Genomic DNA, 57,671 nt, shown 5'->3' on the forward strand with positions numbered 1-57,671 from the left:
CGACTGCTGCCGCAAGCAAGGCTGTGGCCGCTTTTATGCAAAATTATTTGCTGTGCCGGCGGCGGCAGAACGGCCGCTATAATGGCCGGCTGGGGTGTTGTGGCAGGACAGCCGGGGCTGCGGCAGCCTGAGCGCCGAAGGGCGGCGGCTGTTGCAGGCGGCGGTTAAGGGCGCGGATAATTTCCGCCGCTGCCGGCGGCAGCCTTTGTGTCAGCCCGCTTTTACCGGAATTTTCCTTATTTGTTTTGCCGGCGCCGGCACCGGCGGTGATTGCGTTACTGACACCGGGTATCGGCTTGATTTTAATATTCTGATGGGCATAAAGCATCATTCTTTGCCAGATCATGGCCGGGACAATGCCGCCGGTCATTTTATTCATAGGGGAGAAATTATCATTGCCTATCCACACAGCGGCGGTGTAATTGCCGGTAAAGCCGACAAACCAGGCATCGCGGTAATTTTGTGTTGTGCCGGTTTTGCCGCCAACCAGTGCCATTGGCAGGCGGGCGCGGCCGCCTGTCCCCCTTTGGGTGACCTGTACCAGCATATAATTCATATAAGTGGCGGCCTTCTCGCTCAGCACCCGGCGCACAGGCGGCGCATCACGGCTCCAATCCCAGATTCTTTGCCCTTCAGAGGAGGTAATCTGGGTGAAGCCGTGGCGATTGCCGGCCATGCCGCCATTGGCAAACATGTTAAAGCCGGTTGCCTGATCCATCACTGTCATGCCGTCTGTGCCGAGCACCATGGTTTTATAGCCCGATATGGGAGATTCTATGCCGATAGCTTTTAACAAAGCGACAATTTGTTTGGTGGAGCGGTGCAAATATTGATAAGTCAGGCGCACCGGCACTGTATTGAGCGATTTGATAAAAGCGGTGGTGAGATCAACCGCGCCGGCATAGCTGCGGCCGTAATTGCGCGGCTGCCAGCCGCCCCAGTTTATCGGCCCATCAGTGACCACTGTGCGCGGTGTCAGGCCGTTTTCCATTGCCACGGCATAGACATAGGGCTTGAAGGAGGAGCCGGTCTGCCGCCGCGCCTGGGTGGCGCGGTTAAACTGGCTCATAGTATAATCGCGGCCGCCGACAATAGCGCGCACGGCGCCGTCTGTATCCAGAATAACGGCAGCCGCCTGAGAAGCGCGAAAAGATTTGCCATATTGCCGCAAGTGATATTGGACAGATTCCTCTGCCGCTTTTTGCAGATCAATATCCAGAGTGGTGCGCACGGTCAAAACCCGCTCGGGGAAGTTATCGCCCGCTTTGCGAATTTCGTCAAAGGCCCAATCCAGAAAATAATCAGGACTGTCTTCATATTTATAGCGGGTAATAATATTGGCCGGGTGGCTGCGGGCTTCCAGCACCTGGCCTTCGGTCAAAAAACCATTAGCCACCATATTGGAAAGGACAATATTGGCGCGCGCCCTTGCGGCCGGCAGGTTGACATGGGGCGCATATTTGCCCGGCGCTTTAAACAGGCCGGCCAGCATGGCAGCCTCTGCCAGTGAAATAGTGCGCACATCTTTGCCGAAATAAAATTGTGAAGCGGAAGCAATACCAAATGTGCCGCCGCCCATATAAGCGCGATCCAGATAAAGCTGCAAAATTTCCTTTTTGCTCATATTGCATTCCAGCCACAGCGCCAGATAGGCCTCCTTTATTTTGCGCGCCAAAGTTCTCTCATTATTTAAAAACAGGTTTTTGGCCAGTTGCTGGGTAAGGGTTGAGCCGCCCTGCACTGTGCTGTTTGCCTGCACATTATGGTTGAGCGCGCGTGACAGGCCATAAAAATCAATGCCCCAATGGTCAAAAAAACGGCGATCTTCGGTGGCTAAAACCGCTTTTATTAAATAATCGGGCATGGCCTCAATCGGCACTTCTTCTGAATGCAGGACGCCGCGCTGGCCGATAAACCTGCCTTTATTATCAAGAAAAGTAACACTTAAATTGCCTTTTGACTGCCAGTTGCTTTTGGTAACGTCAAAAATAGCGAGGCCGATAAAGGAAAAGGCAGCCAGCCCAACGAGCCCCAGATTCAGACCTTCGGAAAACCCGCTGACAAACCAGCGCGCTGCGCCATGCAAGTGAAAATGCTCAGTAAAAATAGAATAATTTTCCCATAAATCGCGCAAATAATTATTCAGACGATAAAGGCTGTTATTGAGCCGCGCAATAAAAGCCGCCCAATAAGGGTGGCGCAAAATAGGCCGTTTTTTGTGCTTTTGCCGGCGTTTTTGCTTTATCATCAGGCAATCCGATAGAATTTTTGCCTGCCTTTATATAGAGCAGGTTTTTCCCGGCGCTATGCCGGTTTTCGGGCTGTTGCCGCCGCTTTGGCCGGCCGCTGCGGGCCGCACTTCGCCCGCTGCGTGGAGAGAGCGGGCGCAAGACCGGGCGGTAAATGTCCCAAAAAGGTGAAATTTACCGCAAAAAGCACTATATTAAAATTCCGCCTCGCGATAATTGACGCATTTTACCAAAAAATGATAATAAATTCTGCAGAATTTAGTGCAAAATGCGTCTATAATCAGAACAAGGCTTGAGGTCTGACTGTCAGGGTTCCGGCTCCTTTGATAAATATGGCGATAATGAGGATTGACATGATGAAGAAATATATTTTTGCTTTATGTGCGCCTTTTATCCTGGCTGCTGCTCCGGCTTTTGCCGATTGCCAGTCTGTCGCGCAAAAAACGGCAGAAAAACAAAATGGCAAGCTGGTCAGGGTCAGCCCGGGCAAGGATAAAGACGGCAAGGATATTTGTGTGGTGATTATTGCCGTTCCCAGCACACAGGGGGAAAAACCCCGCCGGGTAGAGCTGGCTGTGCCGTTGGATAAATAGGCGGGCTTTAGTGCCGAATGCAAGCAGTCCGGCCAGGCCCGCCGGCAATTAAAGCTTGCCTCATTGCTGCGATTCTGCCACAAGGGCAGCATCGCAGCGGCAGTGCCGGGCGTTTTTCCTTTAACTATATTTTCAGCGGAAATTTTTTATTAAATGGTAAAGGGGTTTCATTATAAAAACTGGCTTGTCATAACGGCGCTTATTATGCCGGTTGCGGCCTGTGCGCCCTTGCGCGGGGTTTTTTCGCATAAAAGCGGGGCCTCAGTTGGCGGCATGGCCGTGCCGGGGCAAAGCCTGCCGGGGCAGGAGGCCGGGCTTTTGAGCGCGGCAGAAAAAAATCAGGCGGCAGCGGCGGAATATCAGGCACTGGAATATAAAAAAGCAGGTGAGGCCGTGCCCTGGGGCAAAGCGGGCGCGCGCGCTTCCGGCATTGTAACGCCTGGGCAGCCTTACCGTGTCGGCACACAAAACTGCCGCCAATATAGCCATAATTGGGTGATAAACGGGGTGCCGCATGTTGCGCGAGGCAGCGCCTGCCGCAATGAAGACGGTAGCTGGACACCGCTGGTTTGAGGGCAGCAGCCGGGTGCGGCCTGTTTGGCTTTATGCCCGGTTCGGCACAATTTTGCCGGGTTTATGAGGCGAGGCAGGCCGTGCCTTTGGCGCCGCGTCCCGGCGCCGGGCATTGTCGGCAGCTCAAACTGCGCCATTGACTGTAATTTTGCAAAGACTGTTTTGCCATGATTGTCATAAGTTTTGCCGCCGGTCTGGCCTTTATTGTCACTCTGCTGCTTATGCTTGCGGCTGCCGGGCGGCTGTCTTTTCCTGCCTCGTCCGGTTTTGATGTTTCTGCCGCTTTGTCTGACCGTGATATATTTCGCCGGCAACTGGCTGAGCTGGAAAAAATGCGTGCCCACGGCCTGTTAGATGACAGCAGTGCCGGCGAAGCGCGGCTGGAGCTGGTGCGCCGTATTTTGGCAGCGGAGAGAGAAGCGCCGGCCGGCGGCGATAAAGCGGACGGCAATAAGCAGGCGCGGCAGTGCGATCAGACCCGGCGCGGGCGCGGTTTTCGTTTGTTTTTAAGCCTTGCTATAATTTTTGTCCCCCTATTTAGCGCCTTGGTTTATTATTTTCAGGGGCAGCCTTTTGCACCGGCGCACCCTTTTGCCGATTTTATGGCGCGCGACCCGGCCGGGCTAAGCCTGCCGGAGCATATTGTGCGGCTGGAGGCCTTAAGTGCCCGCGCCCCGCAAAACGCCCAATATGCCGACAGGCTGGCTTCTCTTTATTTGCAGGCGGGCAGGTTTCAGGACGCCGCCAATACTTATAGCCATGCTATGGCTATCGGCGGTGACACGGCGGACAGGCTGCTGGGCTATGCTCTGGCCTTGACCGGGTTTGAAGACGGTGTTGTCGGCCAGGACGCCGAGGCTGCCTTTCGCAATGTATTGCGGCTTGACCCGCAAAACCCGCAGGCGCAGCTATTTTTGGCGCGCGGCCTGGTGCAGGGCGGCAAAAAGGCGGAGGCAATAGCCTTATTGCAGGATTTTTGGCAAAAAACGCCGGCAGATTCCCCCTGGCGGCAAAATTTGCAGGCAGCGATTGTCGCGCTGAAAAGCGCGCAATCGGCGCCGGATTCGGTTGCCGCCGGCGCCGCCGGTGGCATCGCCGCGCGCGGCAAGCCGGCGGCAGATCCGACAGCCGAACAGCGCGCTTTTATTGCTGCCAGTCTGGGGCGGCTGGAAGCAAGGCTAAAAGCCGCGCCGGGTGATTTGCAGGCCTGGACGATGCTGATCAATGCTTATTTGCTCCTGGGGCAGCGGGACAAAGCGCAGGCTGCCGCTTTGCGCGGGCTTTCTGTGCTGCCGCCGGCAGCGGCACAATCTCTGGCGGCTTTTGCCCGGCAAAAAGGCCTGTCGGTTGCGGCAAAATGACAGCCGAAAGGTTGCTTTAATTTTTGATAAACCATAAACCGGACGGATAATTATGCAAGCGCCGCAAACTTCTCTTAATCTGTATTTGAAACGGCGCCGCCGGCGGCGCATTATAATTATTATTTCCGGTCTCTGCTTTATGGTCGTCATTGTGGCGCTGATTTTTTATGCCTTGCAGGATAAAGCCGGTTTTTTCCGCATTCCTTCTGACATTACGGCGGCGGACAAAATTTCGCACCGGTTGCTGCGCCTTGGCGGCTATGTGGAAAACGGCTCAGTAAAGCGAGAGACAGGCGCCAATATCCGCTTTTATGTGACCGATTTTCATCATAAGCAGGAAGTGCGTTTTAACGGTATTTTGCCTGATTTGTTTCGCGAGGGGCAGGGTGTGATTGCTGAGGGCCGGTTTGCGGATAATGGCGTGTTTATTGCCGACCGTGTTTTGGCCAAGCATGATGAAAAATATGTGCCGAAAGATGTTGCCGATCGCATAAAAGCAGCGGAAGGCCGCGAGACAAAAAACAGCCTGCCCGGCAGGGCGGTTCTGCCGGATAAATAATAAAGCCAGGTAAAATCAAGGAACTATGCGCAGCAAGGACAGGAATTGTGATTATTGAATGTGGGCATTTTTTATTGATTCTGGCTTTGGCTGTCAGCCTGTATCAGGCTGTTGTGCCGCTCATCGGCTGGTTTTGCGGCGATATAATTGCCATGCGGAGCGCGCGGTTCACCGCTATTATGGTTTTTGCGCTGGTGGCTTTGTCTTATGCTGCCTTGACTTATGCTTATGTAATTTCTGATTTTTCAGTAATGAATGTGGCGCAGAACTCGCATTCGGAAAAGCCGCTTTTTTTCAAAATTACCGGCGTTTGGGGCAATCATGAAGGCTCTATGCTGCTCTGGGTGTTGATTTTAACCTTTTTCAGCGCGCTTGTTGCCGTTTTCGGCAAAAATCTGCCGCTTAATCTGGCGGCTCTGGTGCTGGTATGCCAAAGTTTTATTGCCGGCGCTTTTCTGGCTTTTATTCTGTTTACCTCCAATCCTTTTGCCCGCCTGCTGCCGCCGGCTTTGCAGGGGCGTGATCTAAACCCGGTTTTGCAAGATGTCGGCCTGGCCCTGCACCCGCCTATGCTCTATTTGGGCTATGTCGGTTTTTCTGTCTGTTTTTCTTTTGCCATTGCTGCGCTGCTTTGCGGGCGGGTAGATGCCGCTTTTGGCCGCTGGGTGCGCCCCTGGGCCTTATTATCATGGTTTTGCCTGACCTGGGGCATTACTGCCGGCTCTTACTGGGCTTATTATGAGCTGGGCTGGGGCGGCTACTGGTTTTGGGATCCGGTAGAAAATGCTTCACTCATGCCTTGGCTTAGCGGCACGGCGCTGCTGCATTCCGCTCTGGTGCTGGAAAAGCGCTCTGCCTTGAAAATCTGGACCGTGCTGCTGGCTATTATTACTTTTTCCTTTTCGCTGCTTGGCACTTTTCTGGTTCGCTCAGGCATTTTGACCTCAGTGCACAGTTTTGCCACGGATCCGGCGCGCGGCTTGGCTATTTTGGCCATTCTCGGCTTTTTTATCGGCTGCGCCTTGTTGTTGTTTGCCTTCCGCGCGCCTGCTATTAAAAATAGCGGCCTGTTCCGCCCTGTATCGCGCGAGAGTGCGCTCATTCTCAATAATTTGTTTTTAATGGCAGCGGCCGCTACGGTTTTGGCCGGCACGCTTTATCCATTATTGGTTGAAAGCCTGACCGGGGAGAAAATTTCTGTCGGCGCACCGTTTTTTAACCTGACTATCGGCGCGTTGTTTTTGCCCTTGCTGCTTATTGTGCCTTTTGGGCCGCTATTAGGGTGGAAACGCGGCGATATAGCGGCCGCGGCTGAGCGTTTATGGCTGGCTTTTGCGGCCGCGATTGCCGCTTTTGCCCTGACGCTTTATCTCGACCATGGTAAAGCTGTATTGGCGGCTGCCGGTATCGGCCTGGCTTTTTGGGCAATTTTCGGCGCGCTGACAGATTTGATAAGCAAAAGCGGTGGGTGGAAAACGCCTTTATCTGCTCGTGCCCGGCGATTGAAAAACCTGCCTGCCGCCTTTTGGGGCACGGCTTTTGCCCATATGGGGCTGGGAGTCTCTTTGTTTGGCATTATTGCTGTTGCCGGCTTTGAGCAGGAATATATTGGCAATCTTGCCCCCGGCCAAGCGGTAGATTTGGCCGGCAATAAAGTGGTTTTTGACGGCTATAAAAGCGAGAATCGCGATAATTTTCAGGAAAATCGTCTATATTTTACTATTAAGCATCAGGGTAAAATCCTTGGGCAGGTTACTGCTTCCCGGCGGTTTTTTCCCTCACAAAATGCGCAGACAACAGAAACCGGGCTGTTTAATCGCGGCTTTTCCCAATATTATATTGCGCCGGGCGATTATAATAAAGACGGCAGCGCTGTTTTGCATATATGGTGGAAGCCGAATGTCTTATGTATTTGGCTGGGTGGTTTATTGATGATGACTGGTGCCGTATTGTCACTGGCAGATCGGCGGCGGCAAAGGGGCGCGCCGGCGGGAAAAAAGGTAAAACCGGCTGCCGGGGCAAATCTGCCCGAGCGGGTGGCGAGAGAGGCCTGATGGCAATAAAAATTATCGCCGCCGGCTTTCGGTTATGTTGGGCTATGCTTATGATTGCCGCGCTGGTTTTGCCGGCCGCCGCGGTGCAGCCTGATGAAATTTTGCCTGACCCGCGGCTGGAAAGCCGTGCTCGCGCTTTGTCGGCGCAGTTGCGCTGCCTGGTTTGCCGCAATGAAACGATTGATGACAGCAATGCGCCTTTGGCGCGCGATTTGCGCTTGATTGTGCGCGAGCATTTGCAGGCCGGTGATACGGATCAGCAAATACTGGATTTTATGGTGGCGCGCTATGGCACTTATATTTTGCTGAAACCGCCTTTCTGGAGCAGTGCCGTTTTTTTGTGGCTGTTGCCGCTTATTATACTATTATTGGCAGCTCTTTATCTGTTTTATGCGGCGCGGGCGGCCAAAAAGCGGGCGCAGCCTGCAACAGCCAAAGCGCTGCCGGCTCTGACAGCGGCAGAGGAGGCGCGCCTGGCCGATATTCTGGCCGGGAGTGATGAGAGGCAGCCTCCTGCCGGTAAAAAATAGCGCAATGCGGTGCGTGGCCAATAAAAAGCACTGGAGCATTGCAAAAGGCGGCCTTTATCGCCCGGCCAGTGTCAAAACCACCAAAAAGCCCGGAAAATGCCGCTTCCTGCCCTTGGTTTTGCCGTTTTTCCTTTATAATTTCTGATCAGAAGAGAAAAACAAAAAGCTTCTCCCGGTTTTCTATGCCTGTAACTTATGAATCGCAATTTGCTGTGCACTATATAATGGAGTGATTTTATGGAAATCATTATGTCGAAACATTCAGTAATAGGCGCTGTGCCTCCATCGCGTCCCGCGCCGGCCCGCGCTTTGGGCCGCCGGCTGGCCCTGGCGCTCGGTTTTTCTACTGCTTTATCGGCAATGGCCTTTGGTTTGCTTCCTGTCGCCGGCGCGGCGCGAGCTGACCCGGTTTATGTCAAAGAGGCGCAAATACCCGGTTTTGCAGCATTAGTGGCGGCGGTCAAGCCGGCCGTGGTTTCGGTGCAGGTAAAAAGTGATAAAAGCGAAGAAGAGGAAGAGGCCGGCGCTTTTTTTGGCGCGCCGGGCTTTGACCAATTACCCGATGACCACCCGTTAAAGCGCTTTTTCCGCGATTTTCAAGAGCAGCGTAATTTCCGCTTTCATGATAAAGGGCAAAAACCGCGGGAGCGCACGGTTTCCTTAGGTTCCGGTTTTTTCTATTCGGCCGATGGCTATGTGGTAACCAATAATCATGTGGTGGATTCCGGTAATGTTTTTTCAGTCACACTTGATGACGGCACCCAGCTCGATGCCAAATTGGTGGGCAAGGATTCGCGCACCGATCTGGCGGTTTTGAAAGTTAATGATAAAGGCCGGAAATTTACCTATGTCGGTTTTGCCGATGACAGCAAAATGCAGATTGGCGACTGGGTTTTGGCGGTCGGTAATCCTTTTGGCCTGGGCGGCACGGTGACGGCCGGCATTATTTCTGCCCGCGGGCGCGATATTGGTGCCGGTGTTTATGATGATTTTATTCAGATTGATGCGGCGGTTAATCGCGGCAATTCCGGCGGGCCGACTTTTAACCTTAACGGTCAGGTTGTCGGTATCAATACGGCAATATTCTCTCCTTCCGGCGGTTCTGTCGGCATTGCTTTCGCTATTCCCGCCTCCACGGCCGAGCAGGTGGTGCGCCAGCTTATTGCCAAAGGCGCGGTAGAACGCGGCTGGCTGGGCGTGCAAATTCAGCCTGTGACCCGGGAAGTGGCGGATTCTGTCGGCCTGAATAAGGCGAAAGGGGCGCTGATTGCCGACCCGCTGGACGGCCCGGCGGCAAAAGCCGGGATTAAAGCCGGCAATATTATTGTGTCAATCAATGGGGCGGAAATTGCCGATGCGCGGGATCTGGCGCGCAGAATTGCCGCTATTCGCCCGGGTGAGGTAGCGGTGCTGGGGGTTTGGCGCAATGGCAAACAGGAAAATATCAAGGTGAAAATTGCTGCTCAGCCTAATGATAAAGCAGCAGCAGGTGACAAAAGCAGCAAGGGTAAATCTGCCACATTGGCAAGTTATGGCCTGGCAGTGGCTGCCGCTGAGGACGGCCGCGGTGTGGTGATAGTTGATATGGATAGTGACTCGGAAGCGGCAGAAAAAGGCGCACGCCCGGGTGATATTATCCGCAGTATCAATAATCGCGATATTAAAACTCCGGCAGAATTGCAGGCAGGCCTGAATGAGGCGGCCAAAAAGGGGCGTTCCGCTGTCTTGCTGCGGCTTGAGAGTGAAGGCGTCAACCATTTTATCACGCTCTCTGTGCAGAAAAAATAAACCGGCTGAAGACACGGAAAAGAGAAAAGCAGAGCCTGGCGCCAGGCTCTGCTTTTATTGCTCTGTAGCAGGCCGTGCCGGCCTGTTACGATAAAAGCAGGAGCGAGGCGGTGCGCCCGGCTAAAGAGTTTCACAGAGTTTTAAGGCCGCGCCATGTCTTTGAGCGCCGGAAACCGGCAAGGTTTTCGGGTATCGCGGAAAACGAGGAATATGTCTTTGAGCGCCGGAAACCGGCAAGGTTTTCGGGTATCGCGAAAAACAAGGAATATGTCTTTGAGCGCCGGAAACCGACAAGGTTTGCGGGTATCGCGAAAAACAAAGGCCAGCCTTAATAAGCTATTGGGGCGCGGCTCAGGGCTAAAGAGTTTCACAGAGTTTTAAGGCCGCGCCAATAGCCTGGTGCATATCAAGATAGCGATAAGTGCCGAGCCGTCCGCCAAAAATCACATGAGATTCCGCCTCTGCCTTTTGTTTATAGCGGGCATAAATTTGCTTATCCTGCGGGGTATTGACCGGGTAATAAGGCTCGTCCAGGCCTTTGGCAAAACGGGAATATTCGCGGCTAATAATGGTTTTTTGGGTCTGATAATGGCGCTCAGGGTTAAAATGGCGGAATTCCAATATACGCGTATAGGGAATATGCTCATCGGCATAATTCATCACCGCCGTGCCTTGATAATCGCCCATCGGCAGGGTTTCCTGCTCAAAATCCAGCGTGCGCCAGCCCAGCTTCCCCTCACTATAGTCAAAATAACGGTCAATCGGCCCAGTATAAATAATTTTTGTGCCGGCGGGAATTTGTTCCTTTATGCTGAAATAATCAACCCCCAGCATAATTTTAATAGCAGCATGATTCAACATGCGCTCAAACAGCGCCGTATAACCCTCTTGCGGCAGGCCTTCATAAATATCGTTGAAATAACGATTGTCAAAATTATAACGCACCGGCAGGCGGCTGATAATATTTTCCGGCAGTAATTTGGGGTCGGTTTGCCACTGTTTGGCAGTATAGCCGCGAATAAAAGCCTCATAAAGCGGCCGGCCAATAAGCGCTATCGCCTTTTCTTCCAGATTTTGCGGCGGATTATCGCCCAATTCCGCCTTTTGCCCGGCAATCAGAGCCTGCGCCTCAGCCGGTGAAAAGCGTTTGCCGAAATATTGGCAAATAGTGCCGAGATTGATCGGCATGGAATAAACCTGATTTTTAAAACTGGTAAAAACCCGGTGCTTGTAATCAGTAAAGCGGGTAAAGCGATTGAGATAATCCCACACCTGGCGGTTGGACGTATGAAACAGATGGGCACCGTAATTATGCACTTCAATGCCGGTTTCCGCGTCAAAACGGCTATAGGCATTGCCGCCAATATGGTGGCGCTTGTCCAGAATGAGAATGTGCTTGCCGCGCTGCGCCATAGTTTCTGCCACAGTGGCGCCGAAAAAGCCCGCCCCGACAATAATAAAATCATAATTATCAAACATGATTGCTCCATTCTGGCCGATTATTTTCTCAATAATTTCAGGCAAGGCTTTTCTACCAGCCGGTTGATCAGCCAGGCAGAGCTGATAAGTAAGAACAGGTAAAGTAAAACGATATAAGCTTTATGAACATTAGCCCGATATATTTGTAATATAAATATCCAGAAAGGGTGAATAAGATAAGCAGGGTAGGATATATCGCCTAAAAAGGCAGCAAATCTGGTTGCTGTAATTTTATACACAACACCAGCTTTAAAGGACAGTAAATATATAAAGAATGCAAATAAGAACGGTGCAAGAAATTCATTGTTTCTTATATAATCGAATTTACAATATATAAGAAACCAGGCAATAATACAAACCAGTTGTGCAGACGATAAAAAAGCAGATATAGGCATATTTCTGCTGCGAGAAAATATTATATAAGCTAAAATACCGATAGAGTAATCAAAAATACATCTTATGACAGCATAATCCAGAAATTGCCCGTAGAGCCAGTGATGAATATTCATAAAATTATTCCCCGGCTCATTATTCAGAATAATAAGGGCCCATATAATGAGCAGCATAAAGACAGGAAAAACAAGATTTTTAAATCCGGTCAGTAAAAATGAATAAAGTGGAAACAGAAATATGCCTGTCCATAATTCGGCAGAGATAGTATAGGCGATGCCTAAAGGCTCAATAAGAGGGAAATGGCTTCCTGAGTTGAGCGGAATCATTTGGGAAATGGTGATTATCCGCGCCATATCAAATAAATTCGGGCCATCGAGATTTTTATACCATAGGACTGGCGGCACGGTAATAAGGACGCAGGCAATATAGACGGGAAAAAGCCTTAACCAGCGCTTTTTGGCAAAAGAGATGGAATCAAATTTATCTTTTTGGCGGGTAACCGAATGACAGATAACAAAACCGCTCAGCACCAGGAAAAAATCTACCGCTAAAATAAAGGATAATGGAATTTTAATATAAGCATTCCAATAATAAAAATGACCTATGGCTACCAATAAGGCCATAACACCGCGAAAGAAATCGAGGCTGAGATTGCGCCCGGCCAATAAATCACCGGCAATAACGCCATTGCCGCCGGCGGCAAGGCCGCTTGCCGCGGCGCGCTCTGCGCCGGCTGGATAATCAGGAGCGGCGGCGCCTGTCATGATAATTTATCTCCACCGGCAGGGTGGGCTGCCGGAGCAGCGGCAGGGCTTGCCGCCGGGCTTTCGGCGCCGGCGTGCGGCAAATTATAGGTTTGACGCCAGAAGGCCTCTGAAGCGAGCTTGTGCCAGTTGTTTTTATAATCGGCAATAACGCCTTTGAGCTGCCGTGCCATTTGCAGGCGGATCTTCCAGCTTAGCCACCATTCAGTAAAAAAGCGTTTTTTATCATGGCGGGCATAATAGCCGTGGCTTAAATCTTCCTCATAATAAAAAATAGAGCGGCGGCGAAAGCTGGCCGCCGGATCTCCTGAAAAATTTTTGGCTATCAGGGCCGTTTGCTTGCGGATAAAACAGCCTGGCAATAAGAAACCCTGCCACGTAAATTTGCGCCAGATTTTGCGTATGAGATTTTCATCGCGGGGGAAACGCCGGCGTCCTTTTGCGGGTTTGTCTTGCTTCCGGATAGTTTCGCCGCCGGCTTCTTTCGCCAGTCTTGCGCGAATTTTTGTCATATCCATATTGGCCTGCCAGAAAGGCAAGCCTTTTAAAAGATTATGCGCAGACAAGGAATAGGCGCGCGCATGAGCGTAATTATAAGAGTAAAGCTGTCCGCGGATAAAGCGCTTATATTTTCTCAAATAAGAATAAACAGAACTATTTGCGGTAATAATTTCCTGCATAAAAAGACAGCGCAGAGCCAGATAGCAGATGAAAGGAGATTCCTTGCTGCTGAAATCATCAGCAAAATTGCCGATGCCGTTCATGGTAACTATACGAAAATTGTTCACAAGGCCAAACAGCATATCATCGCCGCGGACAAAAAACGGGAAGGGATAATAATCGGTTTTGGCAATGGGAAAGGCAAAGTGCCAGAACCCCCCGTAAAGTGTTTTGTCCGACTTATGGCTTATCTCTTCTTCCGCCCACATCAAATCCCCGGTTTTTCGCATATCCATACCGCGTTTAGAGGACGTTATGATAAAATTTTTATAAAACTCCCCTTTGCACCACAGGCAATAAGGCTCACATTCCCGCAGCATGGCACCGGCGACAGCGAGATTGTCAAAACGCGTATATTGCAGCAGCGCCAGAGTGCGATAAATACTCTCTGTTTCACAAGAGGCGTCATCGTCCATAAACAGGCAGTGAGAAAAACCGCTATCCTTACAATGCAACAGCCCGCGGGCAAAACCGCCGGCACCGCCATAATTGGCATTGGGCAAGACGGCAACACCGTCTGCCTCTTCTGCGGTTATATTAGAGGAATTATCGATAATGGTCACGCCAATATAGCGGCCATAATAAGGGTGCTGCAAAATATCGCGCTTCAACCGCTGCATGGCCGGCAGAACATAGGCCTTGCGGTTAAAATGCGTGATAACAAGGCCAAGCTTGACATTATGCAACGGCTTGTCTTCTGTTTCAAAACTGCCGCCGTAAAATTCTACCGCCTTGCCGCCGTCTTTCCTGGCTCTCAGGGTGATATAGAGCATGCCGTCCTCTATATGCGGCCAGTCCTCTATCGGCAAAAGGCACCCTTCCGCTGTCAGATTAAGCGATTTTTGCGCCAGCAGCCGGTAGGCGAGAACAGTTTTGGCACTGCGCCTGGCATCAAACTCCCGCTTTATATGCGCAATTTCTACCTGCACCCGGCCCTGGCCGCGCAGCTTTAGCATCAATGTGTCAATATGGCAGTTTTCCTTCCAGACATTGACGGAAAGGCCGTTATAATAGGTATTGAAATAATATTTTTTATCAGCGGCAAGGGTCAGGATTTTGCGCCGATAATCATAGCAACTGCCGCCTTCCCCGGCATCTTTATCGTCAAAATCCTGTTTATTGAGGCGGAAATACATATTAAGCGGCGTTTGCAATGCCTGTTCCGGCAAAATAATATTTTGTATAACCGTCATTATTATCCCGCTTTGCCGTTTAAAACGCCAATAACCCGAATGCTGCTGTAAATACGCGCGCGCCGGCCTGGCCATGCCCGCAGAAAGGTTGAGCGCCTTCCTGCCCCCCCCCCTGACAAAGTCAAGAGGAGAAATGAAGTTGCTCACAGCTTATTGAGGATAATTAGCGCAATAGTGAGAGAAAACAATGCGCCATTCCGCTTGGAAAAAGAGAAAGAAAGCCGCGCCTAATAATCCAGATTGACATCAGGATTGCAGGAAAGCTCAGCCGGATTTTTGGCGCGCAAGGCGCGGGCGCGCTCGGCGGCATTGCGACAAGGTGCCTTGCCGGGGAGCAGATAATAGCCTTTTTTGCGCAGACAGGCGCTGACAAAACGCCAGCGTATCGGCGCGTTTAAATCTTCCGTATAGCTGGCCGGCGGCATATAAAAACCGCCCAGCCTGTCACAATAAATACGCTCATGGCGGCCATGACGGCGGCTGCGATAGCAGTCAATATCGCCGGGATCATAAAAACCGCCAACATAATTGGTTGTATAAGCTTGTGGAATAGCGCGGAAAGAAGCAATTTTGCATTGATCCAGATCCATCTGCTTGGCTGTTGTTGTGGTGTGCGGCTTAAACAGGGCTGTAGTCGTGGGCGTGCCGCAGGCAGTAAGGGCTGCGGCTGATAAAATTATGAAAATTATAGAATCATATTTTCTCATAAACAGGATAATAAAAGATTCGCCTGTTTTTCACTAGCGCTTTATTGGCCTGGCCTGCCGCAAAACAGGGGAAAACAGGCTGCGCTTCGCTTTTGGCCGATATTTTGCTGCTCAGTGGGTTAAAACCTTATGACAGCATCTGGGCTGCCCGGCAAAAAAGACGGAAAGCGCCTTGAGGCGCGGGCGGGAAATTGGGCGTTTTTGCCATAAACAGCGGCAGCAAACAGCTCACGCAGGGCAGCGGCTTTTGGGCCGGCTTAAACTTTATGATAACGCAAAGGAAGAGAGACAGAGACGATTGTCCCCGTATTCTCACGTGAGAATACGCGCAGGCAGCCATGGTGCATTTCTGCCAGTGAGCGCGATATAGCCAGCCCCAGGCCGGAGCCTTCATGGGCTTTGGTAAACTGGTTTTCCACCTGCTCAAACGGCCGGCCCAATTTGGCAATCGCCGCTTTGGGGATACCAATGCCGCTATCGGCGATTGAGACAATCAGCCGCCCTTTCACCGCTTTGGCGCGCACGCGGATCTGCCCGCCTTTGGGGGTAAATTTTACCGCATTGGACAGCAGATTAAGCGCAATCTGCCGCAAAGCGCGGCTGTCGGCCTCTGCCCAGAGCGGTTTTTCGATTACCGTTTCCATACTTATCTGCTTTTCTTCCCGCTGGGGAGAGACTGCACGCAAGGCCTCTTCCAGCACGGGGACAAAATCAAATTTGACACAATCCAGCGTAAAGCGCCCCGCCTCAATTTTCGACATATCCAGAATTTCATTGATAAGGGTGAGTAAATGCCGGCCGGAATTGTGAATATCGCCAATATATTCCTCATAATGCGCATTGCCCAGCGGGCCGAAACTGCCTTGCAATATCATTTGCGAAAAGCCGATAACGGCATTAAGCGGAGTGCGCAATTCATGCGACATATTGGCCAGAAATTCCGATTTCGCCAGATTGGCATCTTCCGCCCGCTTTTTTTCTACCATCAGGCTGCTGTTTAATTTTAAAATTTCGCTTTGGCGCTTGCGCAAATCCTTGCGGCTTTGCTGTAAATCGCGGATTGTGCCGATAAATTCTTCCTTGCTGTTTTCCAGCTTGCGCTGCTGTTCTTTGAGCTCAGAAATATCGGTGCCGACTGAGACAAAGCCGCCATCTTTGGTTTGCCTGCCATTCAGCTTCAGCCAGCGGCCGTCTGACAATTTGATTTCGCCGCTATAATAATTGTCTTTATCCTTGCCTGGGCCGCCGGCATTGCTCATGGGGCGGGCAAAAGCTTTCAGGGCGGCTTCCGGCCTGTCATTTTTGCGGTTTTTAATTTGTAGAAGCTGTTTTTCCAAATCGCTATATTCGCGATATTTGCTGTTGGACATAACCAGCCTGTTATCGGCGTCCCATAAAACAAAGGCTTCAGAAATATTTTCAATCGCATCGCGAATGCGCATATCGGCCGTGGCATTTTTTTCCGCCAGTTCCTGCTGTTCGCTGACATCAAAGGAAATGCCGACAAGATGCGGCTCCTCACCGCCCAGCACTTGCGCCCTTATGCGCATCCACACGGCCCGGCCATTGGCGTGGCGCATGGGCACGGTAATGTCGAACTGCTCTTTTTCCCCGCTCATAGCGTTTTTGGCAATATCGAACAAATCCAGATCATCAGCATCAATAATAGAGGCAATTTCAGAAATAGAAAGTAAAGTGTCATAAGGGCGGTAGCCCAGCATTTCATACATGGAATGCGACCAGTAAATGCGGCCGCGCGCCATATCCCAATCCCACAGGCCGCAGCGGCCGCGCAGCATGGCCGTATCAATGCGGCTCTGGATTTTGGCGGTGGCGGCCAGGGCGGCGCGCGCCCGCGCTCCTTGCGCAAAATAAGCATAGATTAACACCAGCATTAAACAGGCTATGCTGCCCAGCAGGCTAATACTGACAGAGACAGCCCGGTGCCATGGCTCCAGAATTTTTTCTTTGCTCAAAAACAGGAAAACACCATAAGGCGCCTTGAAAGCCTGGGCATAAGTGGCCAGGCCCTCTGTCTCCCCCAGATGAATGGCCATGACACCGGCGGCATCGCCCAAAATCAGCAAAGGCCTGGCTTCGGCAAAGCGATTGCCCAAAATCTCTCCTGGCGCCGGCAGATCGCCATTCTGCTCTGGCGCAAAAGAGGCGACAAGGCGGTTGTTTTTATCCAGCACTGCACTTTGCACTGCCGGGTTTACGGCCTTGCTGTCGCTAAATTGCGCCAGCATATTATGCAGATAAAGCTGTGGCGAGCGTGCATTATGCTGTTTTTCTCCCTTGCCTGCTGTTATAGAGGCGCCCGGCAGCAGGCCTGTCTCTGCAGCAAGGTTGATTTGCCCGGCCAAATGTGAGGCAGCCAGTTGCAAACCGGCCGCAGCGCCTGTTTCCAGCGTTCGCCGCCATTCATAAAGTGAAATGCCGCGAATAAGCATGGATAAAGCCAGGAAAATAATCAGCAATAATGGGATAAGTCGCCGCATCCACGGGTCAAATGTCAACAGACGGCAACAGGCGCTATGCAGGCCGCGCGCCAGCGCTGCCGCCAGGCCGGGCCAGTTATGTCTGGCTGTGTCAGCAGTTTGGGGCAATGCGCCCTCTGCCGTGAATCTGTCAGGCGCCGTTTCGATCGCGGCCAATCGCGCCATAATGGCTCCCTTCTGCCAAGGAAGGCGAAGCTTTGAAGAACAGGGAATACAGAAAATACGGGAATGACTTTTTTTACGAATCACCTTGCCGGGACAATGAATCAAAACCGATTCCTGATGTCCAGCCTTTTTTGCCGAAAAACTATATTATAAAAAAATACTTATAAATAAACACCGTATTTACAGAAAAACAAATGAAAGAGAGCGTGCCGACTGCGCTGTGACGGATAGTGAATTAGGGCAAGGCGGCATAAGGCAAGAGTGATTTTCTTAAAATACGGTAAACCAAAGGGGTTTTGCCGCAATCTGTGTAAAAGCTGCAATTTTGTGGCGGAAAGGACACGGATTAAATGCGGCCGGGGGCAGATTTGAAACATAATCTGCAAAAGCGACACACAGCGACAAAGGGGCCGGAAGATACCGGCCTTTGGCACTCTCACGCCTTTCAGGGCCATGTCAATATAAAGGGCTATAATACCCCCGGTTTGCCCAATAGCCGGTTGACAATATCGCTTACATCGCGGGAAAGTGCGCGGCCTTCAGCAATATACTGCAATGCTGCCTGCATTTTGCTGCGCCGCTCCTGTTCCAACTGTGTCCATGAGCGCATAAAACTGAGCAGGCGCGCCGCAAGCTGCGGATTATTTTTATCAATCCGCAAAATCACCTCAGCCAAAAAACGGTAAGAAGCGCCATCTGCACGATGAAAGCCGGTTTGGCACTGCGTGACAAAACTGCCAATAAGGGCGCGCACGCGGTTGGGATTATCATAAGAAAATAATTTATGCCGTGTCAGCTGCCGGATTGTTTCCAGCCGATCCGTGCCGGCAGCGCTTGCCTGTAAGGCAAACCATTTATCCATCACCAGCGCCTCATGGGCAAAGCGCTGTTCAAAATCAGCCAGTGCCTGTTTTGTCGCCGCTGCCGTGGGGAAATATAGCGTCAACAGGCGCAAGCCGGCCAGTTTTTCTGTCATATTACCGGCTTTTGTATAAAGCGCCGCCGCTATTTCCGGGTCATTATCGGCAATGGCGATATATTCTGCCAGAATATTGGTAAAAGCACGTTTGCCTGCATCAAATGCGTTTGGCGAAAAGGCGCTTGTGACATTATGGTGCTGCCGCAAAGCGAGAAAGCGCGTTTTGCCCGTATCCGCCAATATATGCAGAAAAGCCTGTCGCGCGGCAAATATCGCATCGGGATTAACATTACTGCCTTGCGCGGCGGCAATTTCCGCCTCAGAGGGCAAATGCAGGCATAAAGCGCGGAAGGCCGGCTCAAGCGCCTCATTTTCGGCCATTTGCACTTGCGCTGCGGCAATCTCAAAACTCACGGCCGGCAATGGGCCGGCTGCATTGGCCTTATTGGCGGCGCCGCCGGCTTCTATCAGCGTTTCAATGAGCAGGCCGCGCAGCATTTGATAGCGATTAACCAGGTCACTGTCATAAGCGGCAAGGAACAGCCGTTCTTGCCGGCTGAGCGATGTTACCAGCCGCACCGGGGCAGAAAAGCCGCGCAAGAGAGAGGGCACGGGGCGGCTGTCAAGACCGGTAAAGTGAAAGATTTGTTTGGCCTGTGTCAGCAGCAGCACATCACCCTGCACCGCTTTATCGGCTGTTTTACAGGCCATATCCTTGCCGTCAGAGCCGACAAGGCCAAAACGCACGGGGATAGTCATGGGTTTGGCCTCACCGCCTGCCGCTGTCGGGGCTAAGGATTGCTCCAGAGTGAGAGTAAAACTGCCGCAACCGGCATTATACGCATAATCGGCTTTGACCTGCGGCGTGCCAGCCTGCTCATACCACAGCATAAACCGGCTGAAATTGCGGCCGGAACTCTCGGCAAAACATTGGATAAAATCCTCTATGGTGCAGGCCTGGCCGTCATGGCGGGTAAAATAAAGTGTCATACCGGCCTGGAATTCCTGCTCACCCAGCAGGCAGGCTATCATGCGCACCAGTTCAGCGCCTTTTTCGTAAACCGTGGCGGTATAAAAATTGTCTATGGCGGCATAGCGGCGCGGCCGCACCGGGTGGGCCAGCGGCCCGGCATCTTCAGCAAATTGGGTCGTGGTTAAAAAGGCGGCATCAATCAGCCGCTGCACCGGGCGCGAGCGCTCATCGCTTGAAAATTCCTGATCGCGATAAACTGTCAGCCCTTCTTTTAAACAGAGCTGGAACCAGTCGCGGCAGGTAATGCGATTGCCGCTCCAATTATGGAAATATTCATGCGCAATCACCCGCTCTATATCGGCATAGTCACTATCGGTTGCGGTTTGCGGGTCGGCCAGCACATATTTATCATTAAAAATATTCAGCCCCTTATTTTCCATCGCCCCCATATTAAAATCGGAAACAGCGACAATATTGAAAATATCAAGGTCATAAAGGCGGCCGAATTTTGCTTCGTCCCAGGCAAAAGCGCGTTTTAAACTGTCCATAGCATAAAGGGCGCGCGCGGTTTTGCCCGGCTCGGTATAAATATGCAGCTCTACTTTTTTGCCGTCTGCGGCGATAAACCGGTCACTTAATGCCTCCAGCGCGCCGCCGACACAGGCAAATAAATAGCTCGGTTTGGGGTGCGGGTCATGCCAGACGGCAAAATGGCGACCTTCCGGCAAATCACCCGTTTCCTGTCGATTGCCATTGGCCAGCAAAACCGGGCAGGCGGTTTTATCGGCCGTGAGCCGCACTGTATAGGTGGCAAGCACATCAGGCCGGTCATAAAAATAGGTAATGCGGCGGAAGCCTTCGGCTTCACACTGGGTGCAGAAAACACCGCCGGAGCGATAAAGCCCCATTAGACTGCGATTTTTATCCGGGTTGATTTCCGTAATGATTTCCAGCGTAAACGGCCCGGCCGGCGGGGCAAAAATTTCCAGCCTGTCGGGGGCGGCGTGATAGGCCTTATGGCCAAGAGGCACGCCGTCAACAGCCACGGCAACAAGTTTCAGCTCATTGCCGTCCAGCACTAGCGGGGTTCCGGCTGCTACATTGGGGCGGCGCGCAATTTCCAGCTCGGCCTTGACGCGCGTGGCTGTGGGGTGCAAATCAAAGGCAAGCCGCACAGCGGGGATCGCATAGGGTGTGGGGCGATAATCTTCCAGCCGGAAAACGGGCGGCTGTTGCACTGGGTCAGGCTTTGTTGTCATTATTTTTTCTCTGCTTATTGTGTTATTTCAGTGTTGCCGGCGGCCGCGCTTTTTGCCCGGAGGCCGGCCTTACTTGCTGTCCAATTCTTCCAGCCGCATAAAGGCGGCGAGGAAATCCTGCCACGCCGCCTTTTTCTGCCCCGGCGAACGCAGGAGAAAGGCCGGGTGCAGGCTCGGCATATAAGGTATTTCCTGCCCGTCAGCAGTTTTATAAATTTGCCACTGCCCGCGCAAGCGCAAAATAGACTGTTTTTGCCCCAATAAAGCCGTAGCAGCCACGCCCCCCAGGCTTATCAATATTTTAGGGCGCACCAGCTCTATTTGCCGGGCCAGAAATGGGCGGCACAGGTCAATTTCCGGCAAAGTAGGGGTTCTATTGCCCGGCGGTCGCCAGAATACCGCATTGGTAATATAAGCAAGCGGCAATATCGGCTTTGCCGGCGCTGCCGCCTGATTGTCGCGGGCAGCCTGTTGCAGAGCGGTCTGTTGCAGGCTTTCGCGCCCAAAGCCGATAGCGGCAAGCATGCGATTTAATAATTGCCCCGCCCGGCCGACAAAAGGCAAAGCCTGCCGATCTTCTTCTGCCCCCGGGCCTTCACCAACCAGCATTAGCGGCCGGGGGAGCGTGCCATCGGCAATACAGGTGTTTTTGGCTGTCCATTTCAGGGCGCAGCCGTCAAAAGCTGCAATGCGCGCTTTCAGCTCCGCCAGTGTTTGGGCGCTCTGCGCCTGCTCTTTGGCGCGGGCCAGCCATTCAATATAAGAGGCCGGGCTGCCCCGCGGCTGCGGCCGGGATATGCTTATATTGCCGCCATTATTTGCCGCCGGCTTACTGCTATTCTCTGCTGCCGGCCGGTCAGTCCGCAAGCGTGCCGGCGCCGGCTTCCCGTCCGCCGCCGGCCGTGCTTTAAGCTGCTGTTCTGCCATGGTAAAAGCATTGAGAGGCGCGTCCTGCACGGCATCGGTCAGGCCGGCGGCTTTGAAAAATTGCAGCAATTCGCGCAATTCCATAATATTTGCTGCTTTTTGCATCAATGCTGCCTTATTCGCTGTTTATATGCGGCCTGGCCGCGGCATAATAGCGGAAAGCGGCCAGTAAAAAAAGAGGCCGGGCGGACTCTTTTAACGGCTTGTCTGCCGGGCAGGTTAAACGCTATATCCTGGCGGGCAGGGAGAGGCGGCGTCTTTTATGTTATAATTTGCGAACTGTTAACAGGATTATTTATGCTTGGTAAAAACCCGGTGCGGTCTTATGATAAAGGCGATGGGCACAGCCTTTATGTGCAGGAAATTTTTTACAGCCTGCAGGGGGAGGGGCCGTTTATTGGCCGTCCTGCGGTGTTTGTGCGGCTTTCGGGCTGCAATTTGCGCTGCTTCTGGTGCGATACGGATTTTGAATCTTCGTCCTGGCGGCCGTCTCTGGCAGAATTGCTGGCGGAGATAGAGAGATTGCGGCCGTCTTTCTGCTCTTTAATTGTGCTGACTGGGGGCGAGCCGCTGCGGCAAAATATTGTGCCGCTGGTGCAAAACCTTATCGACCGTGATTTAACCGTGCAGATCGAGACTAACGGCACTTTGTGGCAGGCTCTGCCGTCCGGCCGCCAATGCGTGGTTATATGCAGCCCGAAAACGCCGAAAATCAACGCGCAAATGGCACAAAGAGCAGATTATTTCAAATATGTTATAACGGCCGCCGATGCCGACAGCGCCGACGGCCTGCCGATTATGTCTACCCAGATTGCCGGCCGGCCGGCCAGGCTTTATCGCCCGCCGGAGGCCAGGCCGGTTTATATTATGCCATGCGATGAAAGCGGCGGTGACAAAAGCGGCGCCCCTTCCGGCGGCGCCTTGCGCAATTTGCCGCCAGTGGTAGAGGCGGCGCTGAAATTCGGCTATTGCGCCGGGGTGCAGTTGCATAAACTTGGCAAAATAAGATAAAAACGGGAGAAACAGTTAATAGTGTTGCAGATTATGCCGCAATGCGCACAGGCAGGCAAAGGCAGGCCTCTGCCGCCGGCGCGGTGCGCCTCTTTGCCCGGCATAGGGCAGGTTTTTTGCCATATACGCAAATTATTTGCCGGCAAACAGATTTTCGGCCGTAAACAAGGCACCATTGCCGCCATGCTCGCGCACGGCCACGCTTTCTACCCGCACTCTTGCTGCACTTATATGCTGCACCAGCCTATCGCAATTCTGCCAGATATAATAAGCAAAAGCCTCGCAGCCGACATGCGGCAGAATATTTATTTCACACAGGCCGTCTTGCGCCATAAGGCGGAAGGCAGGGCCGGCAGGGTCATCTGCCGCCAGCAGGATTTTATGGTCAAAATTTTGCCGCAGCCAGGCCTTTATCGGCTTCAACCCGCCAAAATCCATCACCCAGCCGTGTTTATCCAGATTTTCGGCAATAAAAGTGAGGGTGACGCTCAGGGCATAGCCGTGGAGAAAACGGCAATGAGAATGTTCGGCGCGCCATTGGCGGAAACAGCAGGAAAACCCTGCTTCATGCCCGTAAGTTTTATCAGAGCGGAAAAGCTTTGCGGCGGGCAGGCTCTCCCCCGGCGGCAATAAGGTTGCATCTGGCATGATTTCCCCTGTTATTTGATTGGCATAAATCCCCTGGCTGCGCGGTTAAAGCGGCAGGCAGCCTCCGTTTTTAGCGCGCTTTTCGGCAAAAAACCAACAGGATTTTGTTTTTTGCTGCGATTTGTCGCAGCGGCTGGGCAAAAAAATATTTTGCCTGGCGGCAAAAATATATTAGCGTGGCAAAGCTTCTGAGACTCTGGAAAGGAATGCGGCCCGATGAAGCTAGGGCTGCGAAAAATTATGACCGGTAATCCTTTATTACAAGCCTTTCGTTTCCCCTGCGGAATTGAGCTGAAAAATCGCCTGATTATGGCGCCGATGACGACCTGCTCAGGTTTTTATGACGGCACAGTCAGCAATGAGCTGGTGGAATATTATCGCGCTCGCGCCGGCTCTCTTGGCGCGATTATTGTGGAATCCTGCTTTATCGACAATAGCGGCCCGGCTTTTCCCGGCGCTATCGGGGTGGATAGTGACAGCAAAATAAGCGGCCTGGCGCGGCTGGCGGCAGCGATCAAGGATAAAGGCTCCAGAGCCATATTGCAGATTTATCATGGCGGCCGCATGGTCAGCCCGGCTTTGATAGGCGGGCGGTCACCGGTGGCGCCCTCGGCCATTGCCGCCCCGCGTGAAGGGGCGCCCGTGCCCGTTGCCCTGACAGAAGCCCAGGTGGAAGAAATGATCGCCAAATTCGGCGATGCGGTGCGCCGCGCCGTTAAAGCGGGTTTTGACGGAGTGGAGCTGCATGGTGCCAATACTTATCTGATACAGCAATTTTATTCTCCCAATTCCAACAGGCGCAGTGATAAATGGGGCGGCAACCGGGAAAAGCGGGCGGCTTTTCCGCTGGCTGTGCTGGATATTGCGACTGAGGCGGCGCAATCTTTTGCCGATGAAAATTTTATTATCGGCTATCGTTTTTCGCCCGAAGAAATTGAGGAACCGGGCATTCGCTTTGCCGACAGCCTGTATTTACTGGAAGAAATGGCTGGGCATGGGCTGGATTATGTTCATTTTTCCATGGGACATATTTTGCGTCCTTCTCTCGTTGACAGGCAGGATAAAACACCGCTTATCCGCAAATTTATCAAGGAACGCGGCGCGCATCTGGCTAAAATCCCTGTTATCGGTGTTGGTGGAGTGGTGAACAGGCAAGATGCGGAAGCAGCGCTGGCCAATGGCTATGATCTGGTGGCGGTCGGCAAGGCCTGTATTGCTTATCCCGATTGGGCAGATATTATCAGCGCGCAGGATTTGGCGGGCGATAAAGCGGCAGCAGAGACGGCGCCGGTGTCGACGCCGGGGAAAGCTGGCGAGAATAGAGCTGCGACTGCGGTTGAAGCCGGCGGGGAGGCTGCCGATCTGGCTGGTTTGCTGCCGGCAGAGCCGGCAGCGCTGGAACTTTATATTGACAGCACAAAGCGGGAGGAATTGCTGATTCCCGAGCCGTTATGGCGTTTTTCGCTGGTGGAAGCGATGATACGCGATATGAGTGTGGAGAATGCGAAATTTCACGCCGGCACATATCAGGAAGATTTGTCCGATGACGGCCTGCGCATTGTAATGAATGTGACTTTGGAGACAGATCGTATCAAAGATATTACGCTGGCTGCCGGCACGGATATTGATGAAGAATTTACTGCCTGTTTCAATCTTGTGCGCGGCCGTATTCTGGCGGCCAACAGCCCGCATATTGATGCGGTAGCCGGCGCTACGGCGCAGAGTGAAGCAGTGAAACAGGCTGTTTCCAAAGCCTTGATGAAATCCAGCCGCGAAGCTTTGAGCGAGAGCGGCGGCGAGGTAGTGCTGCAGCGTTATGATGTGGTGATTATCGGCGCCGGCGGTGCCGGGCTGGCGGCGGCGATAGAGGCAAAGGATAATGGCGCAAAAGTGCTGATTGTTGAAAAAATGCCGGTTGTCGGCGGCAATACAATCAAGGCTTCGGCCGGTATGAATGCGGCGGAAACACATTTTCAGAAAGCGAAAGGCATTATTGATCATAAGGCGCTGTTTTTTCAGGAAACAATGCGGGGCGGCCATCATAAGAACAATCCTTCGCTTTTGTGGTATTTTGTTGAGCATGCGCCCGAGGCTGTAGCCTGGCTGGAGAAACACGGCATCAGCCTGAGCGATATTACCACGACCGGCGGTATGAGTGTTGACCGTACCCACCGCCCGGCTGACCGTTCGGCTGTTGGCGGCTATTTGATTAGCGGCCTGCTTAAAAATGTGCATCAGCGCCATATTGATATTATGACAAATACTGCTGCCAGCGAAATTTTGCGCGAAAACGGCAAAGTAGCGGGGGTGCGCCTGCGTGATAGTGAGGGTGAGGAGCAGATTATTCTGACCAAAGGCGTTATTGTCGCCACTGGCGGTTTTAGCGCCAATAGCCGCATGGTAGAAAAATATCGGCCGGAGCTGAAAGGCTTTGTCACCACTAATCATGCCGGGGCGACCGGTGACGGTATCAAATTATTGGAGCGGCTGGGCGCTGATGTGGTGGATATGAAGGAAATCCAGATTCACCCGACTGTCGAGCAAAGCAGTTCTTATCTCATTTCTGAAGCTGTCCGCGGCGGCGGCGCTATTCTGGTGTCGCAGGCGGGCAAGCGTTTTGTCAATGAAATGGAAACGCGCGATAAAGTATCCGGCGCGATTATCGATTTGCCTGAGCATTATGCCTATATTATTTTTGACGAGCAGATAAGGCGCGAAAATAAGGCAGTTGAGCAATATATTGCCCGTAATCTGGTGATAGAGGCGGCAATAATAGTGGATTTGGCCGCCAGGCTGGAGATGAATGCCGATAATCTGGAAAAGAGCCTGCGCAATTATAATGCGGCAGTGGCAGCGGGTGAGGACAAGGAATTCGGCCGTATTACTGCCTTGCGTCAGCCGATTGATAAAGCGCCGTTTTATGCTGTTCGCATTGCTCCGGGCATACATCATACTATGGGTGGGGTGAAGATTGATCCGGATAGCGCTGTTCTGGATAAAGAGGGTGATGTGATTGAAGGTGTCTGGGCAGCGGGCGAAGTGGCCGGCGGTGTGCATGGCGGTAATCGTATCGGCGGCAATGCCGTGGCTGATATTATTATTTTCGGCATAACGGCAGGGCGGCAGGCTGCGGCGCATAAGTTCAAGCGCTGAGGCAGCCGCCGGCTGTGCCGGCGGGGTGTTGGCTGCGCTGTATGTTGAGCGGGCGCGGCCGCTGTCTGCGGCCAAGCGTGAGGAAAGCGGATTACGGCCGGCCTTGCTCGGCGTCTTGTCCATGCGGCCGGCCGGAGCAAAGGCCTTTGTTACTAACGCGCAGCAAGGGGAGTATAGCGCCGGCTAGCGCCCGGCGGGGCGCGGGCTGCGCTGATCCTGCAAGCTGGGCGCCGACGAGGTTTGGCAGGGTGTGGCTGTATGTTGAGCGGGCGCTGCTGCTGTTTGCGCCTGTTTTGTCGCCGCGCCTGTGGAGCAGGCGTAAAAGTAACGTTTGCGGGAGCGGTTAACAACCCGCCAAGACGGTATAAAGCATTGGCAGCTTAAGCGCCCGGCCGGACAAAGGCGGCTTTTATACGATAAATGGAGGTATATGGCGAAGAAATTCTGCCAAATGTTTTGTGCCCGGGGAAGCGCAAGAGAGTGGCGGGCGGTGTGCATGGCGGTAATCGTATTGGCGGCAATGCCGTGGCTGATATTATTATCTTCGGCATAACTGCCGGGCGGCAGGCCGCGGCGCATAAGTTCAAGCGCTGAGGCAGCCGCCGGCTGTGCCGGCGGGGTGTTGGCTGCGCTGTATGTTGAGCGGGCGCGGCCGCTGTCTGCGGCTGTTCTGCCGGCCGCGCCTGATATAAGCAGAGATGGGAATGAAAGCCGGATTATGTCGCCCGTGCCGTCTTATACATATCAAACCGTGTTGATGGGCAGCGATATTGTGCTGAAATTTTATGAAAGGCAGGACATAATAGCCAGACAGGCTTTTTTGCTGATTAAAAATTGGGAAGACAGGCTGACGGTTAATCGCTGTGCCGGGAGCGGCAGCGTTTCGGAAATCGCTGCGGTTAATGCGGCGGCCGGGCAAAGGCCGGTGAAGGTCAAGCCTGAAGTTTTTGCTCTGCTGCAACAGGCGCAAAAAGTCGGGCTTTATGAGGGCAGTTGTTTTAATTTTGCCATTGGTCCGATTGTGAAAGCGTGGAATATTGGTTTTGCGCGCGCACATATTCCGCTGCCGGCTGAAATAGCAGCTTTATTGCCCTTGAGTAATCCCCATGCTGTAATATTGAATGCCGGCGATTGCTCGGTTTTTTTGCCGCAACGCGGCATGGCACTGGATTTAGGCGCTATTGCCAAAGGCTTTATTGCCGATTGTGTGAAGAGTTTTTTGCAAAAAAGCGGTGTAAAAGCAGCGCTTATCAATCTTGGCGGTAATATTCACAGCCTGGGTGCGCCAAAAGCGGCTTTGCCTGCCGGTGAGAGCGATAAAGGGCTGAAAAACTGGCGTGTTGGCCTGCAAAAGCCTTTTGCTTCCAGGCATAATGTGCTTGGCCTTATTCATATGGCCGGCAAATCTGTTGTGACCTCCGGTATTTATGAGCGTTATTTTATGAGCGGCGGAGATGAGCAGAAGAATAATCGCGATTATGCGGCAGCTATGGCCGCGGCAATACAGACAGGAGCAAGGCCGGATAGAGCAGAAGAAGAAAAGGCTGTTATAGAGGCAGCGGCGCGGGGGCGGGCGCGTGAGCATAGCAGCGGCGGAAGAATGGCGGAAATAGCGGTGCCGGCAGTTTTCGGGGAGCGGCAGCTCGCCGCCGCGGTAAAGCCTGCTCTTCACAGCTTGGAGAGCCTGCCTTCAGCAAAGCGGCAAAGTGACGGCAAAGCGGCTTTTTATCACCATATTTTTGACCCGTGCACTGGTTATCCACTGCATAATGATTTGATGAGCGTGACGATTATATCGGATAAATCGGTTGACGGTGAAATATGGACAAGCCTGCTTTATGGTTTTGGGCTGGAAAAGGCGCTGAAATTTTTGCGCCATAGGGCAAATTCCGGCCGCCGGCCGGATAGTGAAAAGGGTAACGAGCCTGGCTCTGTCGCTTCTTCTATTCCGCTGCCGGCAATAGAAGCGATTTTTGTAACCAAGGATAAGCGTATTATTATTCCGAAAGCGGAATCCTTCCGCTTTGAATTATTGGATAAAAGCTATCAATTAATAGAGGGCGATACCGCGGCTTGATGCAGCCGCTTAGCTGTACTTGGTGTAGATACTTTTTTATGGATAGCTTTCTCTATAAAATAGAAGTAAATCTTCTCATAAGAAAGATTCTGTTGATATATAAATAATAGCAGATCTATTTTTGCCAACTGTTTATATAGGGCTTCAATGCTTCGACGGCTTTATGTTACCAATAAAATGCGTAGAGAAGTCACCCAGCCTATTGCTCCTGATCGTAAGCTTAAGTTCAGCCAATTTATGACACCGGGGAATATAGCTTCTTTTATGGCTTCTTTGTTTCCGCCGAGTGTGTTACCAAAGTGCTGTCTCTTAGACGCAGGAGCAGGTTTTGGTGCTTTATCATGTGCGTTTCTCGATCGTTGGATTAATGGTGGGTTCCAATTTAATTCTGTAGCTATAACAGCCTACGAGATTGATCGTGAGATTGGTCATTACTTAAAACAGCATTTATATGCTTATGATAATGTCAGCACCGATATTAGATTAGAAGATTATATCGAATCGGCCACAAACAAAAATATTAAACTTCAAAAATATACGCATGTAATACTCAATCCACCATATAAGAAGATTAGCTCAAATTCGTCACAGCGGGCCGCTTTACGCCGTGTCGGGATTGAGGTTGTAAATTTGTATTCAGCTTTTGTCGCTTTAGCCGTGACAGAGACTGCGCTGAATGGGCAGATTGTAGCGATTATTCCGCGAAGTTTTTGTAATGGACCATATTATCGCCCATTTAGAAAGTTTATTTTGGATCGAACTGTTATTAGGCATATTCATTTATTTGAATCGAGAGATAAAATCTTTGAAGATGATAAGGTTTTGCAAGAAAATATTGTTATTCGCTTAGAGCGCTGTGAACAGAAAAAGCAAGAAAAGGTGTTAATTTCTAATTCGTTGGATGGTAATCTGACAGATATGGTTACCCGTGAGTGCCCTGTTGAACAGATCATATTTCCTGATGATATAGAGCAGTTTATCCGTATTCCTAGCGTAAAAGGAGAGAGCATTACAGAACTGCCTGAAGCTGCGCGCTATTCTTTGACAGATATTGGCATCAGGGTATCAACCGGGCCTGTTGTAGATTTTCGCTTAAAAGAGCAGCTTTGTGCTATGCCTGAAACAGGCACTGTTCCCTTGATTTATCCATCTCATTTAGGGAATATATCGGAAATACGATGGCCTAATCACAGAGCAAGAAAGCCGAACGCGATAATATTAAATAATGATACTAGGAAATGGCTTTATCCTAACGGTTTCTACTGTGCGGTTCGCAGATTTTCGCCGAAAGAAGAAAAGCGGCGAATTATCGCGAGTGTGATTAATCCTGAAATATTCGCTGGATACCCAATGCTTGGATTTGAAAACCATTTAAATATATTCCATGCTGATAAATGCGGATTACCTCGTGAGTTGGCTTATGGATTGGCTATATTTCTTAACACAACGGCAATAGATAGGCATTTTAGGGAATTTAACGGCCATACTCAAGTTAACGTTACTGATCTTAAGGCCATAAACTACCCTAGTCGCAAAATTCTTATGCAGATCGGTGCGTGGGCTATTGAAAAAGGGACGCTCACGCAGGAGCAAATTGATACTAAGGTAGGATTCAAATTTCATGAATGATAAAAATGGTCATATAAGAGATGCAAAAACGATTATTGCCTCTTTAGGAATGCCTACTGCGCAGCAAAATGATCGGACTGCTTTGTGTTTATTAGCCATATTGAATCTGACGCCTGAGAAAATTTGGGCTAACGCCGAAAGTCGTCTCATTGGCATTACACCCATTATGGATTGGGTTAGAGAGTGTTATGGTAGAGATTATGCTCCGAACACCAGAGAGACATTTCGTCGTCAGTCTATGCATCAATTTTGTGAAGCAGGAATAGCCTTATATAATCCCGATAAACCTAATAGAGCGGTAAATAGCCCTAGGGCAGTTTATCAAATCGCACCGGAAGCACTTACATTGTTACGTACTTTCGGAACTCTAGAATGGGAAAAAAATATTGAAACCTACTTAGCCGGACATGAGACTCTTATCGTTAAATATGCGAAAGAACGGAAACAAAACCGTGTTCCTGTTAAGATTTCTCGAGATAAAGAGATAGACTTAAGTCCGGGTGCCCATAGTGAGCTTATTCGCTGTGTTATCGAGAATTTTGCGCCTCGCTTTGCGCCCAATAGCGAACTTATTTATGTTGGCGACACGGGTGAAAAATGGGCATATTTTAATATTGATCTTTTAAAGTCGCTGGGTGTAGCCGTGGACTCTCATGGAAAAATGCCCGATGTAGTTTTGTATTATAGTGAAAAAAATTGGCTACTTTTAGTAGAATCCGTGACCAGCCACGGCCCTGTTAATGGTAAGCGTTATGGAGAGTTGTCTGAACTTTTTTCAAGATCAAAAATAGGATTAGTTTATGTAACCGCTTTTCCAAACAGAACTCTCATGGCCAAATATTTAGGCGACCTCGCTTGGGAAACGGACGTTTGGATTGCAGATGCGCCATCTCATTTAATACATTTTAATGGTAGCCGGTTTTTAGGGCCTTACGAGGATATTGTAAATAAGAGAAAATAACCTTGGGATAGTCTTGCCCCGATACTTTTCTAATAAATAATTCAGCCAAACAGCATATTAACCCATGGATAAATAATAGTCAGTTGCAAAAATAAAAACAGCAAACCGAAAATAGCGCCCAGCCGCCAGTAATCCCGCGCCGGCAGATAACCGCTGCCATAATAAACAGGGCTGGGGCCGGTGCCGTAAGGCGTCAAAATACCCATCAGGCCGAGCGATGTTACCAATACTAGGCACAAAACCTGCATATTAATGCCGGGAACAGCCTGGCCAATAGCCAGAATTGCCGGCAATAAAGCCATAGTGTGAGCGGTAGTGCTGGCAAAGAGATAATGCAGCAGATAAAAAGCGATTGTCAGGATTATAATGGCCGTAAACGGGCTGCTGCCTTGCAGCAACAGGCCGCCTTTGGCACCCAGCCAGGCAATAAAGCCGGTTTTGGCCAGGCCGGCCGCCAGAGTGACCAAAGTGGCGAACCAGATAAAAGTATTCCACGCTGCTTTATTGCCGGTAATATCCTCCCATTCCAGCACACCGCTTATCAGCATGAGCACAATAACCAGCAAAGCCGCCATGGCCGGAACCAGCCAGTTTGTCGCAAAAATCCACAAAACCAGCGCCAGAATCACCAGAGCCAGCAGCAAAATTTCCTTGCGCGATAAAGAACCCAGTGCCTGCAACTGCTGCTCTGCCCAGCGCGGCACTTCTTCATTATATTTCACTCCCGGCGGGTAAATCCAGTAAACCAGCAAAGGCATGGCCAGCAGCAGCAGCGCGCCCAGAGGCAGGAAAGAGACAAACCATGCTGCCCACGAAATATCCAGCCCGACAGCTTTTTTAATAAGCCCTAATGATAAAATATTGGGCGCGAGTGCGGTCATGAATAATGAGCTGGTAATACAGGTGGCGGTAATGGCCACCCACATGAGATAAGAGCCGATTTTGCGGGCGCTGGCACTATTGGGGCGGGAATCATAAAGCGGCGGCAAATTGGCAATAATGGGGTAAATTGTGCCGCCGCTGCGCGCTGTATTGGAAGGTGTAAAGGGCGCCAGCGCCAGATCGGCAAAAGTGACGGCATAGCCCAGAGTTAAAGTGCGTTTGCCCAGATATTTGACCAAAATCAACGCCAGCCGCTCGCCAAAACGGGTCTTTTTATAGCCGGCGGCAAACATGAAAGCGCCGATAATCAGCCAGACTGTTGCATCGGCAAAGCCGGTAACCGCCCATTTAAAGGCCTGCACCGGCATGTTAAAGCCCGGTGCTTCAAGCTCAGCGGGGGAAAAAAGGAAATAAGGGCTGAAAACGGCAATAAGAACCGTGGCTGCCAGACTGACAACCGCGCCCGGCAGCGGCTCCAGAATAAGGCCGACAATAGTGGCAGCAAAAATGGCGAAAAAATGCCAGGCCTGCGGCGACAGGCCTTGCGGCACCGGCAAAAGCAGCAAAACAGAAGCAGTTATAACGGGCAGCAGAAAGGATATAGCGGATTTCATAAATATCCCTGTTTGTTGCGAGGCATAATCACGACAATGGTCGCCCTCCGCCCGCTGCCGGGTACACGCACACCAAGCGGCAGAACCGGGCAGCTCTCCCATAATCATTTAACCTTTACAGCATAAAATAGCAGATAAAAAGCCGGTCGCGCCGGTTTGAAACAGGCATATTGTCGCAGGCAAAGAGAATAAATACCGGCTTTTGCCGCACGATAAATTGGCTGAGCTTTTTGTCCGGCAGATAATCCGGCTGTTTTGCCGCTTGCGCCTGAGAATTTGGAAAAATCGCTATCCTCGCTGTTTTGGGCAAAAAAATATTTTCCGAGGGTAAAAAACTTGTTATAGAAAAGGCTTGAGAGCAGAAACAAGGCATAAAGCAATGGTGAAATCTGAAAATATCAGACTTGTCGGTGTCCCTGTGCAGGACGGGGCGCGCCGTTTGGGCTGCGAAATGGGGCCTTCTGCCTATCGCACTGCGGCTATTGTCTCTGTTTTGCAGGAGCTTGGTCATAAAGTGAGCGATATTGGCGATATTGCTCCGGCCAAGGCACCCAGGCTGCGCCATGCCAATAGCAGCCTCTACCGGCTGGAAAAAGTTTACGGCTGGATTGCCGCGATTGAAAAAACGGCTTATGAGCAAATGGGCAAGGGCTTTCCTGTTTTTATGGGCGGGGATCATATTATGGCCGCCGGCACGGTTGCCGGTATTGCCCATTATGCGGCCAGGGTCAAAAAGCCGCTTTTCGTCTTATGGCTGGATACACATAGCGATTTTCATAATCTGGCAACAACAATAAGCGGCAATTTGCACGGCACACCGGTGGCTTATTTTAGCGGGCAGCCGGGATTTGAAGGTTTTTACCCGCCGCTCCCTGCTGCTGTGCCGCCGGCGAATATTTGCATGCTCGGTTTGCGCAGCGTTGATGCGGCTGAACGGCAGGCACTGAAAAAAACCGAAATAACGCTTTATGATATGCGCGCTATTGACGAATATGGTGTGGTTGCCCTGTTGCGCCGTTTTCTTGAAAAGGTGAAAAAGGCTGAGGGATTTTTGCATGTCAGTCTTGATGTGGATTTTCTGGATCCCGCTATTGCTCCGGCTGTCGGCACGGCGGTGACCGGTGGCGCTACTTATCGGGAAGCGCATTTGATTATGGAAATGCTGCATGATAGCGGCCTGACAAGCAGCCTTGATCTGGCTGAATTAAACCCTTTTCTTGATGAGCGCGGCCGGACGGCAAAATTAATGACGGAATTGACCGCCAGCCTGATGGGGCGCAATATTATTGATTATCCGATAAAGGCTTGATAAAGCAGCATTATAAAACGGGCTTTGCCGGGGCGGTGTCAGAGCGTGTTTGTCTGGCAGTCTGCCGGAAAATCTGCTGCTGAAGGGGGGTGCCTGCCGCTATTGCGCGCAGAGCCTGCGGCCTGTTGCCTGAGGGTGGGGAAGGAGCATGCGGCCTGATGAAAAAACCGGTTCTGGAAGCGAAAAATATCCGGAAAAGTTTTGGCGATCTGGAAGTGTTGAAAAGTGTCAGCCTGACAGCCCGCGCCCATAATGTTATTTCGATAATCGGCTCTTCCGGTTCAGGCAAGAGCACTTTTCTGCGCTGTCTGAACTGCCTGGAGCTGCCTGATGAAGGTTCGCTGGCTTTTGCCGGTGAGGAAATAGAATTTTCCCGGCGCCGCGGCAAAATTGTCAAGGCCGATGCCCGGCAATTACTGGCTTTGCGGGCGCAGACAGCCATGGTTTTTCAGAGCTTTAATTTGTGGAGTTTCATGACCGCGGCCGAAAATATTATGCTGGCGCCGCAAAAAGTTCTGGGTATTTCCAGGCCGGAGGCGCGGGAGCGGGCAGAGCATTTATTGCAGCGGGTCGGTCTTTATGACAAGCGCAACAGCTATCCGGCGCAGCTTTCCGGCGGGCAGAGCCAAAGAGTGGCGATTGCCCGCGCTTTGGCGATGAATCCGAAATTAATGTTGTTTGATGAGCCGACTTCGGCGCTCGACCCGCAATTAGTGGGGGAAGTTTTGGCGCTGATGCGTGAACTGGCAGAAGAAGGGCGGACAATGATTCTGGTCACTCATGAAATGGCTTTTGCCCGTGAAGTTTCGGATAAAGTGATATTTCTCTACCAGGGGGTAATAGAAGAGCAGGGAACGGCAAAAAGCCTGTTCGACACGCCGAAATCGGCGCGCTGTCGTGCTTTTTTACGGCGCGAAATGTAATACCGGCCTATAGGCAGAGGCAGTGAAATATGTTAGATTTCCCGGCAGGCCGATAATATATCGCCATGACAGGGGATTGGGGAAGGTAAATAAGGGTTTGGGGCTGCGGGGGGCGGCGTAGTTTTTGCAAAAAAAACCGGAGGCTGTAATGCGGTGGAATTCCGGCGAGGTATGTTTTTTAAAAAAGGCGGTTACTGCCGCTCTTATTCTGGGCGCTGCTTTTATGGCCGTGTTTTGTGCACAGGCAGCAAGGGCTGAGAATGTGCTGAAAGTCGGCGGCGACTGCACTTATCCGCCTTTTACCTATAAGGATTCCAGCGGGCGGCTGCAGGGGTTTGATATTGATATTGCTGAAGAAATCGCCCGCCGTCTGAATATGACCATGCAGCATCAATGTGTTGCCTGGGACGGGCTTATCCCCGGTTTGATGGTAGGCAAATATGATGTGATTATTGCGGCAATGGATATAACGCCTGAGCGCGCCCGGCGGGTGGATTTCAGCCTGCCTTATTATCGGGCGCCGTCAGCTTTTGTCGGCCTGAAATCTGCCGCAAAAGCACCGCTGGACAGCACAGGCAGGCTGGCAGCCGATTTTGTTGCCGGCAAGGCAGTGGGGGTTTTGCGTGCTTCCATTTATGAAAAATATCTGCAAAAAACATATCCCGGTGTTAATTTGACACGCTATGGCACGATTGACGACGCCTTGATGGATTTAAAAGCCGGGCGCATTGATCTGGTTTTTACCGATATGCCGAAAGTGGAAGCAGATTTTTTGCATAAAACCGATAATAAAGATTTCGCTTTTATCGGCCCGAAAATAGAGGATTACGCCGTTTTGGGCGAAGGCTCGGCCGTGGTGCTGCGCAAGGGCAATACGGCGCTGCGTGATCAGGTTAATATGGCTGTCAAGGCCATGATGCGTGACGGCACTTATGATAAAATCAACCGCAAATATTGGTCTTTTTCAGTCAAGCCGTGAGCTGTGCCGGCCGGTAATCAGAGCGGTCTGCCTGCAAGTGTAACTGGCGGCTTTGGGGTAGCCCTGGGGCAGAACCGGTATCGGCCTTTTTGCCGTTATCTTTATTATATTGTGCTTTGTTTAAACCGGTCGGAGCGGTGTGCGGACTGCTGCCGGCCGGGGCGGCGGCAATGGGCAGAGGCAGCATAATGGATATATTTTCAGCCTGGGGGAGGCAACTGGCTGCCGCAGCGCTGCTGACGGTTGAAATAGCGCTATTATCGCTCATTTTTGGGCTGATCTGGGGGCTGCTGGTGGCCTGGGCCAAAGCGTCCTCTCATTATATTTTGCGCAAAGCGGCAGATATTTATGTTTCCGCTTTGCGCGGTATACCCGAGCTTTTGGTTATTTTTATTATTTTCTATGGCGGCGCAGTAACACTTACTGCTCTGAATGCTCGCCTGTTTGGCGGCTCTTATGTGGAAATTCCGGCTTATCTGGCTGGAGCTTTTGCCCTGAGTCTGGTTTTTGGCGCTTATGCGGCTGAAAATATTCGCGGGGCGCTACTGGCCATGCCGCGCGGGCAGATAGAGGCGGGAGAGGCTATCGGCCTGTCGCGCCGGGCGGTTTTTTATTATATTCGTCTGCCGTTTTTATGGCGTTATGCTTTGCCTGGCCTGGCCAATAACTGGCTGTCGCTGTTAAAGGATACTTCGCTGGTCTCTATTATCGGCCTGCAGGAAATTATGGGAACAACAGATATTGCCGTTGCCTTTACCCATAAGCCATTCAGTTTTTATGCTATGGCGGCGGCTATTTATCTATTTTTGACTCTTGTCAATCTTGTCGGGATTCGCCTGCTGGAAAAGCGATTGTCACATTATGAGCGGAGGGCAGCCTGATGGATTTCGCCCTGATGTGGGAATCACTGCCGGCGCTGCTGCATGCCTGCATAATGACAATGGAGCTGACTTTTATTTCGCTGTTTGTCGGCCTGATTTTAGCTGTGCCGCTGGGGCTGGCAGCAGCACGCCGCCGCGGTGCCGCTGCCTTTATGGCCGAAATTTATATGTTTGTTTTTCGCGGCACCCCGCTGCTGGTGCAGCTCTTTCTGATTTATGGCGGGCTGGCACAGTTTGATTATATTCGCGACAGTTTTTTATGGCCTTATTTGCGTCAGGCTTTTATGTGCGCTTTAATCGGCTTTTCTTTGAATACCGCAGCCTATACTGCCAATATTTTTAAAGGCGCTATTTTGGCTGTCCCCGCCGGGGAGCTTGAAGCCGCCCGCGCTTGCGGCTTCAAGCTTTGGCAGCAATATTGCTATATTGTCTGGCCGCAAGCCTTCCGCATGGCGCTGCCCGCTTATGGTAATGAAGTGCTGATTATGCTGAAATCCACCTCGCTCGCCAGTGTGATAACGGTGATGGAGCTGACAGGAACAGCGAAAAACCTCTATGCCGAAACTTATGCGCCTTATGAAATTTTTATCACGGCAGCAGTGCTTTATTGGGTTATGTCTTTTATTTTATCGCTGCTGCTGCGTTTTTTGGAGCGTCGTTTCAACAAAAATTATCGCAAGAGAAAAACCGGCCGGCGGAGCCTGTTGCCTTGAATTTTTTGCCTGCCGGCCCCGGATTTATAAAGGGATTTTCGGGGTTATAATTTCCCCGCCCGGTAATTGTGCCGCAGCTTGAGCGACCAAAGCGGGCTGCCGCTGTGTATGGGCGCAAAAAGCCAGTAAATCCGGCTCATTATGTAATAAAAAGCCTAAAACACCGGCAAGAAAACCTGGTGCCGCGGCCGCCTGACGCATGGCCTCTGGAGCAATGCCGCTAAGGGCGACAAAACGCTCCAGCAATTTTTGTTCGCCGGCAATAAAGGCCAAGGCTTCAATAGCCAGTAATTCGGCTTCGCAATATGTGCAGGATTTTGCCATAATGTATTATTTTTTAATAGTCTTTCAAGCGGCGTCAGGTTAAAACATTTCTGTTAAAAAGCAAACAGGTTTTGCCGCTTGTTCCGGCTGAAAATCGGAGAGAAAAATGGCTAAAAAGGTCATGATTGTTGAAGATAATGAGCTGAATATGAAATTGTTCCGCGATTTGGTGGAAGTAAACGGTTATGAGACCGTGCTGACTCGCAGCGGGCTTGATGTTTTGGAGCTGGCGCGCGCGCACCGCCCGGATCTGATTTTAATGGATATTCAACTACCGGAAATTTCCGGCCTTGATGTGACCAAAAAGCTGAAAGCCGATGCCGAATTGCGCTCTATCCCTGTTATTGCCGTAACCGCTTTTGCCATGAAAGGTGATGAAGAAAAAATCCGCCGCGCCGGCAGCGAAGATTATATGTCCAAGCCGATTTCAGTGCCGCATTTTATTGCTACAATTAAAAAATTTCTGGATAAATAGATAGAGCCGGTGCAGCAAGGCAGTATGGGCACAAAAGACCCGCCCATAATTATAGTTCATCAGAAACCGAAGGGGCGCGCGTAAGCCGTGCAAACCGAAGGGGCGCGCGGAGCGTGCAAACAGCGCCCGGGTTGGCGGGCTTTGGGTGCAACAAAGAGCAGGTGCGCGTAAGCCGTGCAAACAGCGCCCGGGTTGGCGGGCGGCGGGCGCAACGAAGAACAGGTGCGCGTAAGCCGTGCAAACAGCGCCCGGGTTGGCGGGCGGCAGGCGCAACAAAGAGCAGGCGCGCATAAGCCGTGCAAACAGTGCCCGGGTTGGCGGGCTTTGGGTGCAACAAAGAGCAGGTGCGCATAAGCCGTGCAAACAGCGCCCGGGTTGGCGGGCGGCGGGCGCAACGAAGAACAGGTGCGCGTAAGCCGTGCAAACAGCGCCCGGGTTGGCGGGCGGCGGGCGCAACGAAGAACAGGCGCGCATAAGCCGGGCAAAATGCGGTTGGCCGCTGCTGCATTATAGCCGCCGGAAAAGGCGGTCAAATCACAATTTGTCGATAACAGCAAAATTAGCGGCAGAAACTTTGCCTGTTTGTAAAAAAACTATTGACCTTGCGCTTCTTCCTCCCTATGTTCCCGCCCATCTCTTCGGCAAAGGGGCTGATAAGAGAGCGCGTAGCTCAGCCGGTAGAGCAACTGACTTTTAATCAGTAGGTCCAGGGTTCGAATCCCTGCGCGCTCACCATTTATACCGTTGATTTTACTTTATATTTTTTTGATGAAAGATTTTGTTCCTGAAAAAGTCTGGGACTTTTCCAGGCAGGTTTGGCAGGTTTTGTCTGCCTTTTGTTCTTCTCTGTTTCAAAATTCCCTGCTATGTCTGACAGTTTTTCGGCCTCATTAAAGGCACAAACAGGCCTCGGCGGCAGCAAATTGCGCCAATCTGTGCCATTATGAGCTATTTTTCTGTAAATTTCCCCCTGAAAATTATTTTAGTATATTATAATGGAACTTGAAGAAGATACAGGCATTTTACCGGCAGAAGTAAACATATCAGGATTGGTAAAATGAAAAAGATCCTTGTAACTCTTTGCCTCCTATTGGCAGGAACAGGCTTGTCCAGTGCGGATTTTCTGGATAAAGGCGTTTCATACCGCCCTAATCGGATAAATCCCTTTGTGTCACAGCAAATGGTAAAACCGCCGGTAGAGCAGAAATCTTTCTCGCAGAAAGCGCGAGCCTATCAGATGCAGCCTTTATTGAGCCGTAAAATACCGGCTGAAGCGCCGCAATTACGCCCCGGCCGCAATTATGATAATCCGGCCGCAAACCGCTTTGGTGACGGCTCTCAGCCCAATAAATATATTTGGGGCAGCCACCGCTAACCGGCGGCACTGCAGATTACGGTCTGTTTATGGCAGGATCAAGGGCTTTATAAACCGCAGCGATTGCGCTGTTTACAGTTCAATATAACAAAAAGCCGCACTAAGGCGGCTTTTATCTGTGCTGCAAGCATTTTATGCAAAAGCAGCCTATTTGATTTTCGTCTCACGAAATTCAACATGCTTTTTCGCAACCGGGTCATATTTACGCTTTGTCATTTTCTCGGTCATAGTCCGGCTGTTTTTCCTGGCAACATAGAAAAAACCGGTATCTGCCGTCGACAAAAGCTTGATCTTGATTGTTGTCGCTTTAGCCATAATAATCTGGAATCCATTTAATCACTGAGCGAGATATAATGCGCGCCCAAAGCTAAAGGGCACACAAAAGCTTGCTTCGGTTAAAAAGCATTGCCGCCTGAAAGTCAAGGGCGAAACGCGCGTTTCAGATAGAGGCACAGCATAAAAACCACATATAGGCCGAAAAAGACCGCCATTGTGTCGGAAAATCCGGTTACCGGGTAATAATCCATGGCGAAACCTGTCAGGGCAGGGCCGGCTAATATGCCCATTCCATAACAGAAAATAAAGGCAGAATTGGCAGCGGCCAGCTCCGGCCCTTTCAAATAAGTGCCAAGCCGCGCCAGCCCCAAAGTATATATACCGGCAGAAACCCCGCCCAAAAGAAACAAATCCAGCCGCAGCCACAGGCCTTTTTCAATAATAAAAGGCACAATGGCGGCACCGATAAACCCGCTGACCGCACACAGCCAGGCAATGAGTTTGCCCTTGCGGCTGCGATCGCTGATAATACTGATAGGCACCAGCAACAGCACATTGCCCAGCGCCAAAAGCGTTAAAAACTGCCCTGCCTGTGTTTCCGTATAGCCGGCATTCATGCCGAAAGGCATAATAAGCGATACGGCGCCAACCTGCACCGCGCCGAAAACAAAAGCAGCCAGAGTGGATTCCGGCCAGGCAAATATATGATGCAGAAATGGCGGGTGTTTTCTCTCTTTAAATTGCGGGGCAAGGCGGCGTGCCATAATAACCGGAACGGCCGCAAGAGCAATGAGGATACAGCCAATGGCAAAAGGCAAAAAACCCCGGCTGCCGACAAAAGAAAACAATATCGGCCCCAATGTGACCCCAAGCCCCATGCTGGCCGCGTAAATAGATAAAATAAAAGCGCGCCGCAAAGCCGGGGCCGAACTATTGACCCAGAATTCCGACAGGATAAACATAATAGTCATGGCAAAATGCAGGCTGAAGCGCAGGGCAAACCAGGCTATTGCACTGTCAAAACAATAAAAGCCCAAAAAGCTCAAGGCACCGACAACCAGCATCGATAAAATAAGCGGCACGACACCAAAATATACCGCAAGGCGCGGCGTTACCATTGCCGCTATTACGGTCGCTGCTCCCCCCATTGTCGCATTATAACCGATAACACTGTCGGAAAAATTATTGGCCGTCATAATAGCGGCAATAAGCGGCGCGCCAAAACCTATTGCCGCACCGACAACAGCAACAGTCGCCATTGTGGCAAAAATCGCCTTTGCCTTGCCGGTTTTAAACAGGCCTTCATCTTTTGCCGCCGCCTGTGCCGGAATTGCCGCTTTATCGGCAGCCGGCTGAGACAAACGGGGAATTTCTCCATTATCGCCCGGCCGGCAGCCTTCACTTTTTGCGATTTTATCAATCACTTTATCACTCTTTTCCCGGCCGTAATAAACGGGCAGCGAGAAGATAGTCGCGCACTTCTGCCCGCTGCAAATGGCTCGTATAAATATATTCTGTAAATCCCGCGCAAACAACCGGCGACACAAGCAGTTTAATTATTTTCTGCCCAATTTACCGCAACTTCTGCCGGCTGTGACCGCGGCAGGCATTGGGCCTGACTATAACAGCGCAAAGCTTAGGCAAAAAACCGCCATAAAGCAAGCAAAGGCTGGCAAAATATATAAACAGCCTTTTATCTCGCCCGGCACTGAATGGCTGTTTAAAACAATTTTATGCTCACTTTATTACACGGCAAAACAATGCGGCAGAAACGCCAAAATAAAATAGAAAATTTTGCGTAAAAATTTAAAATAAGCTCTTCCCCTGAACTATAAAATATATTCTGTTAGTAGTTTTATTTTTAATGGTTTATTTCAACTATTTTTATAGTATAAAAATAGTTGAAATAGTATATTTATGATTTCTTTCAGGGAGAAATGCTGTATATTTTTGTTTTGTCTTAAATAGAGTTAAAACCGATAGGCAGCATTCCTTAAAGAAAAAGTTTCGCGTCAGCAATTTGTGGTTCAGTTGTTTGCAGCCGGGGTAAACCAGCCGGCGGCAATAAAACCGGGGATACGAACTTTACAGGCCGCCTGCAGGCGTAATTTTAAGGTGCGTTTTCTCCCCTCCCTTATGGGGATATATATTCGGCAAAAAGGCCTGACAGCCGCAGAAAGGACATGAAAATGGCACCGAAAAAAAGAACTTCCATGAAAACCGCGCCTGCCCCCAAAGGGCGTAAAAAAAGCGGTGCGACAAAAAAGACTGCCCGTATCGCTGCCAAAGCGCACACGGCGGCGGTGAGCCATGATCATCGTTATCATACTTATACAGATCACCGTTCCGAGAGCTATAAGCATTATGCTTCTATTATGAAAACGGTGATTCTGTTTTTGGGCTTTGTTTTGCTTTTGGCCATTATCGCCAATATTTTCGCGCCTTCCATCAATAATCGCCCGATAACGCCCGGCGGCGCCCAAAATTTTATCGGCACCAATAATAGCGGCTATAATTCTGCCACGATCAGCGGTGCTTATAAACAATATAAATATGTAACGCCTGAAGGCACAGAATCTTCTTCACCTGTTAGCGCACCGGAGCCTTCTGCCTCCAGCTCAGCTCCTTCGCAGTGAGTCCCGGCCTGAAGGTCTTTAATTGCCGAAATTTCTGCTTTGCCTGAACAAGATTGCCTTTGCCAATGGACGCAAGGTAATCTTGTTCAGGCAAAGCCGTTTTGCTGTGCGCGGCTTTTTAACCACAGGCCGGAATTGCCGATAATGTGCCCCAAAGCGGCGTCAATTATCCGGTAGAAATCGCCTGAAACCGCCAAAACAGCGGCTTAATACTTATATCAGGGCTTGCTTTTTTGTTACTCCTCGCTTATAAATTCCCCCTCAAAGGCGGTGCTTTGGCTCAGCCTTATTTTTGTCGCCTGTATTTTGCCGCGTATGGCCGAAAATAAACAGAGCGGCAAAACAAGCAACAAAAAAAGCCTTGCGCGCTTGTTTGGGTTTAAAGCCACAGGCGGCAGGGATATAAGTCTTGAGGAAACTTCTATGGTAACTTTTTCGCAAAAGCCGGCAGAAGTGGTGAAAAAATGGGTTATTATTGATGCAGAGGGGCTGGTTCTCGGCCGCCTGGCCGCAATTATCGCCAATTATCTGCGCGGCAAACACAAGCCGACCTTTACGCCACATATTGACGATGGTGACAATGTCATTATCATCAATGCCGAAAAAATTGCCCTGACGGGCAGAAAATATCAGAACAAGAAATATTATCGCCATACAGGCTATGCTGGCGGCATTAAAGAGCGCACAGCGCGCCAGATTCTTGAAGGTCGTTTTCCTGAACGCATTATTGAAAAAGCTGTTGAGCGCATGATTCCGCGCGGCCCGCTGGGGCGCCGGCAAATGAAGAATCTGCGTGTTTACGGCGGCGCTGCTCACCCGCATGAGGCGCAGAAGCCGGAAATGCTTGATATTGCGGCTCTTAACCCCAAAAATAAAAGGAGTGCGTAATCATGGCAGAACAGATTAGCTCCCTCTCGGAACTGGAACTTATCAAACAGGTGCCGGCAGCAGCAGATCAGGCTGCCCCTGTCTATGTGCAAAAGCTGGACACACAGGGGCGCGCTTATGCCACAGGCAAGCGCAAAAACGCTGTTGCCCGTGTCTGGGTCAAGCCCGGTTCCGGCAAAATCACTGTTAATGACAAGGATTTCAGTGCCTATTTTGCTCGCCCGGTTTTGCAGATGATTTTGCGCAAGCCGATTGTCGCCGGCAATCGGGACGGCCAGTTTGATATTATCGCCACAGTTATTGGCGGTGGTCTTTCCGGCCAGGCCGGGGCTGTGTGCCACGGTATTGCCAAAGCCATGACGCATTATGAGCCGGCCTTGCGCGCTGTGCTGAAAAAAGGCGGCTTCCTGACCCGCGACAGCCGTGTTGTTGAGCGCAAAAAATACGGCAAGGCCAAAGCCCGCCGTTCGTTTCAGTTTTCCAAACGCTGATACGCCTTTATTTGCCCGATTTACCCAAACCCCGCTTTTACCGGCGGGGTTTTTTATACCTTTGCCTGCCTTCTCTCGCCCGCGATTCATTGCGGCCTGGCCGCGCTTTCTGATGAGCTATACTATCCCTGTTTTGCCGCCCTCCGGCATAAAAGCTATGGCCTGGCCCATTGGCCGGCTATAGACCTGCCGGCCGCCTGCCTTGCTGAATTTGGAGCAGCAGTCCGGCTCGCCGGCGCACTTGCCAAAAACTTGCCGGCGCAGCAAAAACAGCCAGAATATCACTGCTGGAAAAGGGCAATTTCACCCCGCTTTGCCAGCGCGGTGAGCCGTTTTGCCGGCCATGCGGGGCAGTCAGGCGCCGAAAACACGGCGAAAAATAATATCCACATTTCTGCTGTGCCAGGCAATGTCAAACAGTGCCTTTATTTCTTTTTCTGTCAAAATTTTGCGAATATCCTTGTCTGCCAGCAGCTCAGCCTGGAAGTCTTTGCCTGATTGCCATGTTTTCATGGCATTGCGCTGCACCAGGCGATAGGCTTCTTCGCGGCTCAGGCCTGTTTGTGTCAGTGCCAGCAAAATGCGCTGTGAATAGATAAGTCCGTGCAGCCTATCGATATTTTTTTGCATATTATGCGGGTAAACAAGCAGGTTTTCTATCAGCCCGGTCAGGCGGTCAAGGGCAAAATCAAGCGTAATTGTTGTATCCGGCGCAATAAAACGCTCGACCGAAGAATGCGAAATATCGCGCTCATGCCATAAAGCAATATTTTCCATTGCGGGCAGGGCGGCAGCACGAATCACCCGCGCCAGCCCGGTCAAATTTTCCGACAGCACCGGATTGCGCTTGTGCGGCATGGCTGAAGAGCCTTTTTGCCCGGCGGCAAAATATTCCTCTGCTTCCTGCACTTCAGTGCGTTGCAAATGACGAATCTCAATCGCCAGCCGCTCCATGCAGGAGGCAATAATGGCCAGACAGGTAAAAAACACGGCATAGCGATCCCGCGGGATAATCTGGGTAGAAATCGGCTCCGGCCGCATGCCTAGCGCTTTGGCGACATAGGTTTCGACATAAGGATCAATATTGGCAAAAGTGCCGACTGCGCCGGAAAGGGCGCAAGTGGAAATTTCCTGCCGGGCAGCTTGCAGCCTTTGCCTGCACCGGGCAAATTCAGCATAGGCAAAGGCCAGCTTCAGGCCAAAACTCGTCGGCTCAGCATGAATACCGTGACTGCGGCCAATGGTTAAGGTGTTTTTATGCTCATAAGCGCGTTTTTTCAGCACGGCAAGCAGCCTGTCCAAATCGTCCAGCAAAATATCGGCTGCGCGCATGAGCTGGAGATTAAAGCCGGTATCCAATATATCGGAAGAGGTCAGGCCGAGATGAATAAAGCGGGCATCTTCGCCGACAAATTCGCCCAAATGGGTGAGAAAAGCAATGACATCATGTTTGGTCACTGCTTCTATTTCGGCAATTCTGTTTTCATCAAATCTGGCGGCGCTGCCTTTTTTGCGAATAGCGTCTGCCGCTTTTTGCGGGATTGTGCCAAGCGCGGCCAGGGCATCGCATATATGCGCCTCTATTTCAAACCACAGGCGAAATTTGCTCTCCTGCGACCAGAGTGCAGCCATTTGCGGGCGGGAATAGCGGGGAATCATGAGCTGTCCTTTGCATTGCGGCAATAGAGCAGAGGTTAAACAGACTTGCTGCTGCCGGGCGATAATCCGGCATAAGCCGCCTGACGCAGAGCGGCAATGCGCGGTGCATAAGTCTCTGCCCTGTTGCCGTGATAAATAGCCGAGCCGGCAACAAAAACACCGGCACCGGCTGCCGCTGCCGCACCGATAGTATCAACCGTAATGCCGCCGTCAACTTCTATTGCAATCGGCCTTTTGCCGACCAGTTTTTTAATGCGGCGGATTTTTTCCAGTTGGGAGGGCAAAAAACTCTGCCCGCCAAAGCCGGGATTAACTGTCATCACCAGAATAATATCAATATCGTCCAGCACATAAGCCAGCGCGGTTTCCGGCGTGGCGGGGTTAAGCGCCAGCCCGGCGCGACAACCCAAATCGCGAATATGGCGCAAAGCGCGCTGGGTATGATAACCGGCTTCGGCATGGATAGTGATATTGTTACAACCTGCTTTGGCAAAAACTTCCAGATAAGGCTCATAAGGTGTTATCATTAAATGCGCATCAAAAACCGCTTTGGTCAGAGGTCGCACAGCTTTGACAATATCGGCGCCATAGCTGATATTGGGGACAAATCGGCCGTCCATAATATCAATATGCAGCCAGTCGGCCCCGGCCGCCATAATATTTGTCACCTCCTGCCCCAGCCTGGCAAAATCAGCCGATAGCAAAGAAGGGGCAATAAGCGGGGGAGATTTCATAATGAAAATCCTGATTGTTCAAGCGCGCTGCCAAAAATGTAGAATATAAACAGGCGCGGGAAAAGGGGAAAAACCGCAAATGCCGCCGTTTAACCATATTTTCGGGCAAAAAGCACCGGGGTCGGCCTTAAAATATCAGGAAACGGGCTCAAGGGCAAAAGCTGCTCATTTGCGCAGCCAGGCGAAAGCAGAATCGCTTTTGGCGGCTATGCGGGTTGCTTCCGGGGCGATACGGTTTAAATCCATACCGATAACGGGGATAATTTCCTCATCTATTTTTACTGCCAGAGTGATATGCAGCAGATTGTCACCTTCCAGCCGGGCGATTATATTGCCGTTTAATTTATCGCGGTTAAGCTCCAGGGTCATATGATTTTTGTGAATTGCCCCGGCAATAATATCGAGGCCGTTTGCTTGCGCCCCTTCATTAAAACTGCCGTGAAATGTGCTGCCTCTGCGGCTGATTCTGGCTTTGACAGGCTGAGAGAAAATACCGGTGCGGCAGGTGCCGTCCAAATTCATTTCCATTTCATTTTCTGCGGTTGGCGTGCTTAATTTGCAGCTGAATTTTATCCCTTTATAACGCCCGGCCACCACCTCACCCTTACCGCTCCACTGGCCGCGCACGGATTGCAAAAAAGCAGCGCGGTAATCTACTGCCTGAGCCGCCGGTAAATTCATAAAAACCGACAGAAAAATGAGGAAAAAAGCGAGAACTCTTTGCATTAATGAAACTCATAACAAAAAACTGCGGCACCAGACAGCGCGTGACAAAAGCCGGAGCAAAGAGGACAACAGCCCTGTTTTGTCTCTCTTTGTCGCCAGCGGCAATGAGGGGAAGTAAAGCAGGAAAAGGTTAATTTCTTCTTTGCAGCTATAGGCAAAGATAAATTCTCCACCAGGCGGCACAGGCTGCGGCCGGCGTTAAAAAGCGCAATTTGGGGCGCAGAAAAGAAAGGGAATAATTGCTGTTTTATGCTGCCGGCCCGTATTTTGAGACGGTTTGCCGCCCTTTATCGGCCGAATAAGCAAAAACCCGGTAGAAGCCATTAGCTTGTTTGAGGGGAAGCAATAATTTTTGCTGTTTTTTCTTGCCTGCGATTGGGAACGGCATTATATACTGCCCGCGGATAAAGGGGAAATACAGCTATGAAGAGTATAAACAGCGAGCTTGAGAGAAATTATCGACCAATCGCCAATGAGCCTTTCATGAATGATCGGCAAAGAGCCTATTTTCGTCTAAAATTGCTGAGCTGGAAGAGCGAGATTTTGCGGGAAGCCAAGGGGACGCTGGAAAATTTGCAGGAAGACAGCCATAATCCTTCAGATCTGGCGGATAGAGCCTCTTCTGAAACCGACAGGGCGGTGGAATTGCGCGCCCGCGACCGCCAGCGCAAACTTATTTCTAAAATAGATGCGGCATTACAGCGCATTGATGACGGCACTTACGGTTATTGTGAAGAAACGGGCGAGCCGATTGGCCTGCGCCGGCTGGACGCCCGGCCAATAGCCACGCTTTCGGTAGAGGCACAAGAGCGGCACGAAAAACGCGAACGCGCCTACCGCGATGAATAGGCTGCCGGCGCACCGGGGCTCTACCGGCCGGCGCCGATTCACTTTAGCTCCCCTGATCTGCCCTGTTTGCCGGTGTCCGCTTATCCGGGCGCCGGTTTAGCTAAAGAATTTTATCTAATAAAATCGCCGCACAGCAACACCGCCGGCAGAGCGCCCCGGCCGGCGAGTGCGCTCCGATCTCATCTGCATCGGGCAGGCTTTAACGCGAAACTCAGGCCAGGCCTTCATCTTTTTGCGCGGCTATAATGCCTGGCCTTTTAGCCAGCCGCTCCTGATAATGCCGGATAGAAGGGAAAGATTCCAGCGGCAGGGAGAGCTGAGAGGCCCAGCGCAAAATGACATAAAGATAGGCATCAGCCACAGAAAATTTATCACCCAGCAAATAGGGCGTTTTTTCTAATTGCCGCTCAACCGATTGCAAGCGCTTTTCCAGCTTCGCTGTGGCCGCCTGCTTTTCCGCCGGGGTTGCCGCCGCAGCAAATAAAGGGCCAAAATTTTTATGCAGCTCCGTGCCGGTATAATTCAGCCATTGCTGCAATTTTGCCCGCTCAAAACTGCCGCATTGCGGCGCCAGATCTTTATCGGCATGGCTATCGGCCAAATATTGCAAAATAGCCGGCCCTTCGGTCAAAACACGCCCGTCATCAAGCTGCAGGGCAGGGACATAGCCGTTAGGGTTGATCTGCAAATAATCCTTGCCGTCCGCCGTGCGCTTACTGGCTCCATCAACGCGGATAAGATTATGCTCTACCCCTAATTCATGCAGAATAATGTGCGAGGCAAGCGAGCAGGCACCTGGCATAAAATATAAATTCACAGCACTCTCCTTCTAAAACAGAGATTCTCCCCCTTACTCGGCTAGACTGGGCAGAAAATAAGGCAGAATTGCGGCGCCGAAGCCGAGAGAATTTTGCCGGAATTTATGTTTTATGATTTGCGCCAGGCCGTTGATGATGCGCTGGCCAAAGGCACGCGATTAGACGAATTTACGAAAAATTTTGAATCGACAGCAGCGAAGCATGGCTGGACGGGCTGGACAGGGGAAGGCAGCCCTGCCGGCCGGGCATGGCGGGCGCGCACCATTTATGAGACCAATTTACGCACCGCCTATGCGGCCGGGCGCTATAAGCAAATGACCGACCCGGATATGGTTAAAGCGCGGCCTTACTGGCAATATAAGCACGGCTTTACCCGCCGGCCGAAAGCACCGCGGAGCCACCATTTGGCGCTTGACGGGTTGATTTTGCGCTGTGATGACCTGGCATGGAATGAGATTTACCCGCCCAATGGCTGGGGCTGCACTTGCGGCGTTGTGCCGTTGAGCCGGCGCCAGATGGAGCGGCTGGGGCGCACTGAACCCGACCCCAGCCCGAACCTGCCGAAGCGGCGGGTAATTGACCCGGCAACGGGTGAAACGGAGCTGGTGCCGCAAGGTATCAGCCCCGGCTGGAACCATGCACCGGGTAAAGACTGGGCAGAAGGGCTGATACCAAAAGAGCTGCAAAAACCGCTGGCGGATAGCCGCGATACGCCGGATAAAGGCACCCCGCCGCCGGCAAACCTTGTGCCCTTGCGCCAGATAGCGCGGCCGAGCAAAGCCGAGGAATTGCCCGAAGGCAAGTCGGCAGAATATTATGTAGACAGGATATTGGCCGCAGTTGGAGCAAGGCGCGGGCCAGACGGGGCGAAACTTATCCGCGATAAAGCCGGACAAGTAGTGGCTGTCTCTGACGCGATGTTTAAAGATGGCGCCGGGCATTGGAAAGTGTTTAAAGCCGGCCGCGCCGGCAATTTGCTTAAAGCTTTTGAGGCGCTGACTGACCCTGATGAAATCTGGGTGGATTGGGAGCGGCGGCGCGATACCGGCGAAATGCAGCTAAAGCGCCGCTATGTGCGCTTTGATCCGGATTTAGCGGTATTTTCTGCCTTTAGCTGGGGCAAAGACGGGTGGGGCGGCAGCACATTATTCCCTACTCGCGGCAGTTCTGGAAAACGGGAGCGGTATATTGAAGGGCAGCGGCATGGCGCGCTGCTTTATCGGCGCAAATAAAAAGCCGCACACAAGAGGCGGCTTTGGCACCGAATACCTTGGGCAGCCTTCTTGTGAGGCATCGGAATATCAGTAACGGGCACAATATAGCAAAAAGGCCGGGGATAAGCAAGTGCTGGCAGAAATTAAAATAGAGTTTGATGAGGCAACCAAAAGGCGGCTGGAGCAGTTTCTGGCCAGGTTTGAGGCCCGCGCCGCCAATATTCCCGGCGCGCTGAAAAATATTGGCGAAGCGCTGCTGCAGGTCACACATGAGCGTTTTGACAGCGGCAAAGACCCGGACGGCAAAATGTGGCAGGAACTGGCACCGCTGACGGTGATGCTGCGGCGCAGCTCAAAGCCGATATTGCTGCGCACCGGGCGGTTGCGTAATTCCGTCTCTTATAATGTTGTGAATAATCGCCTGGAATTGGGGCCAAATACGGTTGATGCGCTCAAGCGGTGTCAGAAAGGGTGTGTATAGTGATTTCGTCTGACGCCCGGCATACTATATCCAGTGGCGTGGATTGGGAGCGTAGCGCGTTTTTGCCAAAAATCGTCTATTTTTTTGACAAAAGTTTCAGCGCGCTACAGAGGCACGGCCGGCAGTAATTTTTGCCCGCGCGCGATAAGCGATAAAGCATAAATGTCTCTATTGTGCAGGCTATAATTTCCCGGTTGATTTCGGGCCGTAATTCTGCCAAAAGAGCAGGAGAGGCGTGAGCCTGGATATTCCGGCTTTTGCCGGGAGTATGAAGAGCGCTCTATTGCCTGGAAATCTGAAGGCTTTTGGTTTTTATTTATGGAAATCCGGGCCGTTTGCAGTATCTCTTTGTTGGAAGTCTAAACGCTTCCAATATTTATTGTTGGAAGTCTGAACGCTTCCAATATTTGTTGCCGGAAGTCTAAACGCTTCCGGGTAGGCGCATGGAGGGGTGGCCGAGCGGTTTAAGGCACCGGTCTTGAAAACCGGCGTGCGGGAGACTGTACCGTGGGTTCGAATCCCACCCCCTCCGCCATATTATTATTCTGTGTCCCTTACACCTGGAATAATGCCGTAAAAATGTAAGGGGCCGGTTCATTTGGCAAAAAGTGAGGGAGTATTTGCCAAAGAATATAATATTGATATTTAATGATAGAAAAGAAATTTTACGAAAAAATGCTAAAAACTGCATAATCATTTGCCTGTGCAAAAGTGCTCAAAGATGTGCGAAATGTGTTCAATAGCGTGAGCCGAGCGTCAGATTGGCTGGTGGCACCGGTTATCTCTGACGCCTGGCATACACTATCTGGTAGGGCATGGATTTGCCGCCTGGCGCGTTTTTGTCAAAAAACGTCTATTTCTTGACAAAAATTTCAGCACGCCACGAAAAATGCTTCTCCCCGGCAAAAGGAAGGGTAAGACTATAATGAAGACTATAGTGAGCCTGTTTTTTGTTCTGACCTTGATTGTGTATCCCCATATTGTTCTGGCAGAAAATGCTCGTCATTATAGTCTTGTTTTGTCAAAACCGGGTCAGGAATTAAAAATTCTCAATTATAATAAACTTGCCCCTATTGCCTCTGTCCCCATGGGTGAAGACCTGCATGAGATTGTTCTCTCTGCCGATCAGCGGACAGCCTATATATCCAATGCCGGGATAAATAATCAGGGGCATAATATCCATATTGTCAATCTTGAGACTCTGACAGTAGAAAAGACGGTTGATACAAGGCCGTTTTATATTCTTCACGGGCTGGCCTGTCTTCATGACAGGCTCTGGTTTACCGCACAAGGCTCCAAAGCGGTTGCCGTATATGATGTCAAGACCGGCAAAGTGACAAATCTGTTGGGGGCAGGGCAGGATTTTACCCATTTGATTCAGGTCGCGCCTGATGAAAGCCGCCTTTACACGGCAAATGCAGAATCCGGCACTGTCGGTATTTTTGAGAAAAAAGAACTTCCCCCCTATAAGCTGCCCACAGGGATTCTGCCTCCTGAGGCCAGGCTCAGGCCGGACTGGCGGCAGATAATTGTCAATGCAGGATATGGCGCGGAAGGGTTTGATATTTCTGCCAATGGTGAAGAATTATGGACAGCCCGGCCTGATGGCCATGTGATTATTGTTGATTTGGCGGCGAAGAAAATTGCCTGTGATAGTGACACAAATGTGCAAGGGCTGCATCGCCTGAAATTTATGCCTGACGGCAAGGCCGTTGCTATTGTCAGCGTTAAAACGGGCGATTTGCTGTTTTACAATGCCCAGACGCGGATTTTGGAAAAACAGGAAAAAATATGTAAGGGCGCCGGTCTTTATATGGATAAAGAAAGCAACAGAATGTCCGTTTCCTGCACGTTTGATAATCAGGTTGCTGTTATTGACCTTATCAGCAGAAAACTTGTTAAAATTCTGCCTATAGGCCGTCCGGATAGCATTATTGCCGCGAGGGGCACTATAAAGGATAATACCGCTACCCCATCTTATGGCCCGCAACTGGAAGGATTTGATTATCCTGCCCCTGTCCGGCATTTCCGCTTTTCTTCGCAAGGCCAGGAACTGGAAATGGCCTATCTTGATTACAAACCGGCAAGGCCCAATGGGCAAAATATCATCTTGCTTCACGGCAAGAATTTCTGTGCCGCGACATGGGATACAACATCGCGCCTTCTGGTTCAGCACGGCTATCGTGTAATCGCGCCGGATCAGATTGGTTTTTGTAAATCCGCCAAGCCTGAACATTATCAATACAGTTTTCAGCAATTAGCGCGCAACACCCGGGATTTGCTGGAAAATCTGGGTATTCATCAGGCGGTGTTTATGGGGCATTCTACCGGCGGCATGCTGGCGATTCGCTATGCCTTAATGTATCCTGATACGGTCGCAAAGCTGGTGCTGGTTAATCCGATCGGGCTGGAAGACTGGAAGGCTAAGGGCGTTCCCTCAATCAGCATTGATCAATGGTATGAGCGCGAATTAAAACTCAGTGCCGCTGCCATTAAGAAATATGAGCAGGCGACCTATTATGCCGGGACATGGAAACCTGAATATGATATTTGGGTGACCATGCTGGCCGGGCTTAATAATGGCAGTGGCAAAAAAATTGTGGCGTGGAATTCTGCGCTTCTCTATGACATGATTTACACGCAGCCGGTTTATTATGAATTTGAGCAGGTTCGCGCGCCGGTTCTTCTGCTGATTGGCGCCAGGGATAATACAGCCATCGGCAAAGATCTGGCTCCGCCTGATATAAGGAAAAAACTGGGGAATTATCCGGTTTTGGCCAAAGCGGCGGCGAAACGGTTTCCGCAGGCGCTATTGCATGAATTCCCCGATCTTGGGCATGCGCCGCAAATACAGGCGCCCGATATTTTTCACAAAGCTCTGCTGCAAGGGCTCGGAGCGCGCAGTAAAGCTGTAAAAGCTATAAAATAAGCAGGAAAACAGAAAATGAAAAGCTCAACCGCCGCTAGTGCTTTGGCAAAAGCCGGCTGCTATTTGCCGCTAAAGTGCCGTTATGTGCGGTTTGATCCGATAAGAGCGGTTTTTTCGGCCTTTAGCTGGGGATCAACAGGCTGGAGCGGTAATACGCTGTTTTCCACAAAAGGCAATAAAGAGAAAGATGAGCGCTATATTGAGCGGCAGCAGCATGGCGCGCTGCTTTATCGGCGCAAAAAATAAGCCGCTACAAGAGGCGGCTTTGCATGGGTCATCTTGGTCATCTGTCTTGTCAGCATTGATAGCACCCACAAGCACAATATAGCTATTGGGAAGGATAATGTAAAGTGCTGGCAAACTTTAAAATAGAGTTTGATGGGGCAACCAAAAGGCGGCTGGAGCAGTTTTTGGTCACGCTTGAGGCCCGCGCCGCCAATATTCCCGGCGCGCTGAAAAATATTGGTGAGGCGCTGCTGCAGGTCACGCATGAGCGTTTTGACAGCGGCAAAAACCCTGACGGCAAAATGTGGGAGGAATTGGCGCCGCTAACAGTAATGCTGCGGGGCAGCTCAAAGCCGACTGGCGCGCTTTTGGCAAAAGCCGGCCGTTTTTTGACAAAAATTTCAGCGCGCTACACTTTGCCGGCATTGGAGGCATTCTGCGTCTTCAGGCTTTTCCCTGTGACCGACATATATAAGGCTGTTTTCCAATGCCGGCATGAGCCGGAACAGTGATGATTTTTAGCCCCGGACTATAGACCCCTCTGCCCGTATCTGCGGATTGATGACACAAGCCTGTTCCTTGCGGGCAAATTTTGCCATGACACCGGTTGAGCCGGTTGGCCTGTCAGTTCCATAAAGCCAGAATCGGCCAGCCGACCAGCAGTAAAATGCTGATAAATATGACGCCGAAAATTGCCCCAAGCCGCCAGAAATCCCTGGATTTAATATAGCCGCTGCCGTAAATAACTATGCCGGGGCCGGTAGCATAAGGTGTCAGGCAGCCCATAAGGCCAATGGAAAACAGCAGCAACAGGCTGAGCTGTCCCATCGGCACGCCGGGCATGCCTTTGCCAATAGCCAGAATCACCGGCAGCATAGTGGCGGTATGGGCAGAAAGGCTGGCAAACAGATAATGGGCGAAATAAAAGACAAGCACCAGAATAATAATAGTGGCACTGGCGGAGAGGCCGGCCAGATGCGCGCTCATAGCCCCGGAGAACCAATCGATAAAACCCGAGCGCGTCAGCCCATTGGCCATAGTCACCAATGTGGCCAGGCTGATCAATGTATTCCAGGCGCTGCTGTAACCGGTAATATCTTTCCACGGGACAATGCGCAAAGCCAGCATGAGCGAGACAGCGAGCAGGCAAACCACTGTGGCATTGATGATATGCGTGCCGAATATCCACAGGCAAAGGCTCAGAAGCACCAGGCAGATTAAAATAATCTCCTTATGTGTCAGCCCGCCCAGTTTTTTTAGCTCTCCCCCGGCCCAGCCGGATACTTCAGCACTATGGGTGACCTCCGGCTTGTAAAAAATATAAGCAAGCCAGGGCGTTATAACCAGCAAAATAAGTCCCGCCGGCAAAAAAGCCAGAAACCAGTGCAGCCAGCTAATCTGCACGCCGGCAATTTTATTGACAAATTCCACCCCCAGCGTGTTGGGGGCGGCGCCGGTCATAAACATGGAAGAGCTCAGGCTGGTGCCGACAACCATCATCCACATAAGATAGCCGCCAATACGGCGGGAAGAGGGGTCATTGGGAAAAGAGCGGAACAAAGACGGCAGATTTTTGATAATGGGGAAAATAATGCCCCCGGTGCGCGCCGTATTGGAGGGAGTAAAAGGCGCCAGCAGGACATCAATAATCATAATGGCATAGCCCAGCGTTAATGTGCGCCTGCCCATGAATTTTACCAGAATCAGCGCCAGGCGGCGCCCCAGCCCTGTCACTTCATAACCCAGGGCAAAAATAAAAGCGCCAAATACCAGCCAGACCGTAGTATTGGAAAAGCCTGCCAGCCCCCATTTCAGCGCTTCCTTACCGCTGCCAAAGGCGGGATCGGCCAGCTCCTGCGCATTAAACAGCAGATAATCGGCGCCGATTATGCAAATGGTAACAGCGATGAAACTGATTGCCGTTGCCGGAATCGGCTCTAAAATCATACCGGTGACCATGCCCAGAAACACGGCAAAATAGCGCCAGGCCTGCGGCGGCATACCCTCCGGCGCCGGCAGAAGAAAGATAAGACCCATGACGATAAAAGGTGCCAGCGACTTCCATAAATTACTGTTTTTCAAAGCACACATAAGATTTCAGCTCAAGGAGTAAGTGACAGGAGGCGGCAGGCACTATTTACCGATTATACAGAACTATTGCCGGCCGTATTTTGCCGGAATTTCCGGCAGAAACAGGCGCCAGGAGAAACTTCTACCATATTTCCGGCAGGAAATTCCAGCCCGTTGCCATAGATTAGCGTATCCGGCGCAGTGTGCCCTGAGTCGCCCGGCCCGTCAAAGCCGAAAAAAAGCGGCAACAGACAGAGAAAATGAAAATGTGGATAAATGAAAAAGCCGTTTTGCTGCGGCTTTGAGCCCGGGAAAGAAGGCAGCCGGGGAGCAGATATAAAGGGCTAATATTCCGCACACCAGTATAAAACCCGTTATATATCGGTTTTCATGCGGGCAATACCCTGCCCGGGCGGGGCGCCGAACAGGCGGCTATATTCACGGTTAAATTGTGAAGCGCTTGTCGGCGCCGAGCTGATAGACCGCGGCCGCGGCCTTTATTGTCTCATTCAACATCAGGCGGCGTGCTTCTGTCAAACGCAGACGCTTGTGATATTGCAGCGGACTCAATAGCAGTTACCTGTTTGAAATGATTGTAAAAAGAGGGGGGACTCATATTGGCGATCCGGGCCAGATCTTCCATTTTTATTGGCTTGTTGAGATTGTTTTTGATATAATTTGTCACTTTGGCAATTTGCCCGGTGCGGCTTGTCACTCCGAACCACTGGGCAAGACAGGCGCTATGCTCTCCTTGCAGCAGCCGGTAATAAATCTCATTGAAAATGAGCGGCGCCGGCGGCGCAATATATTGCGGACTATCCGGCAGGCGCACCGGCCGCATTATTGCGTCCGGCAATTTATCCGGCATCAGACCCGTGGCCACGGCTCTAATAGGTCTGTCTGGCGGCGCGGCGTGATTTCTTATCGCTGAAAACGGCAGAAATTCGCGGATTTTCTGCGAATCCAGCCTGATTTGCAGCCCGTCATCAGGCCTGTCTTGTGTTGCCTTTGTCACCCGGCCTGCCGGCGGCAAATGCACCAATACCAGTAAATAATGCGCCGGCGAATATGTATAAACAGCCTCATCTGATAAAATCTGCTTTTGCGCCTGAGCAATAATACAGAGACAAGGCTCATTAAAGGCGCGGAGAGGCAAAACCCGCTTTACAGGCTTTAGCCAAAGGCAGGCCGGCAATCACTGTACCGTTGCGCCCCTCACGGGCGCTGTGCCTGTTTATCAACCGGCTCAATTCCGCCTGTTTTATCATGTATTTTCCCAAAGTCGCGTCTTGCTCTGTTTTCGTCAAAAGATTATGGCAGGAATCTGCTTTTTGGAGAAGCAGGCAAGGTTTCAGGAGATTTGAGTATTGGACAGGCTCTGTGTTTCCGGTTTATATTTGTTGCACCGGCAATATAGGCCGGTTTGGGTTGAGGAGAATATCATGGAAAAACGTTACCTCGGAAAAAGCGGGCCGGCAGTTTCAAGCCTGGGCTTGGGCTGCATGGGCTTGAGTTTCGGTTATGGCCGGGTTACAGAAAAGGCAGAGGCGGTCGCTCTTATCCGCGCTGCCTATGATGAGGGTGTCACCTTTTTTGACACGGCAGAAGTTTATGGCCCGTGGACAAATGAAGATGTTGTCGGCGCGGCCATAGCGCCTTTCCGCGATAAAGCCGTATTAGCCACCAAATTCGGCTTTAATATTGTTGACGGCCGGCAGGAGCCGGGCCTGAACAGCCGGCCGGAGCATATTCGCATAGCGGTGGAAGGCTCATTGAAAAGATTGCAGACAGATTATATTGATTTGCTCTATCAGCACCGGGTTGACCCGAATGTGCCGATTGAAGATGTTGCCGGCGCGGTGAAAGATTTAATTGCCGAGGGTAAGGTGAAATATTTTGGCCTGTCGGAAGCCGGTGCGGCGACAATTCGCCGCGCCCATGCCGTCCAGCCGGTCGCTGCCGTGCAAAGTGAATATTCGCTCTGGTGGCGCGAGCCGGAGACAAAAATTTTCCC

Annotated in this window: 50 protein-coding genes and 2 tRNA genes (1 of these 52 running past the window's edge); 32 read left to right on the top strand and 20 right to left on the bottom strand. The window is 51.2% G+C overall.

The features are described 5' to 3' along the window. Window positions 1-76 precede the first annotated feature (76 nt). Window positions 77-2,248, bottom strand: a complete 2,172-nt coding sequence (locus DPQ22_RS01550) for a transglycosylase domain-containing protein (RefSeq protein WP_150212836.1) — start codon at window positions 2,246-2,248, stop codon at window positions 77-79. 354 nt (window positions 2,249-2,602) lie between these two features. On the opposite strand from DPQ22_RS01550, the gene DPQ22_RS01555 reads away from it, so the two are divergent. From DPQ22_RS01555 to DPQ22_RS01585, 7 genes are all read left to right on the top strand, one after another. Next, window positions 2,603-2,842 carry a hypothetical protein gene (locus tag DPQ22_RS01555; protein WP_246681428.1) on the top strand — a complete coding sequence of 80 codons (240 nt, stop codon included), beginning with the start codon at window positions 2,603-2,605 and terminating at the stop codon, window positions 2,840-2,842. A gap of 153 nt (window positions 2,843-2,995) precedes the next feature. Then, entirely contained in the window at window positions 2,996-3,415 is a 420-nt protein-coding gene (locus tag DPQ22_RS01560) for an RT0821/Lpp0805 family surface protein (RefSeq protein WP_150212837.1), read from the top strand. Window positions 3,416-3,582: 167 nt separating this feature from the next. After that, entirely contained in the window at window positions 3,583-4,776 is a 1,194-nt protein-coding gene (gene ccmI / locus DPQ22_RS01565) for a c-type cytochrome biogenesis protein CcmI (RefSeq protein WP_150212838.1), read from the top strand. 52 nt (window positions 4,777-4,828) lie between these two features. Then, the gene (gene ccmE / locus DPQ22_RS01570) at window positions 4,829-5,335 is read left to right on the top strand and encodes a cytochrome c maturation protein CcmE (protein ID WP_150212839.1); all 507 of its coding nucleotides are present in this window, start codon (window positions 4,829-4,831) and stop codon (window positions 5,333-5,335) included. Between the two features lie 47 nt (window positions 5,336-5,382). Continuing rightward, window positions 5,383-7,389: a heme lyase CcmF/NrfE family subunit gene (locus DPQ22_RS01575; protein WP_150212840.1), complete on the top strand. Its 2,007-nt coding sequence runs from the start codon at window positions 5,383-5,385 to the stop codon at window positions 7,387-7,389. Then, on the top strand, window positions 7,389-7,919 hold the full coding sequence (locus DPQ22_RS01580) for a cytochrome c-type biogenesis protein (RefSeq protein ID WP_150212841.1): 531 nt from the start codon (window positions 7,389-7,391) through the stop codon (window positions 7,917-7,919). The genes DPQ22_RS01575 and DPQ22_RS01580 overlap by 1 nt, the downstream gene beginning before the upstream one ends. Window positions 7,920-8,168: 249 nt before the next feature. Then, window positions 8,169-9,707 carry a Do family serine endopeptidase gene (locus DPQ22_RS01585; RefSeq protein WP_246681429.1) on the top strand — a complete coding sequence of 513 codons (1,539 nt, stop codon included), beginning with the start codon at window positions 8,169-8,171 and terminating at the stop codon, window positions 9,705-9,707. A gap of 357 nt (window positions 9,708-10,064) precedes the next feature. Here DPQ22_RS01585 and glf read toward each other — a convergent pair whose 3' ends face one another. The 7 genes from glf to DPQ22_RS01620 all read right to left on the bottom strand — a co-directional run bounded on the left by glf (window position 10,065) and on the right by DPQ22_RS01620 (window position 21,812). Then, window positions 10,065-11,186 carry a UDP-galactopyranose mutase gene (gene glf, locus DPQ22_RS01590; protein WP_150212842.1) on the bottom strand — a complete coding sequence of 374 codons (1,122 nt, stop codon included), beginning with the start codon at window positions 11,184-11,186 and terminating at the stop codon, window positions 10,065-10,067. Between the two features lie 20 nt (window positions 11,187-11,206). Beyond that, entirely contained in the window at window positions 11,207-12,244 is a 1,038-nt protein-coding gene (locus DPQ22_RS01595) for an acyltransferase family protein (RefSeq protein WP_210244007.1), read from the bottom strand. A 95-nt stretch (window positions 12,245-12,339) separates the two neighbouring features. After that, complete coding sequence (locus DPQ22_RS01600; RefSeq protein WP_190323088.1) at window positions 12,340-14,256, bottom strand: glycosyltransferase; 1,917 nt, start codon at window positions 14,254-14,256, stop codon at window positions 12,340-12,342. A gap of 227 nt (window positions 14,257-14,483) precedes the next feature. Then, window positions 14,484-14,846, bottom strand: a complete 363-nt coding sequence (locus DPQ22_RS01605; protein WP_150212845.1) for a hypothetical protein — start codon at window positions 14,844-14,846, stop codon at window positions 14,484-14,486. 374 nt (window positions 14,847-15,220) lie between these two features. Next, window positions 15,221-17,629, bottom strand: a complete 2,409-nt coding sequence (locus DPQ22_RS01610) for a PAS domain-containing sensor histidine kinase (RefSeq protein ID WP_150212846.1) — start codon at window positions 17,627-17,629, stop codon at window positions 15,221-15,223. A 469-nt stretch (window positions 17,630-18,098) separates the two neighbouring features. Beyond that, window positions 18,099-20,780, bottom strand: coding sequence for an aminopeptidase N (gene pepN, locus DPQ22_RS01615; protein WP_190323089.1), 2,682 nt, complete (start codon window positions 20,778-20,780; stop codon window positions 18,099-18,101). 69 nt (window positions 20,781-20,849) lie between these two features. Continuing rightward, entirely contained in the window at window positions 20,850-21,812 is a 963-nt protein-coding gene (locus DPQ22_RS01620; RefSeq protein WP_150212847.1) for a uracil-DNA glycosylase, read from the bottom strand. A gap of 192 nt (window positions 21,813-22,004) precedes the next feature. Here DPQ22_RS01620 and DPQ22_RS01625 point away from each other — a divergent pair, with 192 nt between their 5' ends. After that, window positions 22,005-22,718, top strand: coding sequence for a 7-carboxy-7-deazaguanine synthase QueE (locus tag DPQ22_RS01625; RefSeq protein WP_150212848.1), 714 nt, complete (start codon window positions 22,005-22,007; stop codon window positions 22,716-22,718). A gap of 132 nt (window positions 22,719-22,850) precedes the next feature. Here the strand turns inward: DPQ22_RS01625 and DPQ22_RS01630 are convergent, their stop codons facing one another. Further along, on the bottom strand, window positions 22,851-23,366 hold the full coding sequence (locus tag DPQ22_RS01630) for a 6-pyruvoyl trahydropterin synthase family protein (protein WP_150212849.1): 516 nt from the start codon (window positions 23,364-23,366) through the stop codon (window positions 22,851-22,853). Between the two features lie 216 nt (window positions 23,367-23,582). Here DPQ22_RS01630 and DPQ22_RS09020 point away from each other — a divergent pair, with 216 nt between their 5' ends. From DPQ22_RS09020 to DPQ22_RS01655, 5 genes are all read left to right on the top strand, one after another. Continuing rightward, entirely contained in the window at window positions 23,583-26,519 is a 2,937-nt protein-coding gene (locus DPQ22_RS09020; RefSeq protein WP_210244008.1) for a flavocytochrome c, read from the top strand. A gap of 420 nt (window positions 26,520-26,939) precedes the next feature. After that, window positions 26,940-27,113 (top strand): hypothetical protein, encoded by a 174-nt coding sequence (locus DPQ22_RS08730; protein WP_190323090.1) that lies wholly within the window; start codon window positions 26,940-26,942, stop codon window positions 27,111-27,113. A gap of 124 nt (window positions 27,114-27,237) precedes the next feature. Then, the gene (locus DPQ22_RS09025; RefSeq protein WP_150212850.1) at window positions 27,238-28,596 is read left to right on the top strand and encodes an FAD:protein FMN transferase; all 1,359 of its coding nucleotides are present in this window, start codon (window positions 27,238-27,240) and stop codon (window positions 28,594-28,596) included. Between the two features lie 147 nt (window positions 28,597-28,743). Beyond that, window positions 28,744-30,225 (top strand): Eco57I restriction-modification methylase domain-containing protein, encoded by a 1,482-nt coding sequence (locus tag DPQ22_RS01650; RefSeq protein WP_150212851.1) that lies wholly within the window; start codon window positions 28,744-28,746, stop codon window positions 30,223-30,225. Next, complete coding sequence (locus DPQ22_RS01655; protein WP_150212852.1) at window positions 30,218-31,186, top strand: BsuBI/PstI family type II restriction endonuclease; 969 nt, start codon at window positions 30,218-30,220, stop codon at window positions 31,184-31,186. The genes DPQ22_RS01650 and DPQ22_RS01655 overlap by 8 nt, the downstream gene beginning before the upstream one ends. Before the next feature lie 41 nt (window positions 31,187-31,227). Here the strand turns inward: DPQ22_RS01655 and DPQ22_RS01660 are convergent, their stop codons facing one another. After that, a complete protein-coding gene (locus DPQ22_RS01660) occupies window positions 31,228-32,682 on the bottom strand; it encodes a DASS family sodium-coupled anion symporter (protein ID WP_150212853.1) in 1,455 nt (484 codons plus the stop codon). A gap of 379 nt (window positions 32,683-33,061) precedes the next feature. Here DPQ22_RS01660 and rocF point away from each other — a divergent pair, with 379 nt between their 5' ends. From rocF to DPQ22_RS01685, 5 genes are all read left to right on the top strand, one after another. Beyond that, the gene (gene rocF, locus DPQ22_RS01665; protein WP_150212854.1) at window positions 33,062-33,991 is read left to right on the top strand and encodes an arginase; all 930 of its coding nucleotides are present in this window, start codon (window positions 33,062-33,064) and stop codon (window positions 33,989-33,991) included. A 158-nt stretch (window positions 33,992-34,149) separates the two neighbouring features. Next, complete coding sequence (locus tag DPQ22_RS01670; RefSeq protein WP_150212855.1) at window positions 34,150-34,914, top strand: ATP-binding cassette domain-containing protein; 765 nt, start codon at window positions 34,150-34,152, stop codon at window positions 34,912-34,914. A gap of 148 nt (window positions 34,915-35,062) precedes the next feature. Next, window positions 35,063-35,893 (top strand): transporter substrate-binding domain-containing protein, encoded by an 831-nt coding sequence (locus DPQ22_RS01675; RefSeq protein ID WP_150212856.1) that lies wholly within the window; start codon window positions 35,063-35,065, stop codon window positions 35,891-35,893. A gap of 188 nt (window positions 35,894-36,081) precedes the next feature. Further along, the gene (locus DPQ22_RS01680) at window positions 36,082-36,774 is read left to right on the top strand and encodes an ABC transporter permease (protein ID WP_190323091.1); all 693 of its coding nucleotides are present in this window, start codon (window positions 36,082-36,084) and stop codon (window positions 36,772-36,774) included. After that, the gene (locus DPQ22_RS01685) at window positions 36,774-37,487 is read left to right on the top strand and encodes an ABC transporter permease (RefSeq protein WP_150212858.1); all 714 of its coding nucleotides are present in this window, start codon (window positions 36,774-36,776) and stop codon (window positions 37,485-37,487) included. Before DPQ22_RS01680 ends, DPQ22_RS01685 begins: the two co-directional genes overlap by 1 nt. A gap of 24 nt (window positions 37,488-37,511) precedes the next feature. Here DPQ22_RS01685 and DPQ22_RS01690 read toward each other — a convergent pair whose 3' ends face one another. Next, complete coding sequence (locus DPQ22_RS01690) at window positions 37,512-37,811, bottom strand: DUF3572 domain-containing protein (RefSeq protein ID WP_150212859.1); 300 nt, start codon at window positions 37,809-37,811, stop codon at window positions 37,512-37,514. Between the two features lie 106 nt (window positions 37,812-37,917). Here DPQ22_RS01690 and DPQ22_RS01695 point away from each other — a divergent pair, with 106 nt between their 5' ends. The 3 genes from DPQ22_RS01695 to DPQ22_RS01705 all read left to right on the top strand — a co-directional run bounded on the left by DPQ22_RS01695 (window position 37,918) and on the right by DPQ22_RS01705 (window position 39,661). Beyond that, a complete protein-coding gene (locus DPQ22_RS01695) occupies window positions 37,918-38,286 on the top strand; it encodes a response regulator (RefSeq protein WP_150212860.1) in 369 nt (122 codons plus the stop codon). Between the two features lie 659 nt (window positions 38,287-38,945). Next, window positions 38,946-39,021 (top strand) — tRNA-Lys (locus DPQ22_RS01700). A gap of 322 nt (window positions 39,022-39,343) precedes the next feature. Continuing rightward, a complete protein-coding gene (locus DPQ22_RS01705) occupies window positions 39,344-39,661 on the top strand; it encodes a hypothetical protein (RefSeq protein ID WP_150212861.1) in 318 nt (105 codons plus the stop codon). Window positions 39,662-39,808: 147 nt separating this feature from the next. Here the strand turns inward: DPQ22_RS01705 and rpmG are convergent, their stop codons facing one another. Beyond that, window positions 39,809-39,976 carry a 50S ribosomal protein L33 gene (gene rpmG / locus DPQ22_RS01710; RefSeq protein ID WP_150212862.1) on the bottom strand — a complete coding sequence of 56 codons (168 nt, stop codon included), beginning with the start codon at window positions 39,974-39,976 and terminating at the stop codon, window positions 39,809-39,811. A 104-nt stretch (window positions 39,977-40,080) separates the two neighbouring features. Then, window positions 40,081-41,361: an MFS transporter gene (locus tag DPQ22_RS01715; RefSeq protein WP_246681430.1), complete on the bottom strand. Its 1,281-nt coding sequence runs from the start codon at window positions 41,359-41,361 to the stop codon at window positions 40,081-40,083. Window positions 41,362-42,126: 765 nt separating this feature from the next. Here DPQ22_RS01715 and DPQ22_RS01720 point away from each other — a divergent pair. The 3 genes from DPQ22_RS01720 to rpsI all read left to right on the top strand — a co-directional run bounded on the left by DPQ22_RS01720 (window position 42,127) and on the right by rpsI (window position 43,952). After that, window positions 42,127-42,573, top strand: coding sequence for a hypothetical protein (locus DPQ22_RS01720; protein WP_150212863.1), 447 nt, complete (start codon window positions 42,127-42,129; stop codon window positions 42,571-42,573). Between the two features lie 423 nt (window positions 42,574-42,996). After that, the gene (gene rplM, locus DPQ22_RS01725) at window positions 42,997-43,461 is read left to right on the top strand and encodes a 50S ribosomal protein L13 (protein WP_150212864.1); all 465 of its coding nucleotides are present in this window, start codon (window positions 42,997-42,999) and stop codon (window positions 43,459-43,461) included. Window positions 43,462-43,463: 2 nt separating this feature from the next. Next, a complete protein-coding gene (rpsI, locus tag DPQ22_RS01730; RefSeq protein WP_150212865.1) occupies window positions 43,464-43,952 on the top strand; it encodes a 30S ribosomal protein S9 in 489 nt (162 codons plus the stop codon). 354 nt (window positions 43,953-44,306) lie between these two features. Here the strand turns inward: rpsI and purB are convergent, their stop codons facing one another. From purB to DPQ22_RS01745, 3 genes are all read right to left on the bottom strand, one after another. After that, complete coding sequence (gene purB, locus DPQ22_RS01735; RefSeq protein ID WP_150212866.1) at window positions 44,307-45,611, bottom strand: adenylosuccinate lyase; 1,305 nt, start codon at window positions 45,609-45,611, stop codon at window positions 44,307-44,309. 35 nt (window positions 45,612-45,646) lie between these two features. Next, window positions 45,647-46,345 carry a ribulose-phosphate 3-epimerase gene (rpe, locus tag DPQ22_RS01740; protein WP_150212867.1) on the bottom strand — a complete coding sequence of 233 codons (699 nt, stop codon included), beginning with the start codon at window positions 46,343-46,345 and terminating at the stop codon, window positions 45,647-45,649. Between the two features lie 165 nt (window positions 46,346-46,510). Next, entirely contained in the window at window positions 46,511-47,071 is a 561-nt protein-coding gene (locus tag DPQ22_RS01745; RefSeq protein ID WP_150212868.1) for a hypothetical protein, read from the bottom strand. 423 nt (window positions 47,072-47,494) lie between these two features. Here DPQ22_RS01745 and dksA point away from each other — a divergent pair, with 423 nt between their 5' ends. Continuing rightward, window positions 47,495-47,920, top strand: coding sequence for an RNA polymerase-binding protein DksA (gene dksA, locus DPQ22_RS01750; RefSeq protein ID WP_150212869.1), 426 nt, complete (start codon window positions 47,495-47,497; stop codon window positions 47,918-47,920). Between the two features lie 211 nt (window positions 47,921-48,131). Here dksA and gstA read toward each other — a convergent pair whose 3' ends face one another. Then, entirely contained in the window at window positions 48,132-48,737 is a 606-nt protein-coding gene (gene gstA, locus DPQ22_RS01755) for a glutathione transferase GstA (protein ID WP_150212870.1), read from the bottom strand. 93 nt (window positions 48,738-48,830) lie between these two features. Between gstA and DPQ22_RS01760 the strand changes: the two genes are divergently transcribed. From DPQ22_RS01760 to DPQ22_RS01785, 6 genes are all read left to right on the top strand, one after another. Further along, complete coding sequence (locus DPQ22_RS01760; protein ID WP_150212871.1) at window positions 48,831-49,970, top strand: PBECR2 nuclease fold domain-containing protein; 1,140 nt, start codon at window positions 48,831-48,833, stop codon at window positions 49,968-49,970. A gap of 112 nt (window positions 49,971-50,082) precedes the next feature. Continuing rightward, window positions 50,083-50,433, top strand: coding sequence for a phage virion morphogenesis protein (locus DPQ22_RS01765; protein WP_150212872.1), 351 nt, complete (start codon window positions 50,083-50,085; stop codon window positions 50,431-50,433). A 445-nt stretch (window positions 50,434-50,878) separates the two neighbouring features. Next, window positions 50,879-50,968 (top strand) — tRNA-Ser (locus DPQ22_RS01770). 390 nt (window positions 50,969-51,358) lie between these two features. Further along, complete coding sequence (locus tag DPQ22_RS09090) at window positions 51,359-53,362, top strand: alpha/beta fold hydrolase (protein WP_246681431.1); 2,004 nt, start codon at window positions 51,359-51,361, stop codon at window positions 53,360-53,362. A gap of 15 nt (window positions 53,363-53,377) precedes the next feature. Then, window positions 53,378-53,608, top strand: a complete 231-nt coding sequence (locus DPQ22_RS01780; protein ID WP_150212873.1) for a PBECR2 nuclease fold domain-containing protein — start codon at window positions 53,378-53,380, stop codon at window positions 53,606-53,608. A 104-nt stretch (window positions 53,609-53,712) separates the two neighbouring features. After that, window positions 53,713-54,099, top strand: a complete 387-nt coding sequence (locus DPQ22_RS01785) for a phage virion morphogenesis protein (RefSeq protein WP_150212874.1) — start codon at window positions 53,713-53,715, stop codon at window positions 54,097-54,099. Window positions 54,100-54,211: 112 nt separating this feature from the next. Here DPQ22_RS01785 and DPQ22_RS01790 read toward each other — a convergent pair whose 3' ends face one another. The 3 genes from DPQ22_RS01790 to DPQ22_RS09240 form a co-directional block, all read right to left on the bottom strand. Then, window positions 54,212-55,678 (bottom strand): anion permease, encoded by a 1,467-nt coding sequence (locus DPQ22_RS01790; RefSeq protein WP_150212875.1) that lies wholly within the window; start codon window positions 55,676-55,678, stop codon window positions 54,212-54,214. A gap of 484 nt (window positions 55,679-56,162) precedes the next feature. Then, window positions 56,163-56,813 (bottom strand): AraC family transcriptional regulator, encoded by a 651-nt coding sequence (locus DPQ22_RS01795; protein ID WP_190323092.1) that lies wholly within the window; start codon window positions 56,811-56,813, stop codon window positions 56,163-56,165. Beyond that, on the bottom strand, window positions 56,794-56,925 hold the full coding sequence (locus tag DPQ22_RS09240; RefSeq protein ID WP_256371529.1) for a hypothetical protein: 132 nt from the start codon (window positions 56,923-56,925) through the stop codon (window positions 56,794-56,796). The genes DPQ22_RS01795 and DPQ22_RS09240 overlap by 20 nt, the downstream gene beginning before the upstream one ends. Window positions 56,926-57,099: 174 nt before the next feature. Here DPQ22_RS09240 and DPQ22_RS01800 point away from each other — a divergent pair, with 174 nt between their 5' ends. Further along, window positions 57,100-57,671, top strand: partial view of an aldo/keto reductase gene (locus DPQ22_RS01800; protein ID WP_150212877.1) — the 5' portion only. 418 nt of this gene lie beyond the right edge of the window; 572 of the gene's 990 nt are visible here — the first part of the coding sequence; it begins with the start codon at window positions 57,100-57,102; the stop codon falls past the right edge of the window.

Origin of the sequence: Candidatus Tokpelaia sp. (assembly GCF_008636115.1) — a bacterium.
Classification (GTDB): domain Bacteria; phylum Pseudomonadota; class Alphaproteobacteria; order Rhizobiales; family Rhizobiaceae; genus QLZD01.

Coding starts and splice junctions, on each gene's coding strand:
- DPQ22_RS01550 (WP_150212836.1), bottom strand. CDS start 2,248: ATGATAAAGCAAAAACGCCGGCAAAAGCACAAAAAACGGCCTATTTTG.
- DPQ22_RS01555 (WP_246681428.1), top strand. CDS start 2,603: ATGATGAAGAAATATATTTTTGCTTTATGTGCGCCTTTTATCCTGGCT.
- DPQ22_RS01560 (WP_150212837.1), top strand. CDS start 2,996: ATGGTAAAGGGGTTTCATTATAAAAACTGGCTTGTCATAACGGCGCTT.
- ccmI (WP_150212838.1), top strand. CDS start 3,583: ATGATTGTCATAAGTTTTGCCGCCGGTCTGGCCTTTATTGTCACTCTG.
- ccmE (WP_150212839.1), top strand. CDS start 4,829: ATGCAAGCGCCGCAAACTTCTCTTAATCTGTATTTGAAACGGCGCCGC.
- DPQ22_RS01580 (WP_150212841.1), top strand. CDS start 7,389: ATGGCAATAAAAATTATCGCCGCCGGCTTTCGGTTATGTTGGGCTATG.
- DPQ22_RS01585 (WP_246681429.1), top strand. CDS start 8,169: ATGTCGAAACATTCAGTAATAGGCGCTGTGCCTCCATCGCGTCCCGCG.
- glf (WP_150212842.1), bottom strand. CDS start 11,186: ATGTTTGATAATTATGATTTTATTATTGTCGGGGCGGGCTTTTTCGGC.
- DPQ22_RS01600 (WP_190323088.1), bottom strand. CDS start 14,256: ATGACGGTTATACAAAATATTATTTTGCCGGAACAGGCATTGCAAACG.
- DPQ22_RS01605 (WP_150212845.1), bottom strand. CDS start 14,846: ATGGATCTGGATCAATGCAAAATTGCTTCTTTCCGCGCTATTCCACAA.
- DPQ22_RS01610 (WP_150212846.1), bottom strand. CDS start 17,629: ATGGCGCGATTGGCCGCGATCGAAACGGCGCCTGACAGATTCACGGCA.
- pepN (WP_190323089.1), bottom strand. CDS start 20,780: ATGACAACAAAGCCTGACCCAGTGCAACAGCCGCCCGTTTTCCGGCTG.
- DPQ22_RS01620 (WP_150212847.1), bottom strand. CDS start 21,812: ATGCAAAAAGCAGCAAATATTATGGAATTGCGCGAATTGCTGCAATTT.
- DPQ22_RS01625 (WP_150212848.1), top strand. CDS start 22,005: ATGCTTGGTAAAAACCCGGTGCGGTCTTATGATAAAGGCGATGGGCAC.
- DPQ22_RS01630 (WP_150212849.1), bottom strand. CDS start 23,366: ATGCCAGATGCAACCTTATTGCCGCCGGGGGAGAGCCTGCCCGCCGCA.
- DPQ22_RS09020 (WP_210244008.1), top strand. CDS start 23,583: ATGAAGCTAGGGCTGCGAAAAATTATGACCGGTAATCCTTTATTACAA.
- DPQ22_RS08730 (WP_190323090.1), top strand. CDS start 26,940: ATGGAGGTATATGGCGAAGAAATTCTGCCAAATGTTTTGTGCCCGGGG.
- DPQ22_RS09025 (WP_150212850.1), top strand. CDS start 27,238: ATGTCGCCCGTGCCGTCTTATACATATCAAACCGTGTTGATGGGCAGC.
- DPQ22_RS01650 (WP_150212851.1), top strand. CDS start 28,744: ATGCTTCGACGGCTTTATGTTACCAATAAAATGCGTAGAGAAGTCACC.
- DPQ22_RS01655 (WP_150212852.1), top strand. CDS start 30,218: ATGAATGATAAAAATGGTCATATAAGAGATGCAAAAACGATTATTGCC.
- DPQ22_RS01660 (WP_150212853.1), bottom strand. CDS start 32,682: ATGAAATCCGCTATATCCTTTCTGCTGCCCGTTATAACTGCTTCTGTT.
- rocF (WP_150212854.1), top strand. CDS start 33,062: ATGGTGAAATCTGAAAATATCAGACTTGTCGGTGTCCCTGTGCAGGAC.
- DPQ22_RS01670 (WP_150212855.1), top strand. CDS start 34,150: ATGAAAAAACCGGTTCTGGAAGCGAAAAATATCCGGAAAAGTTTTGGC.
- DPQ22_RS01675 (WP_150212856.1), top strand. CDS start 35,063: ATGCGGTGGAATTCCGGCGAGGTATGTTTTTTAAAAAAGGCGGTTACT.
- DPQ22_RS01680 (WP_190323091.1), top strand. CDS start 36,082: ATGGATATATTTTCAGCCTGGGGGAGGCAACTGGCTGCCGCAGCGCTG.
- DPQ22_RS01685 (WP_150212858.1), top strand. CDS start 36,774: ATGGATTTCGCCCTGATGTGGGAATCACTGCCGGCGCTGCTGCATGCC.
- DPQ22_RS01690 (WP_150212859.1), bottom strand. CDS start 37,811: ATGGCAAAATCCTGCACATATTGCGAAGCCGAATTACTGGCTATTGAA.
- DPQ22_RS01695 (WP_150212860.1), top strand. CDS start 37,918: ATGGCTAAAAAGGTCATGATTGTTGAAGATAATGAGCTGAATATGAAA.
- DPQ22_RS01705 (WP_150212861.1), top strand. CDS start 39,344: ATGAAAAAGATCCTTGTAACTCTTTGCCTCCTATTGGCAGGAACAGGC.
- rpmG (WP_150212862.1), bottom strand. CDS start 39,976: ATGGCTAAAGCGACAACAATCAAGATCAAGCTTTTGTCGACGGCAGAT.
- DPQ22_RS01720 (WP_150212863.1), top strand. CDS start 42,127: ATGGCACCGAAAAAAAGAACTTCCATGAAAACCGCGCCTGCCCCCAAA.
- rplM (WP_150212864.1), top strand. CDS start 42,997: ATGGTAACTTTTTCGCAAAAGCCGGCAGAAGTGGTGAAAAAATGGGTT.
- rpsI (WP_150212865.1), top strand. CDS start 43,464: ATGGCAGAACAGATTAGCTCCCTCTCGGAACTGGAACTTATCAAACAG.
- purB (WP_150212866.1), bottom strand. CDS start 45,611: ATGATTCCCCGCTATTCCCGCCCGCAAATGGCTGCACTCTGGTCGCAG.
- rpe (WP_150212867.1), bottom strand. CDS start 46,345: ATGAAATCTCCCCCGCTTATTGCCCCTTCTTTGCTATCGGCTGATTTT.
- DPQ22_RS01745 (WP_150212868.1), bottom strand. CDS start 47,071: ATGCAAAGAGTTCTCGCTTTTTTCCTCATTTTTCTGTCGGTTTTTATG.
- dksA (WP_150212869.1), top strand. CDS start 47,495: ATGAAGAGTATAAACAGCGAGCTTGAGAGAAATTATCGACCAATCGCC.
- DPQ22_RS09090 (WP_246681431.1), top strand. CDS start 51,359: ATGAAGACTATAGTGAGCCTGTTTTTTGTTCTGACCTTGATTGTGTAT.
- DPQ22_RS01780 (WP_150212873.1), top strand. CDS start 53,378: ATGAAAAGCTCAACCGCCGCTAGTGCTTTGGCAAAAGCCGGCTGCTAT.
- DPQ22_RS01790 (WP_150212875.1), bottom strand. CDS start 55,678: ATGTGTGCTTTGAAAAACAGTAATTTATGGAAGTCGCTGGCACCTTTT.
- DPQ22_RS09240 (WP_256371529.1), bottom strand. CDS start 56,925: ATGATAAAACAGGCGGAATTGAGCCGGTTGATAAACAGGCACAGCGCC.